Source organism: Spirosoma fluviale (genome assembly GCF_900230225.1).
In the GTDB taxonomy this organism is placed as follows: Bacteria; Bacteroidota; Bacteroidia; order Cytophagales; family Spirosomataceae; genus Spirosoma; species Spirosoma fluviale.
Genome location: NZ_OCNH01000002.1, coordinates 1 through 57,065 on the forward strand (window position 1 = coordinate 1; position 57,065 = coordinate 57,065).

Below are 57,065 nucleotides of genomic sequence, written 5' to 3' on the forward strand. Positions count from 1 at the left end.
GACCTGAGCAAGTTCAAGGCGCACTATCCGGGCTGGGACTGGACCTTTGACCTGAAGGAGACCATGACCCAGATTCACGACAGCATGGTAGCCCGACTGGCTACCAATCTTTAATACATGTTGGCCGGATACACGTATCTGGCCGACACACATCTTTTACCTGAATTCAATGACTTGGCATAAAAAAGGACTGGTTTACAAGCCCGACGGGTCAAAGCCGTTCAGCCGTACCCACGCACAGGTTCCCTTTGGTTTCCCGATGCAGGACAAAGTGCGGGTTTATTTTTCTACCCGCGACGAACATAGTGCATCGGCTGTATCGTTCGTTGAGTTGAATCCGGACAATCTGTCGGAGGTGACGTACGTACACGATAAACCTTGCCTACAGAAAGGAGCCGTTGGTATGTTTGACGAAACCGGGACCATGCCATCCTGGTTTTTACCGGTGGGAGATGAGATCTGGCTGTATTATACCGGTTGGAACAAAAGCGAAACGGCCAGCTATCGACTTTCAATTGGCTTAGCCATCAGTCGCGACGGCGGCCTGACGTTTGAGCGCAAGTACACCGGTCCCCTGCTCGATCGTTCCATATACGATCAGGTCTGGATAGCGCAGCCCTGCGTAATGCGGGAGGAGCAACCTGATGGGTCGATTCGCTGGCGAATGTGGTATTTATCCTGCACAAAGATTGAGGTGATCAACGGGCACCCGGAGCCTTTCTACGATGTTAAGTACGCGGAATCGGAAGACGGGATCGACTGGAAGCGTACCGGTCATGTATGCGTAGGATACGACGAATTTACGGATGCCATTGGTCGGCCAACGGTGTACAAAGACGGCGATCTGTACAAAATGTATTTTTCGTTCCGCAACGCAACCAACTACCGCACCGATGTTGAACGAAGCTATCGGATTGGCTATGCAGAGTCGAAAGATGGTATAACCTGGGAGCGGAAAGACGAACTGGCCGGTATCGAACGGTCGGCGGAAGGCTGGGATTCGGTCATGATGGACTATTGCCATATTTTCAAACACCAAAACCAGTGGATTATGTTATACAACGGAAACGGGTTTGGTGCATCGGGTTTTGGCTATGCAAATCAGCCCGCGAACTGACCAGAATCAACAAACGGCCCGTTGTATTTTCTCTGGATACCACCCTACTTTGTGACAAAAATTAATCAATTGAGAACAAACGCGGCAATCGCGCATTGACAAGTTTTCTTTATGAAAGAAGTTGCAAAATACCTGATAAAAGTCGACGCTGAGTTTAAGGATGGACGGATCGTTCCTGAAATTCCTTATGAGGAGGTAATGCGGTTGGTCAACGAGCCAAACATCGTTATCATCAAAACCGGTATCCCGGAAACTACGCTTCGCAGCGTCATTACCACTACCCGGGCCTGGGCTGACAGCACTCCGCTAGCCGAAGGACCGGATACATTCGATAACAATCAGCATAAGCAGCGGCTGCACATCGCCAAAATCCAGCAGGCACCGCAGTTGTTTCACGACCATACCTTCGATGCTCTTCTGGACCTCGACGAGTCGACCAGACAAACATTGCTGAGCGTTTTTAACCCAATGCGTCAGTTTTGGAATGATCTGACCGGCAACAACGAAGAATACGGAATCCGTAAAGGTCAGCCGTATTTCCACCCGCAGGTAACGCATTATCCCCTGGGCGGCAGTTTCTTCGGTCGCCACTGGCACCCGCTCAATCCGCAGAAAGTAGGCACCATTCTGGCACTCAATCAGTATGGGAAAGACTACACATCGGGAGGAACCGGCTACGTTATCAACGACCATATCGTTGAAACAGAAGGCTATCAGGATATGGGCGACATCATTCTGTTCCGGTATGATCTGCCTCACTGGGTTAGCCCGTCGAGTTTTGCCGACCGCTTCAGCTGGGACGATCCGGCTGGTCGCTGGGTAGCTATTTTGCCTTTCTACGACCCCTGGGCAAAACCCGCCGACAAAGATGAACCACAAGGCTGGAAAGCACAGATTCAAACAGCCAAAAACACTTCTCCTGAAGTGGCTGTTTAATACTTCATTCACGGTTTTGGGTAGTTATATACACTAATGGCTACCAAAACTGATTGATTACTCGTTCTTTATGCCGAAAGTAAGCGTTCTGATCATTACCTATAATCAGAAGAATTTCATCCGTCAGGCCATTGACAGTGCACTGGCTCAACAAACTACGTTTCCAATTGAAATTTTAGTTGGCGATGACTTCTCGAAGGATGGAACAAGAGACATTATTCAGGAGTATGAGCGCCAGCACCCCGGCCTGGTGCGGGGTATACTGCACCCGCGTAACATGGGTAAGAATGGGGGTATTAACTTTCTGGAAACACTGAAACTGGCCCAAGGAGAGTATTATGCCCTGATGGACGGCGACGATTATTTCACCGACCCGCTCAAGTTGCAAAAGCAGGCCGATTTGCTCGATGCACACCCGGATTATTCGATGGTATTTCATAACGCGCTGATTACGTATGAAGATGGTAGTCCGTCGCACGTGCTCAACGGGCCTGATACAAAGCCGTTTTTTACCATCGAAGACTTGATTGGAGAGGACGAAATCTGGTTCATGGCCACGTCGAGTACCATGTATCGAAACTCAATTAAAGAATATCCTGCCTGGTTCAGCGAATCGGTTAGCGGAGATATCCCCCGGCTGATCCTTAAAGCCAAAATGGGTAAAATAGGCTATATCCCCGATGTGATGTCGGTGTACCGAAAAAACAAGAACGGAGCCAGCTTCTCGGATAAGTATGACGATGCTGTTTTTCTGCAAAACCGGATTGATATGTATTCGAATATCAACCGCGAATTGAATTATCAATACGATGATTTGTTGAAAAAAAATATAGCCCGCTACTATCGGATGATGATGGGAAGCCATCAGTACAGTACCAATTATTTGTCGAAGTTGGGGCTGGCTACCAAGTATTATTCACTGGCGAAACCAACGTGGTCCGATTTCAAAAAGATTGTTTTTGAGCACCTTACGCCACTTAGTCTACAGCGTGCCTATGGAACAGTAGCTATAGGCTTGCACCGTATGCTAAATAATTGATTATCTGGGGGGAAGTGATTTGTTCAGCCACTAGACTTTGTCTACTTTGTGTCTTCCTAACGAAATGGAAGACGCTATGAACTTTTTCAGACAAGTTGTCTATACTACCCCAGACCAAACCATTCAAGATGTAAAAGAAGCCGTTCAGACAAACAAACTGGTTTTTCTGTCGGGCTTTCGTGAAGATTTGCCCGTACACGATTTTTACAGCAAGCTATCTGAAACCATTGGCCGTATCCATGCCGCCGATGAAGATCTTGCCACCGGCAAAATGACCGGAAATCGCTGGATTGACATTACGTATGATCCGCAAATTCCCGATCGGTACCGCTCCAGTAATACACGTCAGCCATTGCATACCGACGATTCGTACGTAGAACTGGGTGACGAAGAAGCCGTAAATTTTTTCTACTGTGCTTCAAGAGCCAAAATTGGTGGAGCAACCACCTTCTTCGACCTGCCCGATCTGGTTGAATGCATGAAACTGGATGGGCAGGAGGCTTTGCTGGACGAACTGATGGCTACCGATGTGGTTCATGCCAAAGGGGGCGCCCGCAAAGTGCGGAAGATCATTGATAAAGATGGCGAAGGGCATCTGGCCAATTGGAACTACTTCTGCCTGTCGCGGGAGGAGAACTCGCCGGAAGTACTGAACCTCTGCGAGCGTTTTCACCAGTTCCTGGAGTCGCGGATCATGAATGCCGGTGTCATTCTGCCGGTTCAGCTACAGAAAGGGGAGGCCGTGTTCTTTCACGATGATCGGGTGCTGCATGGCCGGAATGCGTTCTTTGCCGAGTACCCTGGTCAGCGTAGTCTGATCAAAGGAAAAATCATCATTACACCAGCCGCCGAGGCTGTATTTTGAGCCTATGCAAAAATTTACAGACTAAGACTTTTCTCAGGGTTGATAAAATCGCCGAAAGAGAGAAGCACTTCTTTAGACTAACTACAGTCTGGTTGTCCGTAAGCCGTTGACTACAGTCGGTAGCTTGGGGACGACCAGACTGTTTCATTACTTACTTATGCCAGTTTCCATAAACGAGCAGCTTACATCCCGACTGGGGTTTGGCACCTGGCAGTTTGGTGGCCCTAACATCGTAAACGGTAACCCAACCGGCTGGGGCCAGGTAGACAAAACAGAAGCCATCCGCGCCGTACATGCCGCCCTGGATGAGGGCATAAACTTCTTCGATACGGCCGACAGCTATGGCCGGGGTCAGGCCGAAACCATATTGCGGGAAGCGTTTGCTCAAAAGTCAGCGACTAATACCCTTATCTGTACCAAATTTGGTAATCGACAAACACCGGCGGGACAGCCTGTACAGGATTATAGCGCGGCCTATCTGACCGAAGCCGTAGAGGCCAGTCTGAGTCGGCTGGGTGTCGATACGCTCGATATAATGCTGTTGCATAGCCCACCAGATGCGTTCGACTGGTCGACCTACGACCCTAAACCGTTTGACGATCTGGTTCAGGCGGGAAAAATTCGTTCCTACGGGGTTAGCTCCCGGTCGATATATGGTGCCAGGCGCGTAATGGAGGCTGGCTTTGGCAATGCGCTGGAAGTTATTTATAACGCACTGGATAGTCGTGCCGAAGGCCTTCTCTTTACCGAGCCCAACGCCAATGATTATTTTTTCATTGGCCGGGTACCGCTGGCTTCCGGTTTCCTAAACCCGGCCTACCTAACTCAGGACCCTGTTTTCTCAACCGACGAGTACCGGCATTATTTGCCCGAACGTGACCGGAACTGGCTCCTTGAGTCTATGCGTAAACTGGCTTTTTTAAATGAGGAGCCCGGCGGAATGGTAATTTCTGCTTTACGATTCAGTTTATCCAATGACGCCATTGGCGTCGTTATTCCGGGAATGCGAAACGAGCGGCAGGTTGCTGCTAATCGCCAGGCCGAAGAATTGGGACCGTTAGCCCCCGATTTTCTGGCTCGTATTCGGCAGGCTGTTCCTGATGTGGCCGAACATTGGAAGCCTAAAGCCTAGCTTTCCCAACTGTTATTTTTATTTTTACGTATGAAATTAAGCGTCGTCATCCCTGCCTATAATGAAGAAGAGTCGTTGCCACCTACTCTTCGATCCCTCTACCAGACGTTGGCAAAACACGGAATTCCTCATGAAATCTGCGTTACAAACGATAATTCGAAGGATGGTACGCTGAAAATACTGGAGCAACTGGCGGCTACTGAAATTCCGACGCTGGTTCATTTTACCAACCCCGGCCCGAATGGATTCGGTTATGCCGTTCGGTATGGTCTGGAGCGTTTTTCGGGCGATTGTGTGGCCGTCTTCATGGCCGATTTGTCGGATGATCCGGAAGATCTGGTCCTGTTTTACAATAAGATGCTGGATACGGGCGTCGATGCGGTATTTGGTTCGCGGTGGATAAAAGGGGGTAAAGTGATCGACTACCCACCGCTGAAAAAATTCATCAACCGGATTGCCAACTTCATTGTCCGGATGGTGATGGGAATCAAATACGATGATACCACAAACGCCTTTAAACTTTATAAACGGGAGACTATCGAAGGCGTCAAGCCATTTCTGGCCCCTCATTTTAACCTCACGGTGGAGTTGCCGTTAAAGGCTATTGTACGGGGCTACTCGTTCGATGTGGTCCCCAATAGCTGGACAAATCGCAAGTACGGCGAATCGAAACTGAAGATTAAAGAAATGGGTAGCCGCTATTTCTTCATTTTAATGTACTGCCTCATTGAGAAGTATTTTTCGCAGGGGGACTTTCGCAAAAAAACACCCGCATCGGCACCGCAAACCGTTAGTCGCTAATAGTCGTGGGGTTGCTTTTTTTAGTTGAGCGTATGTTCTCTTCACTATTTTACGCCATCATACAGTCCGATTGCAACGACGGCCGGGAATAACCCCTAAAATTGAACAGATACATACGTACAGTCCTCTCCATGAAGCGGGCTAATGCCGTGCGCTACCTCCGATTCAATAAAGATGAGGTCTCCGGCCCGAGCTTCTTTCGACGTTCCGTCCATGCGTACCTGAACCGGATGGTCAAGAATGAGGAGAAGTTCAGCCGCCCGGTGGGTATGGACTGGCTGTTCTGCCCGACCGGCGTTAAGGGTTGTCATCTCTATGGCGACGCGGCTGCTCATAATGGTTGGGTATGGTGAAACGCTGCGGCTGCTTCCGCGCTGGTCAGTGGTAGCTGCAGTTTCCTGCCAATCGACCCAAAGCGATTCACCCAGTAGCCGGTACAAATCCAGATCAGGCATTTCATTGGAGGTGTACCGTATCTGGTAATAGGTGAGAGGCTGAGCAGCTTTGTTGGCAATCTGGTACTCATCGCCGGGCATGATCATACTTACACTGCCGGGGAGTAGTGTTTTGCGTTTCTTTTCAAGTGTCAGCGTTAACTCTCCTGATTTAACGAGCAGAATAGCTTCTTCGTCAAGCTGTTGAATGGGCTGGGCGGGGCGGTTAGCCTCTAGCGTTATGGCTTGAATGATAAAGTGAGAAAAATCACGGGTGTTGCCTTCTGCCAAGGTTCGCTCCTCGTAGCCAGTCTGAGGGGGCGTAGATGAATGACTAAAGGAGTATACATTAGAAAGAATTACCTGTGGAAAGGCCAGGCCAGGAGCCAGAACAATTATCCAGAGGAGCAGGAAGGGTTTCATTGATACTGTATAGGCTAAACTTAATTGGTTTATGAACCTGGCGGTTTAGGTAAACATTCCCTTCAAACCCGGAATCTGATAAAAAGCAAGTGTTTGCACAACGGCCCATACTATGGCACTAACAAGCATATAAAGCACCAGCCGCCACCGTTTAACACCAAATGACAGGGCCAGAATGGTGCCGCCAATTGGCGTTAGGATCAGCGGGGTTAGAAAAGCGATACCCGCCATTCCGGAACGTTTCCAGATACGGATGGCCATGCGGGTGCGTTTGGTAAAGCGTTTTGGCGTAGATTTCCGGTAGCGTTGCAAAAGGGTCTGTAAAGCCGCTCCCGCAAACGTAACGATCACTACACTGATCATCATACCCAGCGCCGTACAGATGGTCGTTTCAAGCCAGCCCAGGCCCAGGGCCGCGCCCGAGATGGGCCCGCCCACAAATTTTATGGTGCTGGTAATAACGACAGAAATGTATTTGGCAAACTGCATAGCTATAAGATGTGGTGAAACAACACCGTAAATGTATTCGTTGTTCAGTTAATATGCCGCTCATTCATTCGCCTTATCCCGGTCCACCCGCCTATCAGTACAATGGTCACCTGCAAACCATCATTCCCAGCCTGACACGCAAGGTTAGCGGGATTCCTTACGAACGCGAACGCCTGACGTTGACCGATGGCGATTTTGTTGATCTGGACTGGATCAAAGCTGGGCAAAGCCGTCTCGTTGTCCTGACACATGGGCTGGAAGGTGATAGCAATCGGCAATACATTCGGGGAACGGCCAAGTTATTCGCCCAGCATAACTACGATGTACTTGCCTGGAACTGCCGGTCGTGTAGTGGCGAAATGAATCAGGCTTTCCGACTCTATAACCACGGTGAAATTGGTGATTTAGGCGAAGTAATCGAACACGCTTTACTAATAAAGCGGTATCAGGAGGTTGTTCTGGTTGGTTACAGCATGGGCGGTAATATTACCCTGAAATACCTTGGCGTACACGGAAACCGTCTTCCCGATGTCATCAAAGCTGGTATTGCCATCTCGGCTCCAACGGATCTTGGAGCCAGTGCCGGACTGCTCGACCTGCCGTCGAACCGATTTTACCGCAATCGATTCATGAAAAAGTTGCTGGTCAAAATTGCCCGGAAAGCGCAGATGTTTCCGGGTCGGCTGGATATGAGCAAGATTCGGCAGGTGAAACAGTGGAAAGATTTCGATGAGTTCTTTTCCGCACCGGTCAATAACTATCGGGATGCCGATGATTTCTATACGCAGGCTTCAGCGGTTAATTTCATGTCGGCCATCGCTGTTCCTGTGCTCCTGCTCAATGCCCAGAACGATCCATTGCTTTCGCCGGAATGCTCGCCCGAAGAATTGGCGAAATCTCATCCGTATGTTTTTCTGGAAACGCCCCGAACGGGTGGACATGTTGGGTTTCAACTCGGCCGGGACCCGCACACCTACGCCGAACGGCGTGCACTTTGGTTCGCGCAGGGTTTAGGAAACACCTGAAGTCCTGCCTGCATATTATTGCACTTGTAGCCTCAATCACCAGTTTACAAATGAAGCCCAGGCCTCTTAGTGACTGGCAAGGCGCATCAGGTCATTGATCTGGTTGATGATTTGGGCGTTTTCCGGCGTCTCAATATCCTGCCCAACTACCTGATAGCCCGTTAACAGAATTTGGGAATCAGGGAAAGCCTGCGCCAGTCGATTCACATAGGGCTGCACCTCATGGTTGGATGGGACCGATGTCAGAACTGAGAAAACATAATCCGGTTTATACAATGAGTGGCCAAATACCAGTTCGTTGAACGGCAAACTCTGGCCCAGATAGATGACTTTGTTACCGCGGCAGCGGATGATGTAGTGCGCAAATAAAAGGCTTATTTCATGAAATTCGCCTTCAGGCAAAAACAGCATGTATTTTTTGCCGTTACTCGCTGTTCCGGACAACCCGTCAATGGCAACAATCAATTTCTGCCGGATCAGGTTGGTAATAAAGTGCTCCTGCGCCGGACCTACCGAACCCGTCAGCCAAAGAGTGCCAATGCGACTCAGGAAAGGATAGACGATGTTGATCATCGTATTCTCAAAGCCAAACTGACTGATGTTGGTACTGATGATTTTTTCGAACCGGTCTTCGCTCAGATCAAGCATCGAAATGGTCAATGCATGAATCTGGTCGGGATAGTTAAGTTGCCGTTCAGAAATCTTCACTACTTCATTGCCCAGTTCTTCAGTCGACAATTTTGCGATCTCCGAAATTTTGTACCCGTGATCCTTTAACAGTGAAATATTCAGGACGCGCTTCAGGTCTTCATCTCCATAAGAGCGAATATTGGTATCGGTTCTGTCCGGCGTCAGAATCGCATAGCGTTGTTCCCAGATGCGTAGCGTATGGGCTTTGATTCCCGAAAGCTGCTCTAAATCTCTGATTGAATACGTACTCATAGTCGTAACAAGTAATAAACAGTCAACGAAGATAAGAAAATTTTGTTTAATCTTTTCTCTATATATGTTAAACAGAGTGTTTCTTTACATCAATGACAGGCTTGCTGACTACTGCTAATTGGTTCATAGCCAAAGCAACACTGAAAGTATATCGAAGTCATCACAAGACAGGTGCCCCGCTTGACACAGCAACTGCTGTCTTCCGAATAGCTGCCAAACCTCCCTCTACGTTTATAACGTTGTCGAACCCCCGCGCTTTGAGGATTGAGTTTGCCACCATGGAGCGATACCCTCCGGCGCAATGTACATACAGTGGCTCGTTACGGGGGACTTCAGCCATGTAGTCGTTGACGTTGTCGAGTGGTACGTTGCTGGCTCCGTCAACGTGTTCTGTAGCAAACTCGGTTGGCTTTCGTACATCGATAATCGGTATATGTGGGTTCTGCTGCCATCTAGCGGCAAATTCCTCCGCCGATATAGACTCAATCTGGTCAACTTCTTTTCCCGCCTGTTGCCAGGTAGAAAAGCCACCTTCCAGAAAGCCGATGCAGTTGTCGTAGCCAACCCGAGCCAGCCGCAGGACGGTTTCGCCTTCCTGACCGCCAGGGGCAATTAGTGCAATAGGCTGCGTTAATTCTGGGATCAGCGCACCAACCCAGGGAGCAAACTGTCCATCAAGACCGATGTTGATTGAATTCGGGATAAACCCTTTGGCGAAATCTGCAGCCTCCCGAACATCCAGAATAAGCGATCCCGTTTCATTTACGGCCGCTTCGAAGGTATCGGGCGAAAGGCTCTGGCTACCCCGCTGCAAAACGCGGTCGATGGATTCGTAACCTTCTTTATTAAGTCGGGCGTTTTCGGCGAAGTAAGCAGGGGCGGGGGTCAGGCCATCGAGTACTTTCTCAATAAACTCCTCCCGCGATTTAGCGCGGAGGGCGTAATTGAAACGTTTTTGATTCCCTAACGTATCGGTTGTTTCTTTACTCATGTTCTTGCCACAGGCCGATCCGGCCCCGTGAGCCGGATAAACGATCACATCGTCCGGAAGCGGTATAATCTTGGCATGAAGGCTGTCGTATAACATGCCTGCCAGGTCATGTTCGGTCAAATCTCCTTTGATAGCCAGGTCCGGCCGACCAACATCGCCGATGAACAGGGTATCGCCGGTGAAGATGGCGTGGTCTTTTCCTGTTTCGTCGATGAGCAGGTACGTTGTTGATTCGGGTGTGTGGCCGGGCGTATGCAGTACTTTTATGGTCACATGGCCAAGGGCAAAGGTTTCGCCATCCCTGGCGTGATAAGCCTCGTAAGTGGTATTGGCGTTGGGGCCATACACAATCGTAGCGCCCGTTTTTCGGGCTAAGTCCACATGGCCGGATACAAAGTCGGCATGGAAGTGGGTTTCGAAAACGTACTTTATTCTTGCGCTCGCTTTATCGCTTTTTCGGATGTAAGGCGATGTTTCCCGAAGTGGGTCGATAATGGCCGCTTCGCCATTACTTTCAATGTAATAAGCGCCCTGGGCCAGACAGCCCGTGTACAGTTGTTCGATGATCATGGTGTAACGCGGGTGAAAACCCGCCACTATAAATTAAATCGCGGTTTTAACCCGCGTTAGAATATCTCCCGGATAAGCATATAAACTGCTACCACCAGGACAAACCAGCCAAAGCCTTTTTTGAGCTTATCGGGTGGTACGAACTGAGCCGAGTACATGCCAATGAAGATCCCGATAATGGATAAACCCGTAAAGGGAAGCAGAAAATTCCAGTCAAGCTTCGTATGTTGAATATCACCCATAAATCCAACGAACGAATTGACCGCAATGATCAGTACGGAGGTAGCCACGGCTCTGGGTATGGGCAGACCGGCCATTAACACCAGCATGGGCACGATCAGGAAGCCCCCGCCCGCGCCAATCGTACCCGTCAATAAGCCAACCGCCAGGCCATCGAGCGCCAGACTACCGTACCGTGGACGCCCATCGGCGGCTTCGCCCTGCTCCGGGCGGTCGTTCTTGATCATGGCGCGGGCAGCAATGACCATTACGACGGCAAAGAAGTACAGAATGGCCTCACTTTTGGATAACGTAAACCGCTCGAACTGAAAAAGCGGGTCGGGCAGGGCTGGAACCAGAAACCGCCGACTCAGATAGACGGATACAAATGACGGCAGCGCAAACGCAGCTGTTACGCGTAAGTCGACCTTCCGATGCCAAATGTGGTTCAGCGAACCGACCAGTGAGGTAGAGCCAACCACAAACAGCGAATAGGTAGTGGCCAGTACGGTAGGCATATGAAAAACGTACACGAAAATAGGTACGGTCAGGATGGAACCGCCCCCACCTGCTAACCCAATTACCAAGCCAACAACAATGGCCGATGCATAGCCAAACAACTCCTGTTCACTCATTATGAGGCAAAACTACATTTGTTTAGTCTATAGACTAATAAAAACGCCCTCTAATAGATGCATTAGAGGGCGTTCAATGAAATTCTACCTAAGCCAGTTGATTAATTTACTGGTGATCTTCAGGTTTATTGAGATGACTATGTTTACGGCTGTACAGGAAGTATACGACAAGACCGAGCGAACACCAGATCAGGAACGAGATTTTAGTATCGGTCCGCAAGTTATACATCAGGTATAAGTTTGCCAGGATGCCCAGCGTAGCCACGACGGGTAAGGCCGGGGTTTTATAAGGCCGTTCCAGATTAGGCTCCCGAACACGCAACAGCCAAACAGCTCCGCAAATCATGGCAAACGCCAGCAACGTACCCGACGAACATAGCTCCGACACTTTATCAATAGGAGTCAGCGCGGCAACGACCGATACAATGCCACCTACCAGAATCGTACTCTTCCAGGGCGTTTTAAACGTTGGGTGAATAGATGCAAACAGGTTTTTCGGTAATAAGCCATCTTTGGCCATACCCAGGAAAATACGTGTCTGACCAAGCATCATTACCAGCATAACTGACGTCAGACCGGCAATGGCCGCTATCGTAATCAGGTAAACAGCCCAAGTCAGTCCCTGGTCGGCAAAAGCCTGTGCTACCGGTGCTTTGAGGTCAAGAGCGTCGTATTTCACCATACCGGTCAGGACAAGCGAAACCAGAATATAAAGGACGGTACAAATAATGAGCGATGCGATAATAGCGAAGGGAACGTCTTTCTTTGGGTTGATGGCTTCGCCTGCCTGGGTCGAAACGGCATCGAAACCGATATACGCAAAAAACACGATACCGGCAGCGGTTACAATCCCGTTGAAACCATAATGCTGCTGTCCACCTTTGTCGATAACCGGCTCCGGAATGAACGGTGTCCAGTTGGCGGCATCGACGTAGAATGCACCGGCTACGATTACAAAAATGACCGTGGCTACTTTCAGGATTACAATGGCGTTGTTAGTACTGGCAGCTTCTTTGATGCCTTTTACCAGTACGTAGGTTACGCACCAGACAATTAAGAAGGCTGGCAGGTTGACAGCAAACGAAAAATCAGGGATGTTCTCGCCAGCGGCCCGTAGTTTTTCTGCTTTCTCTTGGGCTGTAACGGGGTCGTTCATCAACCAGATAGGCGGATTGATGCCAAGCAAATGGAGTAATTTTTCGAAATAACCCGACCAGCTTACGGCAACGGTTGTGGCCCCCATCATGTATTCAAGAATGAGGTTCCAGCCAATAAGCCAGGCGAAAATTTCCCCTACCGTACCATAAGAGTAGGCATACGCTGAGCCTTCTACCGGCAGGATAGACGCAAATTCGGCATAACAAAGAGCCGCAAATGCACACGCCACTCCCGCCATAACAAACGCCAGTGCCAGTGCCGGCCCCGCCCATTCGTTAGCTGCTATACCGGTGAGCACGAATACGCCCCCGCCAATAACAGCGCCAATGCCAAGCGAGGTTAGTGACCAGCGGGTTAATACACGCTTAAGTTCACTCTTTTTCATGTCTGCCTCATAAGCCGCTAAAGGCTTTTTGCGCCAGACACTGGTATCAACAGGTTTTAGTTTGGTTTCCATGCAGGATGAATTAGAGTTTGGTGATTGTGTCGTTTAGGGAAATAATCTTAAGCAATCAGGCGAAATATACGAAATATAATGAGCGAATGATTGAATTAGCGAATGGGAGAATGGCAGGTGGCCATTTCGCATTCATTAATTCAATCATTCGCTCATTCAAAATTAACCTAGGACTGCGAAGGACGGATCAACGGTTTTTTGTCTTTCTTCTCCTTCTTCGCCGTAAACTCTTCGGGTGTAGCCGGAGCGGCACTCGTGAAATCAGCCGGAATGGCATCGAACCCGGTTTTCTTCTCGGCAGCAATGGTTGTAGTTGGCGTGATCGTTTCTTTTTCCTGAGCACTAGTCAGGGCATCAACCACAATTGGAGTGGCCACGAACAAGGACGAATACGTACCAACGATAACCCCGATAAGCATGGCGAACGAGAAACCACGGATGGTTTCACCACCGAAGATGAACAGGACCAACAGGACCAGAATGGTTGAGAAACCGGTTACTGCTGTGCGGCTCAGCGTGCTGTTCAGGGCGTTGTTAATAATTGTAGCGATGGTTTCTTTCTTGCCTTTGTTTTCAGCCAGATACTCACGTACCCGGTCAAAAACAACAACGGTATCGTTCATGGAATAACCCATAATCGTGAGCAGGGCTCCCACAAACGCCTGGTCAACGTCCAGCGAGAACGGCAGCAGGCCATTGAAGATGGAGAAGATAGCCAGGATGATCAACACATCGTGGAACATGGCCACAACGGCTCCATATCCAAAAGCCAGCTTCTTGAAGCGGATCAGGATATAGACGAATACCACAGCAACCGCCAGCAGGATAGACCATAAGGCCGAGGTCAGCAGGTCGTACGCGATGGTCGGACCAACTTTCTGTGAACTTTCTATCTTAGCCGGATTGCCTTTAATTGCGCTCAAGCCCTGATAGATGGTCGCTTCAGCTTTCTTGTCGGCTCCCTGCGAATTATCGTCCACCAGATAAGGTGTCGTTACTTTCACCTGATTGGCACCAATACCCGTACCACCGTAGGTTTTCACCTCGGGCGATCCGCCTAAAACGGTTTCCAGCGAGTTGCGCACATCTTCTGTACTAACAGCCTGCTCAAAACGAATTACATACGACCGGCCGCCTTTGAAGTCAACACCGAGGCCAAATCCTTTGAAAACGGCGGAGATGATACCCGCTGCGATAATAATGGACGAAACGGTGTAATACAGTTTCCGGCGCGATACGAAGTCGAAGTTAGAATCGGCAAACAGATTCTTCGCCCAGGTTGAGCTGAACGACAGCGTTTTGCCATTGCGGATGTAGTATTCCAGCAACAGACGGGTGATGAAAATAGCCGCGAACAGGGATGTTAGAATACCGATGATGAGGGTAGTGGCAAAGCCCAGAATTAGACCTGTTCCGAAGATGAACAGAACGATACCCGTCAGGAAGGTCGTAACGTTGGAGTCGATAATTGACGAAAGCGCGTTCTGGAAACCATCCGTAACCGACTGCTTGAACGTCTTACCCAGCGCCATCTCTTCTTTAATCCGTTCGAAAATCAGTACGTTCGCGTCAACGGCCATACCAATCGATAATACGATACCGGCAATACCCGGCATGGTCAGAACCGCTCCCAGCGAGGCCATTACGCCCATCAGGAAGAATAAGTTGACGATCAGGGCGATGTCGGCAATAAAACCGGCGCGGTTGTAATAGAACACCACAAAGGCCAGTACCAGTAAAATACCAATGATCGACGAGAGTACACCGGCGCTCACGGCTTCTGAACCCAGGGTAGCACCCACTACGCTCTCTTCAACGATGTTGGTTGGGGCAGGGAGTTTACCGGCCTTCAGGACGTTGGCCATGTCTTTGGTTTCTTCTACGGTGAAGTTACCCGAGATGCTCGAACGACCGTTCGGAATTTCGTTCTGTACGTTTGGCGCAGTGTATACCAGGTTGTCCAGCAGAATAGCTACCGGCCGACCTACGTTGGCGGCTGTCAGGTTTTTCCATTTACGGGCACCTTCGGGGTTCATGTTCATGGTCACCTCCGGACGCCCACGATCGTCATAGTCATTAGAGGCTTCGGTAATCACATCACCTTCGAGGGGAGCGCGTCCACCAGCTTTCTTTAGGAAATAAAGAGGCAGAATTTCTTTGCCATCCGTTGCTTTGAATGTCTTCCGATCCCAGGCAAAAAAAGCATCGGCCGGGAAAAGACCTTTTACTTCGGGTGCGTTCAGAACGGCATTAGCCCGGGCAGTATCTTTCAGGTAAACACCTAGTTGATCCTGACCAACAGGCAGGAATAACTGAGTCAGTGCGGTGCCCTGTGCCGAAGCGGCTGCCGTATCGTTTTTCGCCGTCGAATCTTTCTTGCTTCCTTGCGCCAGCTGCGACTCAAGGCTCGATGCACCTTGTGCGGCTGAACCCGTTGCCGGTGTTGTGGCGGTTGTTTTCAGAGCTGCTTTACGAGCGGCTTCCTGGCTGAGCAAATACGCGCCCATGCCTTCGATAGCCGGAGCCAGTTCGTTCAGGCGGTACACTTCGGTAAATTCAAGTTTAGCGGCACCGGTCAACAGGCGACGAATACGCTCGGGGTTATCAACACCGGGCAGCTCGATCTGGATACGGCCCGAACCCGGTAATCGCTGGATGTTCGGGTTGGCAACCCCAAACTTATCGACCCGCGCCTGGATGATCTGGAACGCCCGCGTCGTAGCGCCGTTCACTTCGTCGTTCAGCAACTTCCGCACTTCGGTGTCCGACGATTGGTAGTTGATTTTGCTGCGGTTTGCGCTGGTAGCAAAAATAGAGGCAAGCTTAGTGTCTGGAGCCAGTTTCTTAAACTCACCGGCAAACAGATCGACAAAGCTGGTGCTGCTGGTTTTCTGATCTTCAACGGCCAGCTTCAGAGCCTCGTTGAATTTCGGGTCGCGGTTGTTGCCCGACAGACTGCGAAGAATATCGGCAGGCGACACTTCGAGCACAACGTGCATACCGCCTTGCAGGTCGAGGCCAAGGCCAAGTTCGCGCTCGGTAACTTCCTGAAGCGTGCTCCCCAGATAAATAGGCTCTTTCCAGAGTGAATCGAGATAGTGTTGCTTTTTGGTGCGATCAACTACGCCCTGTTTGTTGGTGGCATAGGCTTCGGCATCGGCTTTAACGCCCCGCGAGACAAACGTGAACGACAGGAAATAGATGCAGATGGCTGCAATAACGCCTGTCAGAATGATAATTCCGGTTCTGTTTTGCATTGGTTTACACAGGCCACGCCCGTGATTTGGCTATAAGTTACTAGGATAAGAAAAGATGGAGCCAGCGTAAAAGCATAGCTTCGGGAAATGAACAGCGGGTTCAGGTCAATCGACGATCAATGACCTGTTCTGTGTAGACTAGGGTGCGTTGGTGGCAATATGATGCCCGAACACATGCCTGAAAAAGGAGAAATAAAAATGCGGTAAGGTGAAAAAGCGTAGCAACGGAACGCTCAGCAGCAATAAAATGAGCAGAGCAGGGGCGGGCAGCAGAAAGGCACTCTGTCCCGACTCGCCCAATTGTGTGGCGGGAGTAACAACGGCTTCGAACTGAGCCGCACTCAACTTCGCCGATTCGGGGGCATCTGTCGCTTTTCCCGATTTAGCCTGTTCCGCAACCGCTTTGTGCACTACAGGTGCTTTTGCCTGCGTCACATTGCCATGCCCCCAAACGGCTGTAAACAGCAGCAGGGTAGCCAGCACCAGGCTGGAAAAGCGTTGTATGACACGGGGTTGCTTCATATTATTCCTTAGCGGATGACAAATTTCGTACCATTTTTGATGGAATGCAAGTGGTACGAAACAGGATTTTAAAATGTTGAATTGATCGCTCCTGGTGTCAGCCCTTGAAGACCTTGACAAAGTAGAACCAGCCGTCAAAAAAAATCTAGTACCTTGCGCTCATGAATCTACACGAGTTTATTCAGTTGGCCCTTGCCGAGGATGTCGGCGATGGCGACCATACATCTTTATCGACTATTCCGGCCGATGCGCAGAAGCGCGCCCGGCTGCTGGTGAAAGAAACGGGTATCCTGGCGGGTGTCGAGGTAGCTAAAGCCGTATTTGCCGAAGTAGACCCCAACTTTGTGGTGGACGTTCTTCTGCACGATGGAGCCGCCATCACCCCCGGCGATGTGGTGCTGACCGTGAGTGGGAATGCCCGGAATATTCTAACTGCCGAACGCTTGGTGCTGAACTGCATGCAGAGGATGAGCGGCATTGCTACGCACACCCGCGAACTGGTCAACCTGCTGGAAGGCACACGCGCCAAACTCCTGGATACGCGCAAAACCACGCCTAATTTCCGGATTTGTGAGAAAATGGCCACGAAAATTGGTGGTGCCGTGAACCACCGGTTCGGGCTTTACGACATGATTTTGATCAAAGACAATCATGTCGACTATGCCGGCAGCATCGAAGCGGCCATTACCAAAGCCGTGACCTATTTGACGGACACGGGCCGGAATCTACGCATTGAAGTAGAAACCCGAAACCGCGCCGAGGTAGAGGAAGTACTCCGGGTAGGACAGGTCGATGTGATCCTGCTGGATAACTTCGCTCCCGATGAAATACGGGATATGGTGCGGCTGATCAACGGTCGCTTCGTCACGGAAGCTTCGGGTGGCATTGATGAAACGAATCTACGCGCCTACGCCGAAACGGGTGTCGATTATATTTCGTCCGGTGCGCTAACCCATCAGATCAAAAGTCTGGATTTAAGCCTGAAGGCGTATTAGTTATTAGTTATTGAGTTATTGGTTATTGAGTTGTTCGCTATTAGCAGATTGTTACGCATTCACGAATAACGAGTAACCATTAACCAATACTCATTTTGCTGGGTTCTCATCAATGCCTAACCGGGGTAGAGCCGGGTTGAGGACGCGGGGAACAACTTTGACCCGAAAAACGCGGGCACCCGCTACGTTAAAATCACAGCTGTAAAAATCCCGCTGCTTCACGCCCCGATACACCGCCGTGTAATTGACCCTGGGTGGCCAGTTATTAAACGCCAATTCAGCTGTAATGGCATCCACCGCTTTCCGAAGATTAGAGAAGAAAATGACCGTTGGCTCACGCTGACGTAACGTCGTTAAGGTCCCAACATGCTGAATCGTGACTTCGTAAATAATACGGCCACTTTGTTTGAGAATCGCCCTTTTGGGCGCTTTTTCAGGCAAATCGTTCATATATATCAATAATACGAAAAACTATTTGATTATTTTTCAAGGTCAAAACTAATTCAGGTACAACTTGGTTTTACCTACAACTATGCAAGATCAATCTGCCCGGCCACGCTCAAGCGGCCGGGTATTTTTGTTTATTACGCCTTATAAAGTCGTGTTAAGATCAAGCTGATTAACTCAGTTTGTTAAAATCAGGCGAACAAAAAAGCGTCGACCTGGCAGGCCGACGCTTTTTTCTATAGAAATCAGTACGTCTATTTCTTATACATCACCGTTTCTACCGCTTGCAACGTACGCTTTACGTTCGGTAAAATGGCTTCGATAAGGGTAGGTGCATAAGGCAACGGCAAGTCCATGCTGTTGACCCGAACAACGGGCGCATCCAGATAATCAAATGCGTTCCGCTGGATATTGTAGGTCAACTCCGACGAAATGGCGGCTAATGGCCAGGCTTCTTCAACGATAACGCAGCGGTTCGTTTTCTTAACCGATTTGATAATGGTAGCATAGTCGATGGGGCGAACCGAGCGCAGGTCGATCACTTCCGCCGACACACCGTTCTTGGCTAGTTCATCGGCAGCCGCCAGAGCTACTTTCATGATCTTGCCGAACGACACAATCGTAACGTCGTTTCCTTCCCGAACAACATTAGCCTGGCCAATCGGAATCAGGTATTCTTCTTCCGGAACCTGGCCTTTATCGCCGTACATCAGCTCCGACTCCATGAAAATGACGGGGTCGTTGTCGCGGATACACGACTTGAGCAATCCTTTCGCGTCGTATGGATTTGACGGAACGACCACTTTCAGACCGGATGTATTGGCAAACCAGTTTTCGAAGTTCTGCGAGTGCTGTGACGACAGCATCCCGGCATTACCCGTTGGTCCACGGAATACAATGGGGCAGGAATACTGGCCACCCGACATCGACATAATTTTAGCTGCTGAGTTAATGACCTGATCAATCGCTACGAGCGAGAAGTTGAAGGTCATAAACTCAATGATTGGCCGTAGTCCGTTAATGGCCGATCCAACGCCAATACCGGCGAAACCAAGCTCGGCAATGGGGGTATCAATAACCCGCTCAGGCCCAAATTCATCCAGCATTCCCTGACTGACTTTGTAAGCTCCGTTGTATTCAGCGACTTCTTCGCCCATCAGATAAACTTTCGGATCCCGGCGCATTTCTTCCGTCATTGCCTCCCGCAGGGCTTCACGGAATTGTATTTCTCTCATAATGAGTGCGTTGATTGCATTTGGTTACTCGTTCGGGTCTGGTTGGTACGTGAACGAGATGGCAGAAAAAACGGTCAAAATTAGGCAAAATGCCCTGATTCATCAAATTGCTTTTCAGGCTTCTTTTGTGAGCACCAACATCGGCCTTAAATGAATCCCGGCCTATCATGATTTTCTGGCTCAGGACGGCTTCTGTTACACGTAAAAACGGCTGGCAAAATCAGGAGGCTATCGTTGTATTCACAGAAATTAACGATTTATCGAGGGCAGGATGCAACTAATCCGCCCGTTTTCCCATCCCTTGAAAACAGTCAGCCAGTTGGGCAACATGTTAAATTTCCATAACGACATATATCCTTGCCTGGAAGCCACATAGCTTTGCGTCAACGCTATCAGCCCCAAGTCGATAAGCCTGAACAATGAACTGATTTACTGCCTTTTGCCTATAACCTGTCGTTATGAAAAACCTTTTCCTGATTGCTTTCTGGCTGATGCCATTATTGACGTTTGCTCAACTAAACCCAGGTCGTATCAGCGGTATACTCACCGACTCTACCACGACCAACACCGTTCCTTTTGCGACGGTGGCGCTACAAAACCCCAACGGAACCCTACTAAAAGGGGTCACTACGGATGAAAAGGGAAGTTTTTCTATTGAACAAATAGCTTTTGGCACGTATAAACTTGTCATTTCTTTTGTTGGCTATCGTAGCCGAACGATTGATAACATTGCGATTACCGCCGAAAAGCCGATTGTGACCTTACCGCCCACTACAATGGCGCTGGACAGCCGTAGTTTGAAGCAGGTGGATGTGGTTGGGCAAAAGGCATTGGTGGAAGACAAAGGCGACCGACTTGTGTATAACGCCGAGCGAGATGCGTCGAATACGGGTGGAACTGCCGCCGATGTACTGCGAAAAGTGCCCATGCTGACGGTTGATCTGGACGGTAACCTGAAAATGCGCGGGAGTGGCAACATCAAGGTGCTGGTCAACGGGAAGCCGTCGAGTATTATGGCGCGTAATCTGGCCGACGCACTGAAACAGATGCCTGCCAATAATATTAAGTCGGTAGAAGTGATCACCAGCCCCGGTGCCAAATACGATGCCGAAGGGTCGGCGGGGGTTATCAATATTATCACTAAAAAAGCGGTACAGGGAACGAACGGAACGGTCAATGCCACGGCGGGTAATCTGAATCGCTCGCTGGGCGGTAATTTAAACGTGAAGGGTAAAAAACTGGGGCTGGCTATTTCACTCAATGGCTACCAATACCGAAACATTGGCGAAAATACCAGTACCCGCACGTCGCTATCCGCTGGAGTGCCAACCAGTATTCTTCGCCAGAGTACTTACCGAGATAATACCGGCACCGGTGGCTATGGCGAGATGAGTCTCGATTACGACCCCGACACAACGAACCGGATTAATTTCTCGGCCAACGCCTGGGGCGGAAACTTTCCCATGAACAGCACCTTGGACAGCCGTCTGACCGATGCACAGGGTGGGTTGTTACAGGCGTATCACCGCGATATTCAATTCCGAAATCCCTACGGGAACACAGAGTTTAACCTCGGCTGGACCAAGTCGTTCAAAAAGCCGGGGCAGGAATTTTCCCTGCTGACGCAGTACGCCCGGATGCCGGACAACTATTACTACACCATCCGGCAAAACAACATGGGTTCGGAAGTGCCCACGTATCTGGAGCGCAGCACGAACCTGAGCCGCAACAACGAATACACGTTTCAGGCCGATTACACGCACCCGCTTACAGCACGTACCAAACGGGATACCCTCAATATTAAACTGGAAGCCGGAGCCAAAGCCATTCAGCGGAGTATCGGCAGTGAGTTTGTTGTTGAACAGGCAACCACCGGACTCGATGCCGATTATAAGCTCGATCCGAGCCGCTCCAACGATTTTATGTACGATCAACGGGTAGTATCCGGGTATACCTCTTTGAAAATCGATACAAAACGGAAGTGGAATTTGACGGCAGGGGCTCGTTTGGAGCATACAACCATATCGGGCGATTTTGTATCGACGAAGACCGCTTTCAATAGCCAGTATCAGAACCTGATTCCGAGTTTTACCCTGGCAAAAACCCTTCGGGAGAAACACACGGTTAAGGTCAGCTACACACAGCGAATTTCCCGACCGTTGATCTGGTACCTGAACCCGTTCCGCAACGCCAGTGACCCCAATAACATCCAGACGGGCAACCCATTCCTGAACCCTGAGCTGACTCATGCTACGGAACTGTCGTACAGTACATTCGGGAAAGAAGGCTCGTCGTTCAATGCGGCTCTGTTCTGGCGGCAAACAAACAACGCTATTGAATGGCTGTCGACGGTTAATCCACAGGGTGTTGCGCTAACGACGCCCCAGAACATTGGCCGTAATGCCAGCTACGGGGCCAATATGAACCTGACGCTTCAGCCGAGTAAGCAGCTTAATATGACCGTTAGCACCGATCTTACCTATGTAGACCTGACTAGTCTGGCTCTCAACCAGCGAACAAATGGCTGGGTCTGGAGTGTAAGCCCAAATGTATCGTATAAACTGCCCAAAGACCTTACGATACAGGCCAATGGCTATGTTGGCTCGGGTTGGATTTCCCTCCAAAGCCGGAACTCAGGCTGGTATTATTACGGTCTGTCGGCCAAGAAGGAGTTGATGGACAAGAAGATCACGCTGACGCTGAATGTCAATAACCCGTTCAACCGCAGTGTTCGGATAACTGGTGAGCAATTCGCTCCGAGTTTTACGGCGCAGAATACGTCAATGTTCGTCAATCGCTCGGTGCGGCTGACGCTGAGCTATAAGTTTGGCCAAATGAGTTCGGGGGGTAAACAGAGCCGGAAAATTCGCAACGACGATAGCAAAGGAGGAGGACAGTAAGCGCGACGGATGGGTTATTAACGAATAACGGCCAGCTTCCCGGCCAGCCCTTCTGAACCGTCGGCGGAGACAACCACAACCAGATAAATGCCCGTTTGGGCCATACGGCCCCGGTAATCGCGGAGGCTCCAGGTAGCGGTTCCCCCCTGCGACCGGGTTTCATAAACGAGTTGACCACCCGCGTCAAGGATTTTGACCGTTGCATTGTCAGTCAGGCCATTGATACCAACCGTACCCGTAAAGTCCGGGCGGACTGGGTTAGGGAAGATCGTTAGGTTGCTAAGCGCCGAAGCCGGTTCTGTAGCTGTGCCCTGGTAGGAAACCAGGCCATTTGGCCGGTCGGCCGTTCCGGTTTCGATGAACACTTTGCCGCTGATCGGCTCGATGGCCAGTGCCTGAACCATATTGTTTGGTAGAGGGCTGTTGGCTGCGGTAAATGTGTTGAGCAATTGTGAGCCGTCGGGCGCAACATGATACAGACCGCTCCGGGTACCCAGCCATTTTCGGTTGCCACCATCAACGGCAATGGCCGTAATAAGCTCACTGGCCAGCAACCGACGCCCGTTAATTACGGGAGGCTGGGCGTCAATGGCTACATCGAACGCGCCCGCCGGATTGTCGAAAACCGTTGGACCCAGATCCGTCCCTACCCAAATAGCCCCCGTCCGGTCTTTCGAGAGCGCCCGAATGGTGTTGGTCAATAAGCCGCCCTGCCCGGTGCCGGTGCCTAAAAACCGGATTCGATTCGTTTGGGGGTCAAAAACCTGCAAGCCGCCCCCTAGATCGGGACGAAGCCACAGAAAACCATTATCGTCGGGGACAATCTGGACGATGTTTGTTTGATTGACGGCCGGAAAGGACTGAAACTGTCCATCAGGTCGGCGAACGTGCAAAGTTGCCTGAGTAGACGTTGTTCGTCCGGTTGTGAGCCACAGGTTTCCGTCGATGTCAGAGGCCAGGCTGGTGATAAAGGGGCTAATCGTTGCGGGCAAGGCAACTGCCGTTGTGGCAACTACCGTTGTGGCCTGTCCGTCGATCTGGCTCCAGAGTCCTCCGCCGAAACTGCTCAGGTAAAGTTTTTGCTCGGCCGATATATAGGCGGCTGCATTGAACCCACGCGCCAGACCGGCAACCGGACTGCTAGCCCAGCGTTCAGCCGACACCGATAGCACATTTACCGGCGGCTGGCTACCCGAAAGCAGTGTGACGTCTAATGGACCGGTTGGCAAGGCGATCAGCGTTTGGGCGTATGTATACAGCTGGGCAAAGAAATCGCGGGTCGGACCTTCCGGTGTGATGCGCTGGAACGTACCGGCATTACCTGCCAGCAAACCGCTCGACGCGTCGGCAACCCATACCGTGGTGCCATCGACCAGTGCCTCCCGTGGGTCACTCAGTAAAGAACCCGTAACTGAACCAATACCCGGAGCCGTTACCGCCTGATTGGTCACCACCAGTAGTCCGGTCGCGCTCGGAAATTGCCGGATAAGTGGACTTGTGAGTGCCTGCGTCAGTACCCAGCCACCCGACTGTCGTTCATAAATCCCTTGTCCGTTGACGCTGGCCGACAATCGCCCCTGGTTGCTAACAATGGATTCAAGTTGTTGTCCCGGTTCGGGAACCGGCTTCCAGTTGGCGGGATCGGCGATATTTAGATTGGCCGCGAAACGCACCGCCCGAAGCCGACGGCCGGTATCCGTAACCCGTATTGGCGCGGTTAGAGCATAGAGGCTATCAGTAGTTGCGGCCGTTTGAAAGACAGGGAGGGGTGTTCCATCGGCTCGCTGACTGAAATACGTATCCCGGATTTCGTTCTTCAGCAAATCCAGAACAACAAGGCCGAAGTCGGTGCTCAGATACGCCGATGAGCCAACTCGATTGATGTGGTTGATGCCCCTTGCGATAGGTAGGGCCGAGGCCGTAACGATTGTGTTTACATTATTAACAGTGCCCGGCTCGTTGGTATCGGAAAGGTTCAAGAAGTCGATATTACCGTTTTGGTAGGCGATGAGCAGCCGCTTCTGGTCGGGTAGATACAACAGACGGCTGATGCCAATGTCGCTCAAACCATCCTGTTTGCCAAGCGTGGTTATCTCTCCATTGGTTTTACTGTAGTAGAAGAAACCGTTTTGGGTGGCCGCGTACACGGTTGTACCAACCACCGCCACAGAGCGTCCGGATTGGTAGCTAACGTGCGTTTGCCAGCTACCAATCTGGGCAAATGATGGATAACAAAGGAGGAATGATACCAGAAGTACGGGTAATAAAAGCCAGGATTGAATCAAGCTGTGCTTTATGTTAGTATACGAAAAATACAACTTCTCATGCATCCTTGTCGGCGTCTTCATAAGCCCACTCTTTTCTACCCGCATCTTTACCAAGATTAAAGCACCGTCGGCAGCGGGCTTCGTAACTATCCGTTTCGCCCAGAAGTACACGCTCTTTAGATGGCACTAGCCGATAAGAGTATTGAGCTATATCACCACATACAACGCATATGGCGTGGACTTTCGTGACGTACTCAGCAATGCTCAGTAGTTGAGGCATGCACCCAAAGGGCTTACCGGCAAAATCCATATCCAGTCCGGCAACGATAACTCGCTTTCCCTGATTGGCCAGTTGCGTACAGACATCGGTGATTTCCTGGTCGAAAAATTGAGCTTCGTCGATACCAACCACGTCACAATTTCCCGCTAAAGTTAAAATTTGGCCCGCTGTTTGCACAGGAATGGATGAAATCGTAATCGAAGAATGCGAAACGATATTTTCATCATGATATCGAGTGTCGAGAGCGGGTTTAACGATTTTGACATTCAGCTTCGCTATTTGGGCACGGGTAAGTCTGCGAATTAATTCTTCCGTTTTTCCGGAGAACATCGAGCCGCAGATTACTTCAATCCATCCGGTACGAAGATGAGGTGGTTCGCGACGACGGGAGGGTTCAATAAACATTGATATAGATCAAAAAGACTGATAAATACAGCCGGGTGGCCAACTCAACCATGGGGGACAATGAAGAATAGAAACGAATACTGTTTCATCTATCCACACGGCTTACCCATCGTTGGCTTAAACTATGGAGCAGAACCCGCTGCATTTGATTTCTTCATTGATAACAGCCGGTTTGTAGCCGAAAGTTATATATTTACAAAACAAAGGCTTTTCCTGATGTCGAACAAGTTTAACGCCAACGCCCTCTCTGAATACAGCAAGTCGTATGCCCGCCGGATCGCTTCTGACTTCTATCAGCAGCATTCTACAATGAACGGGCAGCAGATTTTATCGCTAACGCCTATTAGCCAGATCAATCTGTTTGTCATTAGTAGTTTATCTGACAAATGGCAGGCCGATGCGGCTAAGTTCCGCAGCCCTTATTTCGACTTTACGAATGAAGAGGTTCAGGAAGCTTTGCGCAACTTCATGAACGTGGTGTCGCAATATATTTCCGTTCGTCGTGAACATCTGGAACCACTTCTGGCCGACGCTACCCGCCGGGCCATTATCATGATTTTTGACCCCCGGGCCTATTTTGATGATATGCTCCGCAGCCAGCCGGAGTTTACCCTCACGGCCGATGCGCTGAAACAAGTCATCCGCTATACGAAAATAAATCAGTTCATTCCAACGCATATTCTGCAACGGATGAACGGGAAACCGTTCATCTATGCGACTCAGGCATTGACCTATCTGGATGAAGTGCTAACGCAGCGGGGACATGATGTAGAGAAATACGATACGTTTGTCGAACTCTTCTCGGAAAAATTACCGATGGACGTGTCGGTATTGTTACGAAGTCACGTGCCGGATGCTATCCTGGCGGCTCCGTTGCGGTCTTTCTTTGATACTGCAACCGAAGCCTCTGTTCCGCCCGCTCCCCTGGTGGCTCAGGAGCTAGCAACGACTGGCGCTGAACCTAAGCCAGCTGTTCCATCACACGCTTATTTTGAAACTGTTGTCAGCAATACGGAAGAGTCCAGTGCCCAGGGGGCAATGTTCTTGGGCGATACTGCCGGTCCGGAGCCGGTAGCACCAAGTACACAACCGTCGCAGTTGTCGGCAGCTGGCCCGGAAGTGCAACGCCCTGCGGCAGATACTGCCCGATCTGCGGGTACAGCTGATGCGCCCCCCACGCTGAATGACACTTTGCGCGAAGCTACTTTCTCTGAACCGACGACCGTTGCCGAAACGTTTCACCGGGCACCCATCGAAAGTATTGCGCGGAGTATCTCGCTAAACCAGAAGTTCCGGTTTATAAACCAACTTTTCAATGGCAATGCCAGCGCCTACAATCAGGCTGTAGAAGAGATTGATACGCTCAACAATTATGGTCAGGCGCTCGATTTGATTTCGTACCGCTACGCGTCGCAATACCTTTGGGATATGAGCAGCGATGAAGTAAGTGAACTGGTCGAAATTCTGAAGCGTCGGTTTGCATAAAATTTTAACAAGTATACTTCTGGGGTAAGTTTGTGGCTTTGTTGTCCTGCGTCCGTCTAAGTTCGTATGTGTAACTTATTTATCACAAAGGGCTTTGCGGCTTATCTACCTGTTTGCGGTTACCGGTTGGCTAATCGCTTCTCCGGCTTTTTCACAAAGTAACAGACCCAGCAACCGGGAGGCAGAGCCATCGGCTGATGCCTTGAATCGGTATTTGCAGGATTTATTTCCGGTACAGACGGAAGGGATCGACTATGCCGCTGTCTACGACGCGCTGACGCAACTCTACGCCAATCCAATAGACCTGAATTTGGCCACCCGCGATGAGCTGGAAGCTACTTACCTGCTCTCCGAACGCCAGTTAAGTAATCTGGCCGCTTATCGCGCTGAATTTGGTGATTTACTGTCTATCAACGAGCTACAGGCCGTTCCGGATTTCGACTTGCCCACCATCCGGAAACTATTGCCCTTTGTAACAATAACTGGCACTCCAGGCTTGTTTGGTGCCTTGCCCACACCCACGGATAACTACCTGATTTTGCGCTACGAACAGGTATTGGAACAGCAAAAAGGCTTTTCGGAAGCAACTCCCGATAAAAAAGGGAATCTCCCAACTCGTTATCTGGGTAGCTCGGGCCAATGGTACGCCCGCTACCGCTACAGCCGTCCCCGCGCCTTTAGCCTTGGGTTAACGGTGGAAAAAGACCCCGGCGAAATGATAAACTGGCAACCATCGGCACGTCAGTATGGGGCCGATTACATATCGTTTCATGCACAATTGCAAAATCGGGGTAAATGGCGAAACATTCTGCTGGGTGATTATCAATTACAAATCGGACAGGGGCTGGTGCTATCGGCGGGCTTTGTCCTGGGCAAAAGTGCCGAAACGGTACAGACCGTCCGCCGACCGACGCTGGGTGCCCGTCCTTACACTTCCCTCTCCGAATACGGTTATTTTCGGGGTATATCGGCTACCTATGCCGTTCACAGAAACATCGACCTGACGGTTATGGCAGCTCGCAACCGGCGCGATGCGAACACGGCTGCGGATAGCCTGGGAACGGGTATCGTGGCGACGTCTCTGCAAACATCCGGCTTGCACCGAACGCTATCTGAACTGGACGACCGGGGTAGCCAGCTCGAAACAAACGTCGGCTTTCACTTACTTTACCATACCCGTAGCCAGCAGCAAGTTGGCCTGACGGTCCTGCAAACGACGTTCGATACGTTTTTTCAACGGCGTAATTTGCCTTATAACCGATATGAGTTTACGGGTACCCGAAACCTGGTGGTTGGTTTGCACGGCGGGTACATCCGGCATAACTGGAACCTGTTCGGCGAAGTGGCCCACAGCAGTGGTTCCGCTACGAATTCGGGTGGTATAGGGGCCGTTGCGGGGGCGTTGGCGAGTTTAACGAAAAAGCTTGATCTGGCCATTACACTTCGGCATTACGACCGGAACTTCCATAGTTTTTACAGCAACGGGTTTAGCGAAGGCAGTCGCACAATCAATGAGTCAGGGGCTTATGTAGGTCTGAAATACACGGTTTATCGAAAGCTGTCGGTGGGTGGGTTTGTTGATTATTTCCGCTTCCCGTGGCTAAAGTATTTGGTAGATAGGCCGTCTAGGGGGTTCGATTATCTACTCCAGATCCGGTATACACCCAACCGGCAAACGGCCTTTTACGGTGTCTATCACGAAGAGCATAAAGAGAAAAACCTCACTGTCGATAAAGTAAAAGTGGTTGTTGGTACCACTCGTCTTAGTTATGCACTCAATGCCGATTATACCCTGATACCTGGTCTGAGGCTTCGGTCAAGGATGCAGTGGGGTGGGTTTCGCTACGCTGGTCAGCCGGCGTCGCTTGGGTTTGCAGTGGTGCAGGATGCCACGCTGGAAGTGAAACGACTAAGTTTGAGTGGCCGGGTAGCTTTGTACGGGACGGACGATTACGACAGCCGCCAGTATGTGTACGAGCGGGATGTGCTCTATGCTTTCTCCTTTCCAGCCTATTATAATCGGGGTGTCCGGCATTATGTGCTGGCTCAATATAACCTGAGCCGCCATCTGGACATCTGGGTTCGCTGGGCCAGAACTAACCTCACTAATCAGGATACCGTTGGCTCCGACCTCGACCAGATCAATGCGCCCCACAAGTCGGAAGTGAAAGTGCAGGCCCGCTGGCGTTTTTAAGCGGATTATTGGTTTAATTACTATCTTAATAATGAACAATTCTAACGCTGATGAAGAAAGCAAAAGAGATCGAATTGAACGACTACCACAAAGCGCGGAACGAGCGATTAATCCGAATAGTCTCCGGACAGCCCTTGATGTCGCAAGAGGAGTTCATCGAGCAAACGCGTCGGTTAGCCCGGCAATCCAACAAGGTCATTTTGATCCGATCATCTACCTCACAAAATAGGGTTCCACTTATTTCTCCATTTCCCGGATCAACTTATTGGCGTTGATGAACTCGTTCAACTCGTTCACGCCCGACTTCGTAAGGGTGCTGCTGTCGCCCTGCCAGAGTTTCTTTCCTTCGTAGAGAAACATGATTTGTTCACCAATCTCCATCATCGAGTTCATATCGTGCGTAATGACAACGGTCGTTATCTGATACTCGTCGGTAATTTCGGAGATAAGTTGGTCGATCTTGATCGACGTGAGTGGATCGAGGCCCGAGTTAGGTTCATCGCAAAACAGGTATTTGGGATTAAGGACAATAGCGCGGGCAATACCTACCCGTTTTTTCATCCCACCACTAATTTCAGACGGCATCCGATCTCCTGCATTTTCCAGCCCTACGCGTCGCAGGCATTCCTGAGCGCGGTCAACTTTCTCACTTTCCGACTGTTCGGTAAGCATATCGAGCGGAAACCGGACATTTTCCAGCACCGTTTTGGAATCGAACAGCGCCGATCCCTGAAACAGGACGCCCATTTCCCGACGAATGGCCTTCTGCTCATTTAAATCACTGGTCAGGAAGTTACGTCCGTCATACAACACTTCGCCCGTATCGGGTGCAATCAGGCCAATCATGCATTTGAGCAACACGCTTTTACCAGTGCCACTGCCACCAATAATCAAACTGGTGTCACCGGGTTTGAAACTACCGTCGATACCAGCCAGCACTTGTCGGTCCCCGAATGATTTCGTTATGTTTTTAATGTCGATCATTCTCGCATTCAAAATTTACGTAAGTAACAACTGGGTCAGAACGAAGTCGGCGGCAACGATGGCGATACAACTGTTGGTAACGGCCGATGTCGAAGCAGCACCTACTTCGAGTGCTCCCCCGCTAACGTTATAGCCCTGAAAGGCTGAGATCGTTGAAATCAGGAACGCAAACACCACGGTTTTGATGAGGGCAAATACAACACCGAAAGGCTTGTAATCGAAACGAAGCCCGTTTACGTATTCTTCCGCTGAAATAACACCCGCCAGTGTGCCGGCAATATAGCCGCCCAGAATGGCCAGAAAAGCCGCCATAATAACCAGCAGCGGAAACATCAGCACCGATGCAATAACCTTTGGAAGAATTAGATAAGAACTCGAATTGATGCCCATCACTTCCAGCGCATCGACCTGTTCGGTAATACGCATCGTACCCAGTTCACTGGCAATGTTGGACCCAACTTTACCAGCCAGGACAATGCAGGACAGTGTTGGGGCCAATTCCAGAATGGAACTGTCGCGAACGATCAGCGCAATAATATACTTCGGCACAAACGGGTTGGTGAGGTTGTAAGCCGTTTGAACGCAGGTAACGGCCCCGATAAAGATGTTAACCAGGGCGACGATGAAAATAGAGCCAACACCAATGGAGGTACATTCATTTAAAATCAGGCCGAGGTAAACACTGAGTTTTTCCCGATTGCGGAAAAGAGTGCCTAAAAAGAGAAAGTAACTGCCTATTCGTGACATAAAAGCGTGTAGAAAATCGATTGAATCTTGTCAGGGAGGTTCTGATAGTATTCATTCGGGAGAACCCTAGTAAAGACAGAATGGTTTCTGACGTAACTTGCAGCCTCGTTTATCCCGGATGTTAACCGCTAATAAGCTAGCTAATGGGTATAAAACAGATCATGTTTCGTATATGAATCCATTAGTTGTTGTAACCGGTGGCTCAAAAGGCATCGGACGCGCCATTGCCAACCGATTTATTGCCGAGGGCTTCGATGCCGTCGTTTGTGCCCGTTCGGTAGAGAATGTGGAAGGGCCGGGCCTTTTCCCCTTTGCGGCCGATTTATCCACCCGCGATGGCGTCAATAGTCTGCTTACGTACATTCATTCCCTGCAACGACCCGTTGATGTGCTGGTCAATAATACCGGTGTGTTTCAGCCGGGGCAGATTCATAACGAAGCAGAGGGGACCTTTGAGCAGCTTATGAATACCAATGTGGCAAGCGCTTACCACCTCACACGGGGCCTGGTGGGCGATATGATTGCCCGTCGGCGGGGACATATTTTTATGATGTGTTCAACCGCCAGTATAACGGCCTATACCAACGGAGGCTCTTACTGCATCTCAAAATTCGCCTTGCTGGGCATGAGTCGCGTTCTGCGCGAAGAGCTGAAACCGCATGATGTGAAGGTGACTGCTATACTGCCCGGTGCTACACTAACAGCCAGCTGGGAGGGAACCGAACTGCCCGAAGATCGCTTCCTGAAGGCCGACGACGTTGCCGATAGCGCCTGGGCTGCTTACAGTCTTTCCAAAAGTGCTGTCATCGAAGAGATCTTAATTCGCCCTCAACTGGGCGATATTTAACTAAAGTCAACGCGCCGTAAACGAAGTAAGCAGGTGAACCACCGGTAACAAATGCCCAACCACCACCTACTTTTCGTATCTTGCGCCTAATTCATCCGTTCCTGACCTGATAACTGTTCACTATTAACTGATTATTATTACGAATGGCTTCCGTTGAGTATTTGGGTATTGACGTCGGCGGTACGAACGTCAAAATGGGTATTGTCGATGCAAATACCGGTAAAATCTCCAATTTTTATAGCCACGATACCATCAGCTGGCGGGAATCGGGTCACTTTGTCGATCGCTTCGGCGACGCAGTTGCCTTACAATTGTTATCGAATAAAGACGTAAAAAAGGTTGGTATCGGCTTGCCCGGTATGATCAACCGCGAGCGCACGATTCCCCTTGAAATTACGGCAATTCCCGAGATCAACGGTACACCGATGGTTGATTTGTTGAGCAAGCGATTCCCGGGGACTCAGTTTTTTCTGGCTAACGATGCTAATGCAGCCGCCCTGGGCGAATACTACTTTGCCGAAGAGAAGATAACGGAGAACTATATTTTCATCACCCTCGGAACGGGTGTTGGCGGTGCGGCTATTATCAATAAAAAGATCTTTACGGGTGGTGATGGCAACGCTATGGAACCCGGCCATATTCCTTCTCGCCACGGGCGGGTGCTGGAACGTAACATTGGCAAAAAAGAACTCCTGGACTTAGCCAACGAGCGTCGGCGCGATTACAAAGGCGAAACGCAACTACCTGCCGACGATAGCATCTCAACAACGGGTTTGGTAGCGGCTGCCGCTGAAGGTGATGAACTGGCGCTTCAAATCTGGACCGAGGTGGGCGAAATGCTGGGCGAAGGCTTGGCCGCTCTCATTAAAATACTGGATATAAAACAGGTATTGATTGGCGGGGGACTTTCGGCCTCGTTTGATTACATCTTACCTGCCGTTAATAAAACACTCGATTACTGGCTCAATCCGTATTACAAAAATGGGTTAAGCATTAAGCGCGCTACCTTAGGGAACGATGCAGGTCTGCTGGGGGCTGCTTCGCTCTGTTTTGACTAAAATCTGAAAGTCGCAAACGAAAAGAAGGACCAACAAGCACTTGTTGGTCCTTCTTTTCGTTTGCGACTTTCAGATTACATTTACTTCTGGCGTAATTGTTATACCAAATTTGGCTTGTACGGACTCTTGCACCCGTTTGGCAAGTGCCAGAATATCATCGCCCGTGGCGTTACCGTAGTTGACCAATACGAGTGCCTGTTTGGCATGAACGCCCGCGTCGCCGGTACGGTAGCCTTTCCAGCCAGCCTGTTCAATAAGCCAGCCCGCCGGAATCTTCACCACCTCGTCGCCCAGCTGGTAGCCGGGTATGGTTGGGAACTCGTTTTTTAGCGCGTCAAACTGGACTTTCGGGATTTCCGGATTTTTGAAGAAGCTTCCCGCATTGCCAATCTGTGCCGGGTCGGGGAGTTTGCTCCGCCGAATCCGGATCACGGCTTCGCTGATGGCTTTGATCGAAAGTGTATCGTCTGATACGCCCATCTCAGCCAGTGTTTCCTGAATAGCCCCATAACGGGTATGAAACGTCGGTTGCTTATCGAGCTGAAACGTAACACTCGTAATGATATACTGGCCTTTCAACTCCCGCTTGAAAACGCTTTCCCGGTAACCGAACGCACAGTCTGCATGGGTAAACGTCTTTCGCTCTCCGGTGCGTATATGAATAGCAGTAAGCGACTCAAACACCTGTTCCAGCTCAACACCGTAAGCGCCAATATTCTGCATTGGCGCTGCCCCAACGGTACCCGGAATAAGGGAAAGATTTTCCATACCCGCGTAGCCCTGTTTGACACAAAACTGTACCAGTTCATGCCAGCCAACACCCGCTCCGGAGGTCAGATAAACATGCGTATCGTCTTCACGTACAACATCAATACCCTGAATGCTGATTTTGACGACCAGGCCGCTGAAATCACGGCACAGCAGGACATTACTGCCACCCCCCAGAATTAGTTTGGGCTGGTCAATAAACTCAGTTAGCTGAAGTAACGTCCGGAGATCTTCTTCATGACTAATCTCAACCCAATACCGCGCCTTGGCATCAATTCCGAATGTATTATAGGGTTTGAGCGAAACGTGGCTTCGTAAATTTAGCATGTAGTTTACATGATGAATGCCCAAAATTAACCAAAATAGAGGAGGGCTTCATAGGGTTGCCCAACGTTTAGGGTATTACAATGACAAAAAGGTTATTTTTGTCTCTTACAAAAGACTAGTTATGAAGGGTAAACTTGGCGGTATACTTGTTTTGGGTTTGCTAATGATGGGCTGTGCCAGCAACCGCTCCGTTACGTCGGGCCGGTCTACGGTTGATTACAATAGTTACAACGAAGATTTATCGTCAGTACGACCTGTTTACCGGCCTACTTCAGTATCCTCTGGTAAAGTAACTACACCAATACCAACTACAACTCCAGTTCCTACTGCCCGAAAACCAGAAAATCGGAAACCTGCGGCACCTATTGAGGCCATGCATATTAATCGACGACTCGATATGGTACTCGATACCATTGCTGCGCAAAATCGGTCGATACGCTATGCCCCTGGCTTTCGTATCCAGGTATATGTAGGTACGCAACGCCAGGAAGTTGATGCCATGCGGCAGCTTATTACGCAAAACTTCCCGGAGTTGAGCCCCTATTTAAGCTATAACCAACCAACGTACCGACTGAAGATCGGCGACTTTATGCGACGTATGGATGCCGAACGTTACTATGCATTAGTTAAACGGATGATTGACTCTGCTCAACTCCAACCGGACAAAGTTGACATACGGCGGAGCCTGTCGATAAAATAAGCTACAGACTTTTAGTAACATAGGCTATCTTTGAGGATATAATGGAAATTTAGGAATTGGCCACGCCAGTTATCGAATGCTATGAAAAAAGCGTTAATTACCGGAGTTACCGGACAAGATGGGGCTTATTTGGCCGAGTTACTGTTAGCAAAAGGATATGAAGTACACGGTATCAAACGCCGTAGTTCACTTTTCAACACGCAACGGATTGATCACATGTATGAAGATCCGCATGAGAAAAGCGTACATTTTAAGCTTCATTATGGTGATTTATCAGATTCGACTAACATTATTCGGATTATCCAGGAAATTCAGCCCGACGAGATTTATAACCTCGGTGCCATGTCGCACGTACGGGTTAGTTTCGATGAGCCAGAGTACACGGCTCAGGTAGATGGTATTGGTACGCTGCGTATTCTGGAAGCAGTCCGGTTGCTTGGTTTAACCGAAAAGACGCGTATTTATCAGGCATCTACATCTGAACTGTACGGTGGCGTTCAGGGTCATGCACAGTCCGAAACAACTCCTTTCTACCCGCGCTCTCCCTATGCCGTAGCCAAGCTTTATGGTTACTGGATTACGGTCAACTACCGGGAAGCTTACAACATGTATGCCTGCAATGGTATCCTGTTCAACCACGAATCACCGCTACGGGGCGAAACCTTCGTAACCCGCAAAATTACCCGCGCTGTGGCTCGAATTGGGCTGGGCCTTCAGGATAAAGTGTATCTGGGTAATCTTGACTCCCTCCGCGATTGGGGCCATGCTAAAGATTATGTAGAAGCCATGTACCTGATTCTTCAGCAGGAAAAGCCCGAAGATTTCGTTATCGCGACGGGTGTAACAACCAGCGTTCGGGATTTTGTGCGGATGTCGTTCGCTGAAATCGGTGTTGAGTTGGAGTTTACGGGTGAAGGCGTTGCAGAAGTAGGCACTGTTGTGAGTTCAACAAATCCTGATTTCGTCGTTGAAGTCGGCAAGGCCGTTGTTTGTATCGACCCACGCTATTTCCGTCCAACCGAAGTGGATTTACTCTTGGGTGATCCAACCAAAGCGATGACCCAGCTGAACTGGAAACCCAAATACGACCTTCCAGCGCTGGTGAAAGACATGATGAGCGCTGACATTGACCTGTTCCGCCGTGATCAACTCCTCGCCAACAGTGGCCATCAGGTTCTGAATTACTTTGAGTAAACTAGTCAGTAAGTGATTTTCTGCGCGGTCGGGTTCTCAAACCCGACCGCTTTTTTGTTCACTTTGTATACAAAAAAAGCGTCGGGTTTAAGAACCCGACGCTACTTACTGACTTACAACTTATCGACTATTACACCGGCACTGCGTAGTAGTACATCCGTGAACTGTTGGGGTACATACCAATCAGCATCAGGCCTTCGCCTTCTTTCACGGTCGACATAATGGCTTGCAGGTCTTTGGTCGTTTTGACGTTCTTACCGTTTGCTTTTACGATAATGAAACCTTCTTCAACATCGGTTTCAGCTAACTTGCCATCCGTAATTTTCTTAACCCGCACCCCGCCGGTAACACCGAGTTGTTTGGCTTCCTGAGCAGATAGTTCTTCGAAACTGGCACCCAGTGTGCTTAATGAGGTATTAGCTGCGGTAACGTCCGCCTTTTTGATCACATCGCGCCCGCCATTACGGTTACGAAGCTCCACTTTAAAGTCGCGTTCGGTACCATCCCGGTTAACGGTTACGTTCACGACATCGCCCGGACGACGACGACCGATAATTTCACGCATCTGCGCGTCCGAATCCAGCGGTTGTCCTTCCATTTTTACGATAACGTCACCTTTTTTCAGACCTGCGGCTTCAGCAGCGCCTTTCTCAACAACGCTCTCCACGTAAATGCCACGGCCGATTTTTGCCCCTTTCTCTTTAGCCACCGTGCTGTTCAACTCGATTGGCAGAATGCCGATATAACCGCGTTGCACGTTACCATATTTGAGCAGGTCGGCAGAAACTTTCTTCACGAGCGATACCGGTACGGCGAAACCGTAGCCACTGTAATAACCCGTTGCCGAAGCGATAGCGGAGTTGATGCCAACTAATTCGCCACGAAGGTTAACCAGAGCACCACCCGAGTTACCAGGGTTGATGGCAGCATCCGTCTGAATAAAGGCTTCAACCGGTGAATCGGGTTTTGCATCCGTTTTGCTGATATTCTGGTCGAGGATACCAATCCGGCGACCTTTGGCACTAACGATACCGGCCGTAACGGTCGATTCCAGATCGAGCGGGTAACCAACGGCCAATACCCATTCGCCTAATTTCAGGGCATCAGAATCCCCCAGCGTAATAGCTGGCAGATTGTTAGCTTCTACTTTAATAACGGCAAGGTCGGTCAGTGGGTCGGTACCAATTACTTTCGCTTTAAAGCTGCGTTTGTCGGTCATGATCACTTCAACCTCATCGGCATCCTGTACCACGTGGTTGTTCGTTACAATATAACCGTCCTTGCTGATGATCACACCCGAGCCAGATGCCTGACCCTGCTGACGGCGAGGTTGCCGCTGACCACCACCAAATTCATCACCAAAGAACTCCCGGAAAATGTCGGGAACCTGTTGCTGGCGTACAGTACGGGTCATGGTCGTGCGAATGTGTACAACCATTGGCGATACGGCTTCGGCGGCCGTGGAGAAATCACCCGGTGCAGCGTTTGGTCCACCGGGCATCGATGCCAGACGGCCTGTTATCTGCTGAATAGGCGACGCTTCGTTAAAAATCACATCCCGGTTGTTGAATCCCAACAGGTTGTAAGCGGCCAGCGTTATGGCACTCGACAGGAGTGCCATCAACGCTAATAATTTCCAGTTGCTTTTCATAGTTAATGGGAAAATCTAAATACTCTCTTTTTGTGTTATGGCCAGATGTTGTCTGCTGGTAATATAACGGAAAGAAGCTTCCGAAAAATCCGGGTCTTGTGCGTCCTTAACAAAATTTAACAGCAGTTTGTTAAGGCGCTTTTTGATTGACGAAAAGCCCGTGGGCTATGTACTCACGGGCTTTTCGAAATTACGGTTAATCTACCTAATTAACCGCCAATCTCAATCTGCCGGGGTGGTTTAACTTTGGCTTCCTCTCGCTTAGGGATGCCTATTTTCAACACACCATCTGTGTAAGACGCCTGAATGTTGTCGGCATCTACTGAGGTAGGCAGTGTAAACGTCCGTTGGAAAGATGAATAGCTAAATTCCCGGCGCGTATACCGTTCGTTGTTTTTGTCGTGCTCTTCTTTATGGGTCTCTTGAGAACCTGAAATCGTTAGGTTGTTATGATTCAGGTTGAGCTTGAAGTCTTCTTTCTTAAGGCCCGGTGCGGCTACTTCGATCCGGAACCCATCCTGGTGTTCGACCACGTTTACGGCAGGAACGCTTGCTACGCCAGCGCCATTCGTGTTAAACAAGTCGTTCATGTCGCGGCCGAATCGAAACGCCGATGCGAAATCCTCGACCAACAGGGGTAAGTGGTTGTTCGTGCGCATTAACGGATTCATGACTAATTAAGATTTTAAGTTGAGAATTAGTTAATAGGTTCTGACAGGTATTTTTCAAACTTTATGCCATAGACCAAAACGGCTGGTTTTCGGCAATTTTGTCATTCATATAGTAAGGAAAAGGGGTTAATTGCGCCAAAATGGCGGATATAAGCAATAAAAATAGCCACTCAGTCAGAGTGGCTATTTTTAGTAAAGACTGTTTATAGCCGAAGCTTGTAGAAGACTAATCTTATTTGTTAGTAAGCATTTCAAAGGCTTTTTCGGCAGCGGCCTGTTCGGCTTTTTTCTTGCTGTAGCCGCTTCCTGTGGCAAACGGCTCATCGTCAATGACGACCTGCGAAATAAACTCGCGGAAGTGGCTGTTTCCTTTTTCGGAAACGATCTCAAAGCGGATTTCTTTACCTTCCCGCTGAGCCCACTCAATTAAACGACTCTTGTAATTACCATTGTTCTGAACAACGGATTCAATATCATAATGGGCCAGCAGGTCTTTAAGAATAAACCCGCGCGAAAATCGGAATCCTTTGTCCAGATAGACCGCACCTACCAGCGCTTCGAGCGCATCGCCATACATGGATGTACGGGCGGGCAAGCTACGGGTCCGGCTGCCGTCATACTCAATAAGCTGATCGAGGCCAATTTTGCGGGCAATTCCATTTAGGGTTTCCCGGTTCACAATCCGTGAGCGGATTTCCGTTAGGAAGCCTTCGTCTTTATACGGGTATTTCTTAAACAGAAACTCAGCAATAACCATACCCAGCACAGCATCGCCCAGATACTCCAGCCGTTCGTTCGATTCCCGAAACCCCTCAATGGCTGTTGCCTTGGAAGCCGATGTATGGCGTAAGGCCAACTGATACAGCCCAAGGTTTGATGGCCGTGCGCCTATGATATGGGCGATTGACCGGCGCAGGTTTTTGCGCGGATCAGCGCTGCCACGCTTGAACCAGTCGAGAGGATTGAATAAACTACGGGGCAGAGCGATTTGCACGACTCAGCTAAGTTTACGGAAGATAACGATGGCATTGTGCCCACCAAATCCAAACGCATTACTCATCACAGTTGTCATAGAACGCTCCTGTGCGGTGTTGAACGTTAGGTTGAAGCGGGAATCAATTTCGTCATCGTCGGTGAAGTGATTAATCGTAGGAGGAACAAGCTGATGTTCCAGCGCTTTAATACACGCAATAGCTTCAACGGCTCCGGCGGCACCCAGTAAATGCCCGGTCATCGACTTCGTTGAACTAATATTCAACTTAAACGAATGCTCACCGAACAACTGATAAATGGCTTTTAATTCCTGAGGATCGCCAATGGGCGTTGAGGTACCGTGCGTGTTAATGTAATCGATTTCTGTTGGGTCAATTCCCGCGTCGGCCAGCGCATCCTGCATGCCCAGGAAAGCACCTAAACCATCGGGGTGGGGGGCGGTGATGTGATACGCATCAGACGACATACCCCCGCCAATTAACTCTGCATATATTTTAGCACCACGAGACTGCGCATGCTCATATTCTTCCAGAATGAGCGAGCCAGCTCCTTCGCCCAGTACAAAACCATCCCGATCCTTATCATAAGGACGTGAGGCCGTCTGGGGCGAATCGTTACGTTCAGACAGCGCCCGGTTGGCGTTGAATCCGCCGATACCGGCCCGGGTAACTGCCGCTTCTGAACCACCTACTACACACAGGTTAAGTCTGCCCAACCGAATGTAGTTAAAAGCATCAATAATAGCATTGTTTGTTGAGGCACAGGCCGAGACGGTTACGTAGTTCGTTCCCCGGAAGCCATATCGCATCGAAATCTGTCCCGACGCACTGTCTGCGATCATGCGGACAATAAAGAACGGGTTGATTCGGGGCGTGCCGTCGCCTTTGGCGTAGTCAATCATCTCATCCTCGAATGATTTGAGACCACCAATGCCGGACCCCCAGATCACGCCAACCTTATTCTTGTCGATTGTGTCAAGATTTAGTCCTGAATCACGCACGGCTTCATCGGTGGCAATGAGCGCATAATGGGTAAACGCGTCCATTTTACGGGCTTCCTGCCGGGGAATGAACTGGGTAACATCTACGCCTTTCAATTCGCAGGCAAAGCGGGTGCGAAATTTGCTGGCGTCAAACTTTGTAATGGGACCGGCCCCGCTTACACCGGCGGTTAAGCTGTTCCAGTAAGAGGCTACATCATTGCCGATCGGTGTTAAGGCACCGAGGCCGGTCACTACTACTCGCTTGATTGTCATACGGGTTTACTACGAAATGAAAAAAGAAAAACAACGCCGATACCGTATTTGTTGGCGTTGGCTTCAACACCCAGTACCAGTTCCAATTCGTTTAATTGGACAGGTACCGAGGTATTCGTTATGACGTTTGCTTACTCTTACTACGACTTATTTACCGATGTTCTTCTCCAGGTATTCGATGGCTAGGCCAACCGTAGAGATTTTCTCAGCTTCGTCATCAGGAATAGGCAGGTTGAATTCTTTTTCAAATTCCATGATCAGCTCAACTGTGTCGAGCGAATCGGCCCCTAAATCGTTGGTGAAGCTTGCCTCTGGCGTCACTTCTGACTCTTCAACGCCTAATTTTTCAACAATGATATTCTTTACTTTCTGTGCAATGTCCGACATTTTAGTAGTCTGTTCGAGTTAAAAAACTGCGCAAAGAAACGTATTTACCTTTGTATTATCAAACAATTTTTTAGCGCATGAATCGTTCGTATATAGGCCGTTGAGCTGGCTATCTGCTTCAAAAAAAGCTTGTTAAGTGGTAAATGGCGGGCACTTTACCGAATGATGACCGACTTGCAGATATAGGTAGGGATGATGCCTGTACTGCGAATTAATACCTCGGCATCCTGTGGCTGGGTGTTTCCGGTCAATACCAGGGCCGTATCCAGCCCAAATTTATTGCCCCCCAATATATCTGTTCGGAGTGTGTCGCCCACCATCAGGATATCCCGTTTACTGATATTATCCACATCCTTCAGTCTTTCGTAGGCAAACATAAACAGTTGGGCGTCGGGCTTCCCGAACCGGATAAACTGTTTCCCAACGATAGTTTCGATCATTTTGGCCACGGCTCCAATGGCAATGGCGATACGGGTTTTTGACACCGGATAAGTTGTATCGGTGTTGGCCACAATAACCGGAATGTTTCGCTTTCTGAGCAGGTTGACCGTTTTTGTTAGGTCGGTATTCCAGTCGAAGCCTTCATCATCGAGCAAAACGAGGGCATTGATATCCGACACATCTTTCAGGTCAACCTGACTGATGGGCAGTGTTTTTAGGCCTGTCGTTTCCAGATAATGGGCTGACTTCTCGGTCCCTAAATAAGCAACGGTGCCATTGTGTACTTTGAGATCCAGGTATTCGCGGGCGAGCATACCGGACGAGATAATGCGTTCGGGTTGTATGGCGTAAAAGCCTTGTTTGTAATAGGACTCAGCCAGCTCGTGGGGGCCGCGGGAGGCATCGTTGGTGAGTACGTAAAACTCTTTGCCCGTCTCCCGGAGCCAGTTGAACGTATGTTCGATACCGGGCAGTAACCCCTCCGAGTTTTTCAATACGCCAAAGGCATCGAAGAAAATAACTTTATATTTTTCTGCTACGGTTTTGAAATCGGTAGTCTGCATGAGGGCACACGAAAAAATGAATCGCAACGTCCGGCTCGTTCATCAATCAATAAAAACACGTTGGCGTTGCGGGCAATAGATTATTAGTAAAAGTACGATGTAGCCCGAATTTTTTATCAGATTTCCTGTAATAACAATTTAATATCTGTAATCAGTTTGTCAATATCCAGTGGCAGCGTCCCGTTATAAACCCCTCGGATTCGCCGGTTCCGGTCAACCAGAATAATGTGTTCGGTATGTAAAAACTCAGTAGAGTCTTTGGTGAATCCGATGGCTTCTTCGGCAAAATAAGACCGTCGTGCCAGGCTGTATATGTCATTCCGACTACCGGTGAGCAGGTGCCATTTATCGGCAATAACTCCTTTTTCGGTAGCGTATTTACGAAGTCGTGGCACCGAGTCGAGCCAGGGGGTAACGCTGAAGGAAAGCAGTGTTACGGCTGGCTCATGCCGGAAGGTATCCTGCACCGCCCTGAGCAGGCTGGTCATTTTGGGGCAAATAGTTGGGCAAGAGGTAAAAAAGAAAGTAGCGACGTGAATTTTGTTCGTAATGGCTTGCTGGGTGATAATTGTATTTGTCTGGTCACGAAAACGAAAGTTGGCAATGCGGTGCGTAATCTGTTTCTCCACATCACTGGAGTTCGTCAGCCAAACGGGTGTAAAATCCGGCGTATTGTAGTACGGAACATCGTCGCTTGAAGGCGTTTGTGTATCGTCCGTCGATTCCTGTTTATGACAAGCCACTAGACTTACTACCCAAATGACTAGTAGACTAATGCGAAAGAGAGATCGAATCCCAGACATTGACGCAGTTTTTAACCCCGGTGAATCCATAGTTTCGGCCATTTCTGGCTACATAATTTACTTTTAGGCTACCATCCGCGTACCACATCCGTTGTGCTCCACTTTCACGACCGTCGTGGTAATGGCCGTCCTGCGCCGGTTGCCCGTTCGCGTACCATTCCTGCCGACGGCCTTCATACACATCATTTTTGAACTCATAAACGAAGGCTGGCTTGCCGGATTCGTACCAGCCACGTTGCTCGCCTTCCTGCCAGCCTTTTTTATATTGACGGATTTCCTTTAGCTGATGATTCGAATACCAGTGCCGGTGAGGGCCTTCTGCTCTCCCCTGATCGTAAGCACCCACAAAAGCGGTATCGCCAGTGGGGCTAAGCTCGTAATACCAGCCGCTAAAGAGCGTGTCATGCATCCACAGCTTACCCTCTCGTTTTTGCCAGCCCGGCTGATCGGTTGATACATACTTGAGGGGAATGGTGCCGGTCGATGCCGTTTGCGTGCAACTGAAGAACACAGGTAATAAAAAGGCTATTAACCAGAGCTTACTGAGTAACTGTACCGGCTTTGCCATAATATCCGCTGCCATTGAGGTAAGGGTCTTCGGCGGTGATGTGATAGTGGTAGATGCCGTTGGGGTAATCGGCTGTTGCGGCTGTGTGGCCGTGGTATTTATCCAGATCGGCATTCGTGATCGTTTTACCGTTCTCCAGTGGGCCGTAGACCGGGAAACCGTCCAGAAGAAAGCCCAGTAGTGCGTCTTTGCCTTTAACTTTTGTGAGGTAAGTTGGCTCGATATGGTAGTGATATTGCCCTTGTTGCTGCGGGTGACCATTGTGCTGATCGAAACCGTTGATTTCGTTGGTCAATACCGCTCGTTGTGCGGCATATTGATTGAAAAAAGAAACGCCGTTGAGCGAAACGCCAATGGCTCCCAGCGGTGTCTCGGCATGGGCCGCATCGACAGTCGGGTTCATCGGTATTTTGAATGTATAGTTTACCTCGTTAATCGTATTTGGATTGACGTTGAATTTCGTGTTCGTTCCGTTGTATGCTTCGTAGAGTGTGCTTTCCCACTGGGTGCCTTTGTAATACGGGCTTTTATGGTCGGGGCGGCCTTTCGTTTTGATGACGATGTTTGTGCCTTCAACGTAAATGTCGGTAGCGCCGTAAATCTTTTTGTAGACATCCGGCACATCCGTACCTACGCTGGTGACGGTTGAACTGATCGTTCCCGTGGTTGTGGTGGTTGGCGAGACAGCGTCGTCACTTTTCTGACAGGCTATAAAAATCAGAAAAGAAGCTAGTAGGGCAAGGCCGCTTTGTGTCGCAACTATTTGTGCTCGGTTCATAAGAAATGTGTTTATACCGTACTTAGACGCTATAAGCACATCGGCTCCTACGGGCGGGGTGGTAAATCTTGGGGTGGTCCCGGTGGTGGCCCGTCCATACCGGGGCGTTGTGGGCGTTGCTGTCGACCAAACAATCGGGCCAGATCGCTAACCAGTCGCTTGAAATCTGTCTGTTGATCGGGACGGCAAAGGGATTTGATCTGGTTGAAGTGATCGAAGTTCAATTGAGCTATCGCCCGTTGATTATCGGCGATTTGCTCACTCAGCACATTTGCCTGTTGAGCATCGTAAGTTGGGGCTTCCAGCAGTCCGTAATACGTGCGATACAGCTGAGCCGTTTTCTGGTTTAGCGTACGCGTTTGGGCCTGATGCACCTGAACCAGTTGGCGATATTGTGCCTGTTGGTTAGCGTCCATATGAAGCCGCTCAATAATTACGGCTGCGGGGCTTTCTGCACCGGGTCTTCCCGGACCCTGTTCAGGCTGTTGCGGATGGTCGGGCTTAAGAAACAGAAAGCCGATGGTCAGCAGGTTGAGGAGAAGTAAGCCGACGACGGCAAGGGTCAGTAGTTTTGTTCGCTCCATGCGTCGTAAAATTGAGTCGTTGCCGGGTAAAGCTGCATATCACTAATTACCGTATTCAACGTGCTTGTCTCTTTATTTGTTGCGGCTGACCACTGCGTTGATAGCTGCACATTTAGCAGCGTCAGTAATGTAAAAGACGCAACAGACAGCCACACCGTTCGGGGCGATAGATAGACTGGTTGTGGGGCTGAATGCAGCCGATCACGAATTTTAGCGAATAGAAACGGGTTCGGATCGGTCCGCTGAATGTCATTTACACTGTCCAGTATATCCTTTATCCATTTGTCTTGCTTAGAGTCCATAGCGTGTTAGACGATATGTATGAGCGATTCCTACGGGTTGTACAAGGTTTTGTAGAAGCTAGCCAATTGTTTTTTAAGGTTATCATTAGCCCGTTGTAAAAGCGATTCTACTGCACCCACGCTGATGGTCATAATCGCGGCTGTTTCGATGTTGCTCAGGCCTTCTACTTTGGTGAGCATATACGCGGTTTTCTGTTTCTCCGAAAGCGTGTCGATGGCCCTGAACAGCATGGTTGCCTGTTCTTTGTTTTCCAGCGTACTGCCGGGGTGCGAAAAATCGGTGGGCTGGTGGAGCGTCTCGCCCGTTTGCGCATCGAATAAACTCGTCAGGAAGGCAAAGCGTTTTTGCCGTTTCTGGTGTTTGAGGAAATCCAGCGATTTATTGACGGCAATGCGATAGAGCCAGGTTGTGCCGCTGGCATCGCCTTTGAAGTTCCCAGCCGACCGAAACAACTCGATATAGACATCCTGCGTAATTTCTTCGGCATCTTCGCGGTTTCGGACATAGCCAAGCGCCAGGTTGAAAACCCGGGTTTTGGTTCGTTCATACAGGTGCCGGAAAGCCTCTTGATTCCCTAGCCGGACAGCCTCAAACAATACGACCAGGTCGTTTGCGTCGGTCACGTTTACTCAGACCGCCAGGGCGGTTAAATACCCAACGCCTTCAGAATTTTGTCCGCGTCGAAGGTATCAATCGACGGGAAATAAATGTCGTAAGCCTCCTGCTGGAGTTTGATGGCGTAGGTACGGTGGAAAAAATAACGACCGTATTTTATGACGTAGTTGAGTATGAAAAACCGGTAAGCTTCGGGTAAGAAACGAATTTCGTTTTCGGTTAGTGGGAAAACGCGGTGATATTCTTTTAAAAATAGTAAAAAACGGTCTTCCATCAAGGGACCGATCACATAACTAAAGACCGTCCGGTCGCCGGCGTTAGACACTACCCGGCTGAAAAAATAGAAATCCATGACCCGGTAACTAATTCGGAACCAGTCGTAATCCCAGCGCGAATAAAGCTCCAGGTCATTGGTAACCGAAAAATTGCCGATGTTCCAGTCTACGAAAACGGGCATTGTCTCGACGGTACCGGCCACCAGTTTCTGGCGGTTTGCCAGGAATAATTCGCACTGTCGTTTCAATTCGTCGATGTGCATCCGGTGTTCAAACTGCCCGGTCTCTGTTTCCAGCAGATCGAGTAAATCCCAAGTATCGGAGCGCAGGGTTTTGCTCGATTTGGGCAGTACCGGACTCACCCGCGAGCAGGCCTTATGAAACCGGGCAATCTCGCGGCCAAGGAGTTGAATATGGTGATCCTCCAGCCGACGAGGTAACTTCAGCTGAATGCGAATGGGGTTGTAAAACACGACCCAGGCATCGAGAAAGCCATCCCGATGACGGTACGTATACACTTGTCCGTCACGCACCAGCGATTTGGCCAGCACATTCTCAAATGGGTAAAGCAGGTTATTCGCCAGCGCGTGAATAATCTGGTGATCTTCCAGAAACTGTTCGTATTTACCGAAATAAGACAACTTGGCGATGATGTGATCACCATCCTCGAAGGTTACTTTAAAAACGTGATTGGTGGAAACGCGGGCACTAATATCCTGAATAGTATCAATCTGGACAGAGCCGTCGAAGTTGGCCCAGGCTTTTTTTATAATCGATGAGTAATCAACAAGACGCATTTGTGTATGTGTGTAGAGACGCAATACCTTGCGTCTGGCTAGCCCGGATGGTTTGGCTGACGCATAGGAAAATATTGCCTATTAACAAAGACGCAAGGTATTGCGTCTCTACACGTTAAATAATTTCAAAATATCGTTTTAACTCCCAATCGCTGACCTGACGGAGGTACTGTCGCCATTCCCAGTCGCGGGTGCGGGTAAAATGGTCAACAAACTCTGCGCCAAACAGTTCAGCCGCTACGGGCGAATGGGCCATTGCACGGGTAGCTTCGGCTAAATTTGAGGGTAAGATCCCGTTTCGTTTGTCGGTATACCCGTTCCCGACGGAGGCCGGTATGTCGAGCGACAGTTTGTGCCGGATGCCGTAGAGGCCCGAGGCAAGTGCAGCCGCTATGGCTAGATACGGGTTGGTGTCCGAACCCGACACCCGATGCTCCACCCGAGTATAGGCTTCTTTGTGGTTCAGTACCCGAAGCGCCGTGGTCCGGTTATCCACCGACCAGGTGACGGTAGTAGGTGCCCAGGCCCCTTCGACCAGCCGTTTGTAGCTGTTGATGGTTGGCGCAAACATGGGCGTAATGTGTGGCAGGCAATACAACTGCCCGGCTATGAACTGGCGCATCAGCTCGCTCATGTTGTCGGGCTGGGTGGCGTCATGAAACAGGTTTGCTGTCTTGTCCGGATTCCAAAGGCTTTGGTGAATATGCCCGCTGCAACCCGGCAAGTCGGCATTCCATTTCGCCATGAACGTCGCCACAAGCCCATGCCGGTACGCAATTTCCTTCACCGACGTCTTGAACAGAGCCGCTTTATCGGCAGCCCGCAGAACGTCGTCGTGCATGATGGCGGCTTCATAGACGCCCGGCCCCGTTTCGGTATGCAGGCCTTCCAGCGGAATGTCGAACCGGGCCAGTAAGTCGAAAAGGTCGTGGTAAAACGCACTTTCGAGGGAGGGACGCAGAATGGAGTAGCCAAACATGCCCGGCGTTAGCGGCTCCAGGTTCTGAAAAGTCTTTTCCTGTAAGCTCTTTGGGGTTTCTCGGAAGTTGAACCACTCGAACTCCTGCGCATATTCAGCATGGAAACCCATGTCCTGACACTGCCCGGCAATGCGTTTGAGTAAACTGCGCGGACAGGCTGCCAGGGCGTAGTGGGTAAGCTGTTTGTCGGGTGCGGGCGTGAAATCGGCCAGAAAAAACGGAATGTTGTCTTCCCAGGGCAACTGCCGAAACGTGGCCAGGTCAATGCGAACGGGTGCGTCGGGATAGCCGGAATGCCAGCCCGTCGTTTGGCCGTTATCGTAGGGCGTATCGGACACATCCCATCCCCATACAACATCACAAAAGCCGAAGCCATCGGACAGGCCATCGAGGAATTTCTGGCGGTGAATGATCTTGCCACGAAGTACCCCATCAATATCGGTAAACCCGTATTTGATTTTGGGGTTGTCGCTCTGTTTTATGAAGTCGATAATGTCTTGCTGATTCATGTGTGAATGGGTTGAGCAATGCCTGTACTATAACTATTGTTTATCAGGGTCATCGGCCCAAAGAGTTAATTGCTGGTACGCAACAATCTTTAATAACTGTTGTTCCTCGCTCTGCATTACGTTTTTTCAATTTGGCGATGGCGGCTTTTTGCCCTTCGGTAAGCTCCCGGGGCTTGCTTCCTTCGAGTTTCCGTTGTTCCAGAATCCATCGAAATAAGGCGGCACCACCTTTCGGACTGGTGTTAGGGGGGTGTACTAATTCCATTTCAGGCTGCGATTAGTCAAAGGTACTTATTTCGGTGAAAAGCAATAGATGGCTAAAACGAAGTTCGGTTCAATCCCAAACTTTGCCCATTTCCTCCCAAAGTCCGGGGACTTCGTCACACTGATTTCAGGGGGCGGAAGCCATGTGCTTGTTTTGATTCATCGAAACGGCGCAGATGTCGCCAGACACTAAAACCAAAGCTCAACAGAAGTCATTAATTCCTACAATCATGAAAACGACTCACAACGCCTTCGCCCTCCTGTTTGCCGCAATTACGTTCACGGCCTGTACCAGCCAGTCAGTTGAGCCCGTACGTCCAACCAGTCGGCCGCAATCTGTGATGTATGCTGACAGCACGTTGCCGGACCAAGCTATGCCGGGGCAACCAGATCGGTCAGAGAAAATACCGCACGGGGTAGCAACTGTAGACCAAGAGCCGGGAGGTAATCCGTATCAACCGCTGATAAACACCCCGTTGCCTCAGCCCAAGCCGTTGCCCCGCCAAGCCGTGATGCCAGTCGTGGAGTCGGATAGCCTGGCGCAGTACTAACCCTTACTTACTCTAAACCCTTACTCGTTCATTAGTGTCATGGAAACGCTACAAACAACCTTTGCCGATTTTCGAAACTATGTTCGTCGGCCGCAATACAGCCAGCCACTGGCCGAACAGCCCGGCAACCAACTGACGATGACAACCCGACATTTTTTAGCGGGCTATCCATTGGTGCTGGGAATCTTGTTGATTTCCATCGGAAACATGCTACTGGCGCTTTTTACAGCGGGAGAGGTCGTTTTTAAGCCGCTTCTGGACCGATATAGCTCCTCGGCAGGTATCTTGTTAATAGCTTTACTGATTGCTGTTACCCTTGAAGAAGCGATATTTCGGTCTATACTTCGGCTTACGCCAAACCGGCTCCGAAACCTGCTGGCGCTCGCGTTATGGATTCCGCTTGGTTACTATTACCATAGCTTAAAGGGAATGAGCAATGAGTTTGCGCTGTTTTGGACTATGCTTCCGTGGGCAGCCGTCGTGTATGGCCTGAATCATTACCTGAAACGTCCGGCTGTCTTCGCTCGTATTGAGCGGTTCTGGCAAGCTAACTTCCGCTGGATTTTTTATAGTGTTGGTGTAGTTTACGGCTTCATGAAAATCATCGACGATGTGGGTACCTTAAAAGATGCGGAGGTACTGTTACTGCCCGTGTTCCTGCTGTGCAGCTTACTCAATGGGTTTTACTTCGGCTACATCCGCATGAAATACGGTTTCTGGTATGGTGTAGCGGTGCATGTTCTGGTCTTGTTGGCCGCACTGGCACCGGAAGCCATTCGTATCCTATAACTTTGACAAAGCAAATGGAAACTACCTTGGAAAAAGTACCCCATCAGACTATGCCCTTCGCTCCACAGCAGCGGATTTCACCCCGGCTTATTCGTTTTTGGGAAACGTGGGGAATCTGGCTCGTTATTGTTGCTTGCACGCTTGTTTTGTTCCTGTTTACAGACTTCGGGGACTTCATGCAGGGTTTTAAGGACGGATATACAGAATCTGGTAGAAAGGAGCCTACTTCATTTATTGTAGCTCTTGTGGGTGTCGCCTTTGCTCTAATTTTATCTGTCGGGGTACTGTGGGGACTTTCTCATGCCTACTATTCCCTGTTTCATCGGCATGTCTTCAAAAACAATAAGTTGGCCTATACCGTACTGTATATTATTTGTCTCCTTCTAATCTGGAATGTTAGCACGGATGGATTAGCTAAGGTATTTGACACGTATAATCTGGAGCAAAAGAAAAATGCCGGAGCTTATAACGAAATGTTTGCCTCCGCATTAACGTCGCTTTTGTTGATATGCATGGTTATTTACGGGTTTATTGTCGACTTTAGAAAAAGCCGTAAGCTGCAACTCACCCTCATCCAGCAGCGTACCCAGGCCGAACTCGATGCGCTGAAAGCACAGGTCAACCCGCACTTCCTGTTCAATTCGCTCAACAACATTTACGGTACGGCCATACTGGAAGACAGCCCCCGAACGGCCGAAAGTATTCAGCAGCTATCGGGTATTGTGCGTTATGTGATGGAAGAATCCCGTCTGCAAACGACGGACATTCAGCGCGAGCTTCGCTTCATCGATGACTTTGTCGAACTCCAACGTATCCGGCTCCCGAATCAGGATAATATCGACATTAAGGTAACCATCGACTGGGATGAGAAGCCCGCCCGGATTGTGCCGCTGCTGCTGAATCCACTCATTGAAAATGCGTTCAAATATGGCATCAGCATGCAATTCCCGTGCTTCGTACACATCCGTCTGCGGGTACAGGATGGAACGCTTCACCTCACCACCGAAAATAGTGTACTGGGCCGCACGGATATGGAAAAAGGCACTGGCCTGGGGCTCACTAACGTTCGTCAGCGGCTTACGCTGGCCTATCCGGATCGGCACACGCTAACGGTTAGTGAGGAAGGTGGTGCTTTTTTGATTGATTTGGAGATTCGCTTGTAGGGTTTATTACACAGATGGAACCGTCGAAGCAGATTCGCCGGGAAGGCACGGAGATTCACGGAGTTTTTAAGTGAGTCTATTTGATAAAGCAGTAAACGTAACTTATTTTGGTTCATCACTTACATAAGCTCTTACACGACCATGACAACCAGTATTGCTAATTCATTCGAAGAAGGTGTTCCGCCCGTTACCCCGCCTAAAAATGCGTATCCTGTCCTCTCGCAAATTTGGGTCTTAGTAGGTGTATTTATTCTGGCGCAGATACCCGCTGCCATACCGATGATTGGCTTGAAAGCCGCTGCCGATAGCTACGGGTTGCCCTTTCTGGATACCATCGGCCAAACGCTGGCTTATGCCCTTGGTATGATGCTCACCATCTGGTATGCCTTTCGGCAGCGGGGTAGCCGTGCTTTGTCTTTTGCGTCGGTTCCCATTCCGGCTTATCTGGTTTCGGCGGTCGGGCTGATAGCGATGGGGGTTCTGGCTGAGCCCATCGTAAGTGCTATTCCAATGCCCGATGCCGTGGAGGAACTTATACGAAAAACGTTTACCAAAAATGTTATTCTATCAGCCGTCATTGCTGCGCCCATTCTGGAGGAGATCCTGTTTCGGGGAATTATTCTGGATGGGTTTCTAAAAAACTATCGCCCGACCAAAGCCATTATCTGGTCGGCGCTGATTTTTGGTTTCATCCATTTCATTCCAGCCCAAGCCCTGAATGCGGCTTTCATTGGTATTGCCTTTGGCTGGTTGTACTACCGTACCCGTTCGCTCACGCTCTGCATGTTTTTGCACTTTGTGAACAATGGCCTTAGCTCGCTCACATTTTTAAGTGATGAAGGGTTGAATATGAGCGAAAATACGACCCGCGAGTGGATGGGGAGTGATGTGTATTATGTGGCCTTACTGGTAGGATGCGCGGTAGTTTGTGTCGTCTGTTATCGACTTTTGGACCGGATTTTGCCAAACGCTCAGGCTGTTTAGTTAATCTGTCCTTTGCTTACCAGTGGTCAACGTCCTAAGATTATTCAATCTAACGTATTTTTTGTCGATTTAATGATTGTACTTCACCCTACATACGAAATGAAAGCTAAACTCGGTAATCTTACTTTTGGTCCTAAAACACGTTGGAAAACCGCCGGACTTCTGGGGGCGCAGGCTTTATTGATTGGCCTGATGGTGTTGGCTAAGCACTATGGGCAGGCACCATCAACGTCCCTGTTTATCGTTATAAACATCATTATTATTCCCGCTCTCGCCCGACAGCTTTTTAAGGGTACCGGCAACGACATCGAAAATACGAATCAGTAACCTATGCCGCTAAACCTCCGCTGCATCGCCATCGACGACGAACCGATTGCGCTCGATATTATAAAAGCGCACGCCGGTAAAGTGCCGTTCCTTGAACTCAAACGCACCTTCGTGAATGCTTTCGAAGCGTTAACTTTCCTGAAAACCGAGCCCATCGACCTGATCTTTCTGGACATCAACATGCCTGATCTGACAGGGCTGGACTTTGCACAGGTGGTTGGCAACAAGTCGCTGGTGGTGTTTACAACGGCCTATCCGGAGTATGCCTTGCAGGGTTTTGAACTAAGTGCGCTGGATTATCTGCTGAAACCCATCGCATTCGGGCGGTTTATGCAGGCGGCCAACAAAGCCTATGAACGCCTGTCGGGCGATTCGAAAAAGTCGCCCTTTGTTTTCGTCAAGGACGGCTACGACTGGGTGCGAATCAATCTGGAGGAATTGCAGTACGTTGAATCGGAAGGTAACTACCTGACGTTTCAGGAAACGGGTAAGAAAGCCCTCACGCGCATGACCATTACAGAAGCCATCGAACTGCTCCCCGCCGATCAGTTCATGCGCGTTCATAAATCCTATATCGTTGCCCTCGATCGCATCGAGAAAATAGAGCGGCACCAACTCACCATCGGCAAAGCCCTGATTCCCCTTGGCGCTTCCTACCGCGATGAATTGCTGGAACGGGTGAAGTAAAGTCTGGGCCAAGCTCCGGCTTGGCCATAGATATAATTAAAGTGAATTCGGGATTAGAAATGGCCAAGCCGGAGCTTGGCCCAGACCCTACTTCACATTATCCAGATTAAAATGCAGTCCGCTGTTTTCGCGCCGGGCCATCGCCATTTTTATGACCAGGTACGCCACTTCGATCATGTTCCGGAGTTCGCAGATGGGGACGGATACTTTGGATTGACGATAAAGTTCTTCGTGCTCCAGGTAGATTAGTTCGAGCCGGTCCATGGCCCGTTTCAAACGCCGGTTGGAACGGACGATGCCTACGTAGTTCGACATGATCGACTCCAACTCTTTCTTCATTTCCGTCACCAGCACCAGTTCTTCGGGGTGGGTCGTGCCCGCGTCGTTCCAGTCGGGGATGTTGTCGGGGATAGCGGCCTGGTCGAGGAGTTCGACGGTTTTTTCGTACGCCCGATGCCCAAACACAACGGCTTCGAGCAGGGAGTTGGAGGCCAGTCGGTTAGCACCGTGCAGGCCTGTACACGAACATTCGCCAACGGCATACAGGAATTGAATATTGGTCTGGCCCCATTCGTTAACCCGGATTCCTCCGCAGAGGTAATGCTGCGCAGGAACGACCGGGATGTAATCTTTCCGTAAGTCCAGCGCCAGGTGGTCGCGGCAGTAAGCCGTGATGTTCGGGAAATGCTCGATAAACTTCTCGTAATCGCAGTGGGTTACGTCGAGGTACACGTGCGGGTCACCGGCTTTTTTCATTTCAGAGTCGATGGCGCGGGCCACAATATCGCGCGGGGCGAGGGACAGGCGCGGGTCGTAGTTCTCCATAAACGTCTCGCCTTTCCGGGTTCGCAAAATCCCGCCAAAGCCCCGAACGGCTTCGGAAATGAGGAAATTTGGTTTTTTGCCCGGTTCGTAGAGGGCCGTGGGGTGAAACTGGATAAATTCCATATCCTTCCCGATTCCCTTGGCGCGGTAGGCCATCGCGATGCCATCGCCGGTGGCAATATTGGGATTGGTGGTGTTCTGGTAGATGTTGCCGATGCCGCCGGTAGCCAGCAGGGTCGTTTTGGCCAGGAACACCTCAACCTGGCCCGTCTGGGTATTCAGGACATAAGCACCGAAGCATTTATTATCCGAATCGTACCGATGAACGGTTTCACCGAGCTGGTGGCGGGTGATGAGTTCAACGGCGTAGAAATGGGTAAAAATCTCGATCGACTTCAGCGAATTCGCTTTTTCGAGTAAAGCCCGTTCGATTTCAGCTCCGGTAATGTCTTTGAAGTGAAGAATCCGGTAGTCGGAGTGGCCGCCTTCTTTGGCAAGGTCGTACTCTGTACCGCCGTGCTCCTTGTCGAAGCGGGTACCGTAGCTGATCAACTCCTGAATGCGCCCCGGCCCTTCGTTTACCACAATTTCGACAATGTGCCGGTCGCTCAGGAAGTCGCCCGCTACCATCGTGTCTTCAATGTGTTTCTCGAACGAATCATCCTCCGACCACACGGCCGCAATGCCGCCCTGGGCATATTTGGTGTTGGTTTCGTCGGCCTGCACTTTCGTGATGACGCCGATGCGGACATCCTGTTGCAGGTTTTCGAAGTGCATGGCCAGCTTGGTGGCGTAACTCAGGCCCGCAATACCGGAGCCAATAACTAAGAAATCGAATTGATGGGGCATTGGTATTTTTATTTGGCGGGTCTGATGCGTAGTTGTTCATTACTAAGTACAGAGAAACTGTTGACAAGCTCGTTTCCCTGGCTCATGATAACATCAATTACCCGTTCGGACTTTTCGGCACTATCCATTTTTAGTAGTCTAACCAGCAATATACCGCAGTGAGCCATACGAAGTCGGTGGACAAGTTCACCGAAATCTTTGTCTTCAGTCAACAGAATAGACTGCCGGTCTACAGCGATTTGTAAAACTTGAGGGTCCGGTATACTAGAGAACGATTCTGCTATAGCAAGAACTGAAAAACCTTTCGCTCGTAATTGTTTAACAACGGCAAAATCAAAATTTTCATCAGCTACAAACGAGTAGTCATCCGGCTTGGGCATAGACAACCTCATTTTTTACTGTTTCTGACGCAAATAGCAAGCATGCATACAATGCTTCTTGTGTAACACGTGGATAAGATTTCAGTAGTTGTTCTATTGTCTCGCCGTTACCAAGCTTCTCTAAAACCAGATCAACGGGTACACGTGTACCCTTGATAACAGGCTTACCAAACATGATCGTTGGGTCGGATGTGATGTAGTCGCGCCAGTTCATAGTCTTTGGTTTAATACCCTTCGTTTACTTACTCAACTCCAGCATCCGCGCCACCGACTCATACGCTTTTAACCGCACAACCTCCGGCACAATGATTTCCGGCTGTTCGTAGAGCATGGCGTTATAGACCTTCTCCATCGTATTCATTTTCATGTACGGACACTCCGAACACGCGCAGGTATTGTTCTGAGTGGCCGGAGCCGGTATGATTTTCTTGTGCGGTACCGCCTGCTTCATCTTGTGCAGAATACCCGCTTCCGTACCCACGATAAACGTTTGCTCCGGGCTGTCGACCACGTATTTCAGCAAGGCCGTTGTGGAGCCTACGAAATCAGCTTCGCTCAGGATATGCTCCTGACATTCGGGGTGGGCAATGAACTTCGCTTCGGGATAGTCTACCCGCAGCTTATGCAGTTTCTCCAGCGAAATGTCGATGTGAACGATACAGGCTCCATCCCACAGCACCATGTCGCGCCCGGTTTTCTTCGAGACGAAACGGCCGAGGTTGGCATCGGGTGCGAAGATGATTTTCTGGTCTTTGGGTAAACTCTCGACAATTTTCAGCGCATTTGACGAGGTAACGATAATGTCGGACAACGCCTTGATCTCGGCCGAGCAGTTGATATACGACAGCACGATGTGGTCGGGGTACTGCGCTTTGAACGCTGCAAACTTATCGGCGGGAGCGGAGTCGGCGAGGGAGCAGCCCGCGTTGAGGTCGGGGATAACGACTTTTTTCTCCGGCGATAAGATCTTAGCTGTTTCACCCATGAAATGAACGCCACAGAACACAATCATGTCGGCGGGGGTGGCGGCTGCCTGCTGGGAGAGGCCAAGACTGTCGCCAATGTAATCGGCTATATCCTGAATAGCGCCATCGACGTAATAATGGGCCAGAATAACCGCATTCTTTTCTTTCTTGAGCCGGTTAATTTCGGCGACTAAATCTATGTCTTCCGCAACAGGTTTGTTTACGTACCCGACGCGTTGAACTTCTTCCAGGAGTGCTTCCATTGATGGTTTTACAAGCGGTTTTAAACTAAACAAGGAATGAGGGCAAAATGTCACGTTATCAGCCAATCCACCCGTAGATTCTGTCGATGCTGCTACAGCCTGGTGGACGGTGTGCGTTAGCCGCATAACGACAAACTATTTGTAGCCGGGGCGAATTTCAGTAAATCAACCGGGCTTTCAAACAACGAGAGGTATTTGATTAGTTTTGGGATAAAGAAGACCTGTTCATGACCGACGATTTTCTCAAACTCCGGATCATCCGTATTTATTCAGAGACGTCAGATACCAAAAGCTATTTTCTTGAGCCGGTAGATGGACGGCCCGTTCCGCACCGGGCCGGGCAGTTTCTGACGTTGATTCTACAGCACGGCGGGCACGAAGTTCGCCGGTCGTATTCGCTGAGTTCGGCCGCCCATGAGCCTCTTCGCCTGACCATCAAACGGGTAGAAAATGGGGCAATTTCGCGCTATCTGCTCAATACACTCCGCGTTGGCGATGAGCTGAAAAGCCTGTACCCGGCCGGGCGGTTTATCGTTGATTCTACCGCGCCGGGTGATTTGGCGCTGTTGGGCGCGGGGAGCGGCATAACGCCTTTGTTCTCGATAATCAAAGAGGTTTTACGGGCAGAGCCGAACCGACGGATCACTCTGCTCTACAGCAGTCCCAGCGAGCGGGCCATTATTTTCCGAACGGAGCTGGATGAGTTACAAAAGCAATATCCCGACCGCTTTCGGCTGATCTATCTGCTCAGTAATCCATCCGATGACTGGAACGGTCTGCGCGGGCGGCTCAACAACGTCATGCTCGAACGACTATTGCCCGAACTGGTCGGTACCTCAGACCCAAAAACGCTTCAGTTTTATATCTGCGGGCCGGGGGATTACATGCGGATGGCTCAGTTTACGATTGTTTTCAGCGGCTTTCGCCCCGATCAGATTCGGCGGGAAGATTTCGTTATCAAACCGGTTGTTTTAACGCCCCCGCCCGCCCTGGCACAGGA

The 57,065-nt window shown here is 49.9% G+C and carries 56 protein-coding genes and 1 pseudogene (1 of these 57 running past the window's edge); 23 read left to right on the plus strand and 34 right to left on the minus strand.

What is annotated here, in order from left to right:
* The 7 genes and pseudogenes from CRO74_RS31950 to CRO74_RS10885 form a co-directional block, all read left to right on the plus strand.
* A pseudogene (locus tag CRO74_RS31950) lies at positions 1 to 114 on the plus strand (NAD-dependent epimerase/dehydratase family protein); the annotation flags it as partial.
* Positions 115 to 169: 55 nt separating this feature from the next.
* On the plus strand, positions 170 to 1,117 hold the full coding sequence (locus CRO74_RS10860; protein WP_097126101.1) for a glycoside hydrolase family protein: 948 nt from the start codon (positions 170 to 172) through the stop codon (positions 1,115 to 1,117).
* 111 nt (positions 1,118 to 1,228) lie between these two features.
* On the plus strand, positions 1,229 to 2,053 hold the full coding sequence (locus tag CRO74_RS10865) for a hypothetical protein (protein ID WP_097126102.1): 825 nt from the start codon (positions 1,229 to 1,231) through the stop codon (positions 2,051 to 2,053).
* 70 nt (positions 2,054 to 2,123) lie between these two features.
* Positions 2,124 to 3,092 carry a glycosyltransferase family 2 protein gene (locus tag CRO74_RS10870; protein WP_097126103.1) on the plus strand — a complete coding sequence of 323 codons (969 nt, stop codon included), beginning with the start codon at positions 2,124 to 2,126 and terminating at the stop codon, positions 3,090 to 3,092.
* 76 nt (positions 3,093 to 3,168) lie between these two features.
* Positions 3,169 to 3,957 carry a TauD/TfdA family dioxygenase gene (locus CRO74_RS10875; protein WP_097127067.1) on the plus strand — a complete coding sequence of 263 codons (789 nt, stop codon included), beginning with the start codon at positions 3,169 to 3,171 and terminating at the stop codon, positions 3,955 to 3,957.
* A 157-nt stretch (positions 3,958 to 4,114) separates the two neighbouring features.
* Positions 4,115 to 5,089: an aldo/keto reductase gene (locus CRO74_RS10880; protein ID WP_097126104.1), complete on the plus strand. Its 975-nt coding sequence runs from the start codon at positions 4,115 to 4,117 to the stop codon at positions 5,087 to 5,089.
* 30 nt (positions 5,090 to 5,119) lie between these two features.
* Complete coding sequence (locus CRO74_RS10885) at positions 5,120 to 5,890, plus strand: glycosyltransferase family 2 protein (protein WP_097126105.1); 771 nt, start codon at positions 5,120 to 5,122, stop codon at positions 5,888 to 5,890.
* Between the two features lie 95 nt (positions 5,891 to 5,985).
* Here the strand turns inward: CRO74_RS10885 and CRO74_RS10890 are convergent, their stop codons facing one another.
* Complete coding sequence (locus CRO74_RS10890; RefSeq protein ID WP_097126106.1) at positions 5,986 to 6,747, minus strand: cupin domain-containing protein; 762 nt, start codon at positions 6,745 to 6,747, stop codon at positions 5,986 to 5,988.
* A gap of 45 nt (positions 6,748 to 6,792) precedes the next feature.
* Positions 6,793 to 7,236, minus strand: coding sequence for a hypothetical protein (locus CRO74_RS10895; protein ID WP_097126107.1), 444 nt, complete (start codon positions 7,234 to 7,236; stop codon positions 6,793 to 6,795).
* Between the two features lie 53 nt (positions 7,237 to 7,289).
* On the opposite strand from CRO74_RS10895, the gene CRO74_RS10900 reads away from it, so the two are divergent.
* Entirely contained in the window at positions 7,290 to 8,261 is a 972-nt protein-coding gene (locus tag CRO74_RS10900) for a YheT family hydrolase (protein ID WP_097126108.1), read from the plus strand.
* 66 nt (positions 8,262 to 8,327) lie between these two features.
* Here CRO74_RS10900 and CRO74_RS10905 read toward each other — a convergent pair whose 3' ends face one another.
* The 6 genes from CRO74_RS10905 to CRO74_RS10930 form a co-directional block, all read right to left on the minus strand.
* On the minus strand, positions 8,328 to 9,203 hold the full coding sequence (locus CRO74_RS10905) for a MerR family transcriptional regulator (protein WP_097126109.1): 876 nt from the start codon (positions 9,201 to 9,203) through the stop codon (positions 8,328 to 8,330).
* A 160-nt stretch (positions 9,204 to 9,363) separates the two neighbouring features.
* Entirely contained in the window at positions 9,364 to 10,764 is a 1,401-nt protein-coding gene (locus CRO74_RS10910; RefSeq protein WP_097126110.1) for an MBL fold metallo-hydrolase, read from the minus strand.
* A gap of 56 nt (positions 10,765 to 10,820) precedes the next feature.
* Complete coding sequence (locus CRO74_RS10915) at positions 10,821 to 11,618, minus strand: sulfite exporter TauE/SafE family protein (protein WP_097126111.1); 798 nt, start codon at positions 11,616 to 11,618, stop codon at positions 10,821 to 10,823.
* Between the two features lie 106 nt (positions 11,619 to 11,724).
* Positions 11,725 to 13,233 carry an APC family permease gene (locus CRO74_RS10920; protein ID WP_097126112.1) on the minus strand — a complete coding sequence of 503 codons (1,509 nt, stop codon included), beginning with the start codon at positions 13,231 to 13,233 and terminating at the stop codon, positions 11,725 to 11,727.
* A 167-nt stretch (positions 13,234 to 13,400) separates the two neighbouring features.
* Positions 13,401 to 16,490, minus strand: a complete 3,090-nt coding sequence (gene secDF, locus CRO74_RS10925) for a protein translocase subunit SecDF (RefSeq protein WP_097126113.1) — start codon at positions 16,488 to 16,490, stop codon at positions 13,401 to 13,403.
* A gap of 138 nt (positions 16,491 to 16,628) precedes the next feature.
* On the minus strand, positions 16,629 to 17,012 hold the full coding sequence (locus CRO74_RS10930; RefSeq protein ID WP_097126114.1) for a hypothetical protein: 384 nt from the start codon (positions 17,010 to 17,012) through the stop codon (positions 16,629 to 16,631).
* 161 nt (positions 17,013 to 17,173) lie between these two features.
* Here CRO74_RS10930 and nadC point away from each other — a divergent pair, with 161 nt between their 5' ends.
* The gene (gene nadC, locus CRO74_RS10935) at positions 17,174 to 18,007 is read left to right on the plus strand and encodes a carboxylating nicotinate-nucleotide diphosphorylase (protein ID WP_097126115.1); all 834 of its coding nucleotides are present in this window, start codon (positions 17,174 to 17,176) and stop codon (positions 18,005 to 18,007) included.
* 90 nt (positions 18,008 to 18,097) lie between these two features.
* Here the strand turns inward: nadC and CRO74_RS10940 are convergent, their stop codons facing one another.
* Both CRO74_RS10940 and CRO74_RS10945 read right to left on the minus strand, forming a co-directional pair.
* Positions 18,098 to 18,457, minus strand: a complete 360-nt coding sequence (locus CRO74_RS10940; RefSeq protein ID WP_097126116.1) for a hypothetical protein — start codon at positions 18,455 to 18,457, stop codon at positions 18,098 to 18,100.
* A gap of 251 nt (positions 18,458 to 18,708) precedes the next feature.
* Positions 18,709 to 19,689 carry a pyruvate dehydrogenase complex E1 component subunit beta gene (locus tag CRO74_RS10945; RefSeq protein ID WP_097126117.1) on the minus strand — a complete coding sequence of 327 codons (981 nt, stop codon included), beginning with the start codon at positions 19,687 to 19,689 and terminating at the stop codon, positions 18,709 to 18,711.
* A 458-nt stretch (positions 19,690 to 20,147) separates the two neighbouring features.
* On the opposite strand from CRO74_RS10945, the gene CRO74_RS10950 reads away from it, so the two are divergent.
* Positions 20,148 to 22,589, plus strand: coding sequence for a TonB-dependent receptor (locus CRO74_RS10950; protein ID WP_097126118.1), 2,442 nt, complete (start codon positions 20,148 to 20,150; stop codon positions 22,587 to 22,589).
* A gap of 17 nt (positions 22,590 to 22,606) precedes the next feature.
* On the opposite strand, the gene porZ is transcribed toward CRO74_RS10950, so the two are convergent.
* Positions 22,607 to 24,874 carry a type IX secretion system anionic LPS delivery protein PorZ gene (gene porZ / locus CRO74_RS10955; RefSeq protein ID WP_245877819.1) on the minus strand — a complete coding sequence of 756 codons (2,268 nt, stop codon included), beginning with the start codon at positions 24,872 to 24,874 and terminating at the stop codon, positions 22,607 to 22,609.
* Between the two features lie 37 nt (positions 24,875 to 24,911).
* Positions 24,912 to 25,541, minus strand: coding sequence for a thymidine kinase (locus CRO74_RS10960; protein ID WP_097126120.1), 630 nt, complete (start codon positions 25,539 to 25,541; stop codon positions 24,912 to 24,914).
* 216 nt (positions 25,542 to 25,757) lie between these two features.
* Here CRO74_RS10960 and CRO74_RS10965 point away from each other — a divergent pair, with 216 nt between their 5' ends.
* Both CRO74_RS10965 and CRO74_RS10970 read left to right on the plus strand, forming a co-directional pair.
* Positions 25,758 to 27,026 (plus strand): DUF8457 domain-containing protein, encoded by a 1,269-nt coding sequence (locus CRO74_RS10965; protein ID WP_097127068.1) that lies wholly within the window; start codon positions 25,758 to 25,760, stop codon positions 27,024 to 27,026.
* Between the two features lie 94 nt (positions 27,027 to 27,120).
* On the plus strand, positions 27,121 to 29,220 hold the full coding sequence (locus CRO74_RS10970; RefSeq protein WP_097126121.1) for a ComEA family DNA-binding protein: 2,100 nt from the start codon (positions 27,121 to 27,123) through the stop codon (positions 29,218 to 29,220).
* Positions 29,221 to 29,457: 237 nt separating this feature from the next.
* On the opposite strand, the gene CRO74_RS10975 is transcribed toward CRO74_RS10970, so the two are convergent.
* Both CRO74_RS10975 and CRO74_RS10980 read right to left on the minus strand, forming a co-directional pair.
* Positions 29,458 to 30,204, minus strand: a complete 747-nt coding sequence (locus tag CRO74_RS10975; RefSeq protein ID WP_097126122.1) for an ABC transporter ATP-binding protein — start codon at positions 30,202 to 30,204, stop codon at positions 29,458 to 29,460.
* A 15-nt stretch (positions 30,205 to 30,219) separates the two neighbouring features.
* On the minus strand, positions 30,220 to 30,951 hold the full coding sequence (locus CRO74_RS10980; protein WP_097126123.1) for an MlaE family ABC transporter permease: 732 nt from the start codon (positions 30,949 to 30,951) through the stop codon (positions 30,220 to 30,222).
* A 172-nt stretch (positions 30,952 to 31,123) separates the two neighbouring features.
* Between CRO74_RS10980 and CRO74_RS10985 the strand changes: the two genes are divergently transcribed.
* Positions 31,124 to 31,798 (plus strand): SDR family oxidoreductase, encoded by a 675-nt coding sequence (locus CRO74_RS10985; RefSeq protein WP_097127069.1) that lies wholly within the window; start codon positions 31,124 to 31,126, stop codon positions 31,796 to 31,798.
* A 143-nt stretch (positions 31,799 to 31,941) separates the two neighbouring features.
* Entirely contained in the window at positions 31,942 to 32,856 is a 915-nt protein-coding gene (locus CRO74_RS10990; RefSeq protein ID WP_097126124.1) for an ROK family protein, read from the plus strand.
* Between the two features lie 69 nt (positions 32,857 to 32,925).
* On the opposite strand, the gene murB is transcribed toward CRO74_RS10990, so the two are convergent.
* Positions 32,926 to 33,951: a UDP-N-acetylmuramate dehydrogenase gene (gene murB, locus CRO74_RS10995; protein WP_097126125.1), complete on the minus strand. Its 1,026-nt coding sequence runs from the start codon at positions 33,949 to 33,951 to the stop codon at positions 32,926 to 32,928.
* Positions 33,952 to 34,072: 121 nt separating this feature from the next.
* Between murB and CRO74_RS11000 the strand changes: the two genes are divergently transcribed.
* Positions 34,073 to 34,651, plus strand: coding sequence for an SPOR domain-containing protein (locus tag CRO74_RS11000; RefSeq protein ID WP_245877820.1), 579 nt, complete (start codon positions 34,073 to 34,075; stop codon positions 34,649 to 34,651).
* 81 nt (positions 34,652 to 34,732) lie between these two features.
* Positions 34,733 to 35,845, plus strand: a complete 1,113-nt coding sequence (gene gmd, locus CRO74_RS11005; protein WP_097126126.1) for a GDP-mannose 4,6-dehydratase — start codon at positions 34,733 to 34,735, stop codon at positions 35,843 to 35,845.
* Between the two features lie 130 nt (positions 35,846 to 35,975).
* On the opposite strand, the gene CRO74_RS11010 is transcribed toward gmd, so the two are convergent.
* The 15 genes from CRO74_RS11010 to CRO74_RS31280 form a co-directional block, all read right to left on the minus strand.
* Positions 35,976 to 37,496, minus strand: a complete 1,521-nt coding sequence (locus CRO74_RS11010) for a Do family serine endopeptidase (RefSeq protein WP_097126127.1) — start codon at positions 37,494 to 37,496, stop codon at positions 35,976 to 35,978.
* Between the two features lie 209 nt (positions 37,497 to 37,705).
* Positions 37,706 to 38,167 (minus strand): Hsp20/alpha crystallin family protein, encoded by a 462-nt coding sequence (locus CRO74_RS11015; RefSeq protein ID WP_097126128.1) that lies wholly within the window; start codon positions 38,165 to 38,167, stop codon positions 37,706 to 37,708.
* Positions 38,168 to 38,399: 232 nt separating this feature from the next.
* Complete coding sequence (gene rnc / locus CRO74_RS11020) at positions 38,400 to 39,161, minus strand: ribonuclease III (protein WP_097126129.1); 762 nt, start codon at positions 39,159 to 39,161, stop codon at positions 38,400 to 38,402.
* Between the two features lie 3 nt (positions 39,162 to 39,164).
* On the minus strand, positions 39,165 to 40,415 hold the full coding sequence (gene fabF, locus CRO74_RS11025; protein ID WP_097126130.1) for a beta-ketoacyl-ACP synthase II: 1,251 nt from the start codon (positions 40,413 to 40,415) through the stop codon (positions 39,165 to 39,167).
* Positions 40,416 to 40,562: 147 nt separating this feature from the next.
* Entirely contained in the window at positions 40,563 to 40,802 is a 240-nt protein-coding gene (locus CRO74_RS11030; protein WP_012929621.1) for an acyl carrier protein, read from the minus strand.
* A 155-nt stretch (positions 40,803 to 40,957) separates the two neighbouring features.
* A complete protein-coding gene (locus CRO74_RS11035) occupies positions 40,958 to 41,806 on the minus strand; it encodes a TIGR01459 family HAD-type hydrolase (protein WP_097127071.1) in 849 nt (282 codons plus the stop codon).
* Positions 41,807 to 41,922: 116 nt separating this feature from the next.
* The gene (locus CRO74_RS11040; protein ID WP_245877821.1) at positions 41,923 to 42,549 is read right to left on the minus strand and encodes an SCO family protein; all 627 of its coding nucleotides are present in this window, start codon (positions 42,547 to 42,549) and stop codon (positions 41,923 to 41,925) included.
* 28 nt (positions 42,550 to 42,577) lie between these two features.
* The gene (locus CRO74_RS11045; protein WP_245877822.1) at positions 42,578 to 43,192 is read right to left on the minus strand and encodes a toxin-antitoxin system YwqK family antitoxin; all 615 of its coding nucleotides are present in this window, start codon (positions 43,190 to 43,192) and stop codon (positions 42,578 to 42,580) included.
* Positions 43,149 to 43,955 (minus strand): YHYH protein, encoded by an 807-nt coding sequence (locus CRO74_RS11050; RefSeq protein WP_097126132.1) that lies wholly within the window; start codon positions 43,953 to 43,955, stop codon positions 43,149 to 43,151. The genes CRO74_RS11045 and CRO74_RS11050 overlap by 44 nt, the downstream gene beginning before the upstream one ends.
* A 47-nt stretch (positions 43,956 to 44,002) precedes the next feature.
* Entirely contained in the window at positions 44,003 to 44,539 is a 537-nt protein-coding gene (locus CRO74_RS11055) for a Spy/CpxP family protein refolding chaperone (RefSeq protein ID WP_097126133.1), read from the minus strand.
* Positions 44,518 to 44,841: a hypothetical protein gene (locus tag CRO74_RS11060; RefSeq protein WP_097126134.1), complete on the minus strand. Its 324-nt coding sequence runs from the start codon at positions 44,839 to 44,841 to the stop codon at positions 44,518 to 44,520. The genes CRO74_RS11055 and CRO74_RS11060 overlap by 22 nt, the downstream gene beginning before the upstream one ends.
* 30 nt (positions 44,842 to 44,871) lie before the next feature.
* Positions 44,872 to 45,465 carry an RNA polymerase sigma factor gene (locus CRO74_RS11065; RefSeq protein WP_097126135.1) on the minus strand — a complete coding sequence of 198 codons (594 nt, stop codon included), beginning with the start codon at positions 45,463 to 45,465 and terminating at the stop codon, positions 44,872 to 44,874.
* A 23-nt stretch (positions 45,466 to 45,488) separates the two neighbouring features.
* Positions 45,489 to 46,529 (minus strand): aminoglycoside phosphotransferase/kinase family protein, encoded by a 1,041-nt coding sequence (locus CRO74_RS11070; protein ID WP_097126136.1) that lies wholly within the window; start codon positions 46,527 to 46,529, stop codon positions 45,489 to 45,491.
* Positions 46,530 to 46,644: 115 nt separating this feature from the next.
* Positions 46,645 to 48,018: a glutamine synthetase family protein gene (locus CRO74_RS11075; protein WP_097126137.1), complete on the minus strand. Its 1,374-nt coding sequence runs from the start codon at positions 48,016 to 48,018 to the stop codon at positions 46,645 to 46,647.
* A gap of 49 nt (positions 48,019 to 48,067) precedes the next feature.
* Positions 48,068 to 48,283 (minus strand): hypothetical protein, encoded by a 216-nt coding sequence (locus CRO74_RS31280; RefSeq protein ID WP_144035898.1) that lies wholly within the window; start codon positions 48,281 to 48,283, stop codon positions 48,068 to 48,070.
* Between the two features lie 229 nt (positions 48,284 to 48,512).
* Between CRO74_RS31280 and CRO74_RS11080 the strand changes: the two genes are divergently transcribed.
* From CRO74_RS11080 to CRO74_RS11105, 6 genes are all read left to right on the plus strand, one after another.
* Positions 48,513 to 48,833: a hypothetical protein gene (locus CRO74_RS11080; protein WP_144035899.1), complete on the plus strand. Its 321-nt coding sequence runs from the start codon at positions 48,513 to 48,515 to the stop codon at positions 48,831 to 48,833.
* A gap of 39 nt (positions 48,834 to 48,872) precedes the next feature.
* Positions 48,873 to 49,622, plus strand: a complete 750-nt coding sequence (locus CRO74_RS11085) for a CPBP family glutamic-type intramembrane protease (RefSeq protein ID WP_097126139.1) — start codon at positions 48,873 to 48,875, stop codon at positions 49,620 to 49,622.
* Positions 49,623 to 49,636: 14 nt separating this feature from the next.
* The gene (locus CRO74_RS11090; protein WP_097126140.1) at positions 49,637 to 50,785 is read left to right on the plus strand and encodes a sensor histidine kinase; all 1,149 of its coding nucleotides are present in this window, start codon (positions 49,637 to 49,639) and stop codon (positions 50,783 to 50,785) included.
* Between the two features lie 141 nt (positions 50,786 to 50,926).
* Entirely contained in the window at positions 50,927 to 51,769 is an 843-nt protein-coding gene (locus CRO74_RS11095) for a CPBP family intramembrane glutamic endopeptidase (protein WP_097126141.1), read from the plus strand.
* Positions 51,770 to 51,868: 99 nt separating this feature from the next.
* Positions 51,869 to 52,096, plus strand: a complete 228-nt coding sequence (locus CRO74_RS11100; protein WP_144035900.1) for a hypothetical protein — start codon at positions 51,869 to 51,871, stop codon at positions 52,094 to 52,096.
* A gap of 3 nt (positions 52,097 to 52,099) precedes the next feature.
* The gene (locus tag CRO74_RS11105; protein WP_097126143.1) at positions 52,100 to 52,783 is read left to right on the plus strand and encodes a LytR/AlgR family response regulator transcription factor; all 684 of its coding nucleotides are present in this window, start codon (positions 52,100 to 52,102) and stop codon (positions 52,781 to 52,783) included.
* A gap of 87 nt (positions 52,784 to 52,870) precedes the next feature.
* Here the strand turns inward: CRO74_RS11105 and nadB are convergent, their stop codons facing one another.
* Genes nadB through nadA form a run of 4 tightly spaced genes read right to left on the minus strand, consistent with a single transcriptional unit; the run spans position 52,871 to position 56,065 of the window.
* Positions 52,871 to 54,457 carry an L-aspartate oxidase gene (gene nadB / locus CRO74_RS11110; protein WP_097126144.1) on the minus strand — a complete coding sequence of 529 codons (1,587 nt, stop codon included), beginning with the start codon at positions 54,455 to 54,457 and terminating at the stop codon, positions 52,871 to 52,873.
* Between the two features lie 8 nt (positions 54,458 to 54,465).
* Entirely contained in the window at positions 54,466 to 54,837 is a 372-nt protein-coding gene (locus tag CRO74_RS11115) for a DUF5615 family PIN-like protein (RefSeq protein WP_097126145.1), read from the minus strand.
* Positions 54,821 to 55,051, minus strand: a complete 231-nt coding sequence (locus CRO74_RS11120; RefSeq protein WP_097126146.1) for a DUF433 domain-containing protein — start codon at positions 55,049 to 55,051, stop codon at positions 54,821 to 54,823. Before CRO74_RS11120 ends, CRO74_RS11115 begins: the two co-directional genes overlap by 17 nt.
* Before the next feature lie 24 nt (positions 55,052 to 55,075).
* The gene (gene nadA / locus CRO74_RS11125; protein ID WP_097126147.1) at positions 55,076 to 56,065 is read right to left on the minus strand and encodes a quinolinate synthase NadA; all 990 of its coding nucleotides are present in this window, start codon (positions 56,063 to 56,065) and stop codon (positions 55,076 to 55,078) included.
* 227 nt (positions 56,066 to 56,292) lie between these two features.
* Between nadA and CRO74_RS11130 the strand changes: the two genes are divergently transcribed.
* Positions 56,293 to 57,065, plus strand: the 5' portion of a protein-coding gene (locus CRO74_RS11130) for a ferredoxin--NADP reductase (protein WP_097126148.1). Its footprint extends 283 nt past the window's final position; 773 of the gene's 1,056 nt are visible here — the first part of the coding sequence; it begins with the start codon at positions 56,293 to 56,295; the stop codon falls past the right edge of the window.

What these genes read in the sequence shown, in the direction of transcription:
- CRO74_RS10860 (WP_097126101.1), top strand. Translation starts at nt 170, where the DNA reads ATGACTTGGCATAAAAAAGGACTGGTTTACAAGCCCGACGGGTCAAAG.
- CRO74_RS10865 (WP_097126102.1), top strand. Translation starts at nt 1,229, where the DNA reads ATGAAAGAAGTTGCAAAATACCTGATAAAAGTCGACGCTGAGTTTAAG.
- CRO74_RS10870 (WP_097126103.1), top strand. Translation starts at nt 2,124, where the DNA reads ATGCCGAAAGTAAGCGTTCTGATCATTACCTATAATCAGAAGAATTTC.
- CRO74_RS10875 (WP_097127067.1), top strand. Translation starts at nt 3,169, where the DNA reads ATGAACTTTTTCAGACAAGTTGTCTATACTACCCCAGACCAAACCATT.
- CRO74_RS10880 (WP_097126104.1), top strand. Translation starts at nt 4,115, where the DNA reads ATGCCAGTTTCCATAAACGAGCAGCTTACATCCCGACTGGGGTTTGGC.
- CRO74_RS10885 (WP_097126105.1), top strand. Translation starts at nt 5,120, where the DNA reads ATGAAATTAAGCGTCGTCATCCCTGCCTATAATGAAGAAGAGTCGTTG.
- CRO74_RS10890 (WP_097126106.1), bottom strand. Translation starts at nt 6,747, where the DNA reads ATGAAACCCTTCCTGCTCCTCTGGATAATTGTTCTGGCTCCTGGCCTG.
- CRO74_RS10895 (WP_097126107.1), bottom strand. Translation starts at nt 7,236, where the DNA reads ATGCAGTTTGCCAAATACATTTCTGTCGTTATTACCAGCACCATAAAA.
- CRO74_RS10900 (WP_097126108.1), top strand. Translation starts at nt 7,290, where the DNA reads ATGCCGCTCATTCATTCGCCTTATCCCGGTCCACCCGCCTATCAGTAC.
- CRO74_RS10905 (WP_097126109.1), bottom strand. Translation starts at nt 9,203, where the DNA reads ATGAGTACGTATTCAATCAGAGATTTAGAGCAGCTTTCGGGAATCAAA.
- CRO74_RS10910 (WP_097126110.1), bottom strand. Translation starts at nt 10,764, where the DNA reads ATGATCATCGAACAACTGTACACGGGCTGTCTGGCCCAGGGCGCTTAT.
- CRO74_RS10915 (WP_097126111.1), bottom strand. Translation starts at nt 11,618, where the DNA reads ATGAGTGAACAGGAGTTGTTTGGCTATGCATCGGCCATTGTTGTTGGC.
- CRO74_RS10920 (WP_097126112.1), bottom strand. Translation starts at nt 13,233, where the DNA reads ATGGAAACCAAACTAAAACCTGTTGATACCAGTGTCTGGCGCAAAAAG.
- secDF (WP_097126113.1), bottom strand. Translation starts at nt 16,490, where the DNA reads ATGCAAAACAGAACCGGAATTATCATTCTGACAGGCGTTATTGCAGCC.
- CRO74_RS10930 (WP_097126114.1), bottom strand. Translation starts at nt 17,012, where the DNA reads ATGAAGCAACCCCGTGTCATACAACGCTTTTCCAGCCTGGTGCTGGCT.
- nadC (WP_097126115.1), top strand. Translation starts at nt 17,174, where the DNA reads ATGAATCTACACGAGTTTATTCAGTTGGCCCTTGCCGAGGATGTCGGC.
- CRO74_RS10940 (WP_097126116.1), bottom strand. Translation starts at nt 18,457, where the DNA reads ATGAACGATTTGCCTGAAAAAGCGCCCAAAAGGGCGATTCTCAAACAA.
- CRO74_RS10945 (WP_097126117.1), bottom strand. Translation starts at nt 19,689, where the DNA reads ATGAGAGAAATACAATTCCGTGAAGCCCTGCGGGAGGCAATGACGGAA.
- CRO74_RS10950 (WP_097126118.1), top strand. Translation starts at nt 20,148, where the DNA reads ATGAAAAACCTTTTCCTGATTGCTTTCTGGCTGATGCCATTATTGACG.
- CRO74_RS10960 (WP_097126120.1), bottom strand. Translation starts at nt 25,541, where the DNA reads ATGTTTATTGAACCCTCCCGTCGTCGCGAACCACCTCATCTTCGTACC.
- CRO74_RS10965 (WP_097127068.1), top strand. Translation starts at nt 25,758, where the DNA reads ATGTCGAACAAGTTTAACGCCAACGCCCTCTCTGAATACAGCAAGTCG.
- CRO74_RS10975 (WP_097126122.1), bottom strand. Translation starts at nt 30,204, where the DNA reads ATGATCGACATTAAAAACATAACGAAATCATTCGGGGACCGACAAGTG.
- CRO74_RS10980 (WP_097126123.1), bottom strand. Translation starts at nt 30,951, where the DNA reads ATGTCACGAATAGGCAGTTACTTTCTCTTTTTAGGCACTCTTTTCCGC.
- CRO74_RS10985 (WP_097127069.1), top strand. Translation starts at nt 31,124, where the DNA reads ATGAATCCATTAGTTGTTGTAACCGGTGGCTCAAAAGGCATCGGACGC.
- CRO74_RS10990 (WP_097126124.1), top strand. Translation starts at nt 31,942, where the DNA reads ATGGCTTCCGTTGAGTATTTGGGTATTGACGTCGGCGGTACGAACGTC.
- murB (WP_097126125.1), bottom strand. Translation starts at nt 33,951, where the DNA reads ATGCTAAATTTACGAAGCCACGTTTCGCTCAAACCCTATAATACATTC.
- CRO74_RS11000 (WP_245877820.1), top strand. Translation starts at nt 34,073, where the DNA reads ATGAAGGGTAAACTTGGCGGTATACTTGTTTTGGGTTTGCTAATGATG.
- gmd (WP_097126126.1), top strand. Translation starts at nt 34,733, where the DNA reads ATGAAAAAAGCGTTAATTACCGGAGTTACCGGACAAGATGGGGCTTAT.
- CRO74_RS11010 (WP_097126127.1), bottom strand. Translation starts at nt 37,496, where the DNA reads ATGAAAAGCAACTGGAAATTATTAGCGTTGATGGCACTCCTGTCGAGT.
- CRO74_RS11015 (WP_097126128.1), bottom strand. Translation starts at nt 38,167, where the DNA reads ATGAATCCGTTAATGCGCACGAACAACCACTTACCCCTGTTGGTCGAG.
- fabF (WP_097126130.1), bottom strand. Translation starts at nt 40,415, where the DNA reads ATGACAATCAAGCGAGTAGTAGTGACCGGCCTCGGTGCCTTAACACCG.
- CRO74_RS11030 (WP_012929621.1), bottom strand. Translation starts at nt 40,802, where the DNA reads ATGTCGGACATTGCACAGAAAGTAAAGAATATCATTGTTGAAAAATTA.
- CRO74_RS11035 (WP_097127071.1), bottom strand. Translation starts at nt 41,806, where the DNA reads ATGCAGACTACCGATTTCAAAACCGTAGCAGAAAAATATAAAGTTATT.
- CRO74_RS11045 (WP_245877822.1), bottom strand. Translation starts at nt 43,192, where the DNA reads ATGGCAGCGGATATTATGGCAAAGCCGGTACAGTTACTCAGTAAGCTC.
- CRO74_RS11050 (WP_097126132.1), bottom strand. Translation starts at nt 43,955, where the DNA reads ATGAACCGAGCACAAATAGTTGCGACACAAAGCGGCCTTGCCCTACTA.
- CRO74_RS11055 (WP_097126133.1), bottom strand. Translation starts at nt 44,539, where the DNA reads ATGGAGCGAACAAAACTACTGACCCTTGCCGTCGTCGGCTTACTTCTC.
- CRO74_RS11060 (WP_097126134.1), bottom strand. Translation starts at nt 44,841, where the DNA reads ATGGACTCTAAGCAAGACAAATGGATAAAGGATATACTGGACAGTGTA.
- CRO74_RS11070 (WP_097126136.1), bottom strand. Translation starts at nt 46,529, where the DNA reads ATGCGTCTTGTTGATTACTCATCGATTATAAAAAAAGCCTGGGCCAAC.
- CRO74_RS11075 (WP_097126137.1), bottom strand. Translation starts at nt 48,018, where the DNA reads ATGAATCAGCAAGACATTATCGACTTCATAAAACAGAGCGACAACCCC.
- CRO74_RS31280 (WP_144035898.1), bottom strand. Translation starts at nt 48,283, where the DNA reads ATGGAATTAGTACACCCCCCTAACACCAGTCCGAAAGGTGGTGCCGCC.
- CRO74_RS11080 (WP_144035899.1), top strand. Translation starts at nt 48,513, where the DNA reads ATGAAAACGACTCACAACGCCTTCGCCCTCCTGTTTGCCGCAATTACG.
- CRO74_RS11085 (WP_097126139.1), top strand. Translation starts at nt 48,873, where the DNA reads ATGGAAACGCTACAAACAACCTTTGCCGATTTTCGAAACTATGTTCGT.
- CRO74_RS11090 (WP_097126140.1), top strand. Translation starts at nt 49,637, where the DNA reads ATGGAAACTACCTTGGAAAAAGTACCCCATCAGACTATGCCCTTCGCT.
- CRO74_RS11095 (WP_097126141.1), top strand. Translation starts at nt 50,927, where the DNA reads ATGACAACCAGTATTGCTAATTCATTCGAAGAAGGTGTTCCGCCCGTT.
- CRO74_RS11100 (WP_144035900.1), top strand. Translation starts at nt 51,869, where the DNA reads ATGAAAGCTAAACTCGGTAATCTTACTTTTGGTCCTAAAACACGTTGG.
- CRO74_RS11105 (WP_097126143.1), top strand. Translation starts at nt 52,100, where the DNA reads ATGCCGCTAAACCTCCGCTGCATCGCCATCGACGACGAACCGATTGCG.
- nadB (WP_097126144.1), bottom strand. Translation starts at nt 54,457, where the DNA reads ATGCCCCATCAATTCGATTTCTTAGTTATTGGCTCCGGTATTGCGGGC.
- CRO74_RS11115 (WP_097126145.1), bottom strand. Translation starts at nt 54,837, where the DNA reads ATGCCCAAGCCGGATGACTACTCGTTTGTAGCTGATGAAAATTTTGAT.
- CRO74_RS11120 (WP_097126146.1), bottom strand. Translation starts at nt 55,051, where the DNA reads ATGAACTGGCGCGACTACATCACATCCGACCCAACGATCATGTTTGGT.
- nadA (WP_097126147.1), bottom strand. Translation starts at nt 56,065, where the DNA reads ATGGAAGCACTCCTGGAAGAAGTTCAACGCGTCGGGTACGTAAACAAA.